This window comes from Nodosilinea sp. AN01ver1, from assembly GCF_050565655.1.
Taxonomy (GTDB): domain Bacteria; phylum Cyanobacteriota; class Cyanobacteriia; order Phormidesmidales; family Phormidesmidaceae; genus Nodosilinea.
On sequence record NZ_JBNXVS010000009.1, the window covers coordinates 56,847 to 114,517 of the forward strand.

At 58.5% G+C, this 57,671-nt stretch carries 46 protein-coding genes and 1 pseudogene (2 of these 47 cut by a window edge); 17 read left to right on the plus strand and 30 right to left on the minus strand.

The window, feature by feature from the left end; translation table 11 throughout:
- On the minus strand, positions 1–1,119 hold the 5' portion of the coding sequence (locus ACQ4N7_RS09890; RefSeq protein WP_430711442.1) for a helicase HerA domain-containing protein. It extends 627 nt beyond the left edge of the window; only the first 1,119 of its 1,746 coding nucleotides appear in the window; the start codon lies at positions 1,117–1,119; its stop codon lies beyond the left edge, outside the window.
- 244 nt (positions 1,120–1,363) lie between these two features.
- Positions 1,364–1,885 carry a hypothetical protein gene (locus ACQ4N7_RS09895; RefSeq protein ID WP_430711526.1) on the minus strand — a complete coding sequence of 174 codons (522 nt, stop codon included), beginning with the start codon at positions 1,883–1,885 and terminating at the stop codon, positions 1,364–1,366.
- A gap of 192 nt (positions 1,886–2,077) precedes the next feature.
- Between ACQ4N7_RS09895 and ACQ4N7_RS09900 the strand changes: the two genes are divergently transcribed.
- Positions 2,078–2,332 (plus strand): nucleotidyltransferase family protein, encoded by a 255-nt coding sequence (locus ACQ4N7_RS09900; protein ID WP_430711443.1) that lies wholly within the window; start codon positions 2,078–2,080, stop codon positions 2,330–2,332.
- Positions 2,333–2,394: 62 nt separating this feature from the next.
- Here the strand turns inward: ACQ4N7_RS09900 and ACQ4N7_RS09905 are convergent, their stop codons facing one another.
- The 5 genes from ACQ4N7_RS09905 to ACQ4N7_RS09925 all read right to left on the minus strand — a co-directional run bounded on the left by ACQ4N7_RS09905 (position 2,395) and on the right by ACQ4N7_RS09925 (position 7,397).
- Complete coding sequence (locus ACQ4N7_RS09905) at positions 2,395–2,943, minus strand: hypothetical protein (protein ID WP_430711444.1); 549 nt, start codon at positions 2,941–2,943, stop codon at positions 2,395–2,397.
- A gap of 159 nt (positions 2,944–3,102) precedes the next feature.
- Positions 3,103–3,372, minus strand: a complete 270-nt coding sequence (locus ACQ4N7_RS09910) for a type II toxin-antitoxin system RelE family toxin (RefSeq protein ID WP_430711445.1) — start codon at positions 3,370–3,372, stop codon at positions 3,103–3,105.
- On the minus strand, positions 3,369–3,611 hold the full coding sequence (locus ACQ4N7_RS09915) for a hypothetical protein (protein ID WP_430711446.1): 243 nt from the start codon (positions 3,609–3,611) through the stop codon (positions 3,369–3,371). The genes ACQ4N7_RS09910 and ACQ4N7_RS09915 overlap by 4 nt, the downstream gene beginning before the upstream one ends.
- A 30-nt stretch (positions 3,612–3,641) precedes the next feature.
- Positions 3,642–6,761: a phosphoenolpyruvate carboxylase gene (gene ppc, locus ACQ4N7_RS09920; RefSeq protein ID WP_430711447.1), complete on the minus strand. Its 3,120-nt coding sequence runs from the start codon at positions 6,759–6,761 to the stop codon at positions 3,642–3,644.
- 405 nt (positions 6,762–7,166) lie between these two features.
- Positions 7,167–7,397 carry a hypothetical protein gene (locus ACQ4N7_RS09925; RefSeq protein WP_430711448.1) on the minus strand — a complete coding sequence of 77 codons (231 nt, stop codon included), beginning with the start codon at positions 7,395–7,397 and terminating at the stop codon, positions 7,167–7,169.
- 333 nt (positions 7,398–7,730) lie between these two features.
- Between ACQ4N7_RS09925 and ACQ4N7_RS09930 the strand changes: the two genes are divergently transcribed.
- From ACQ4N7_RS09930 to ACQ4N7_RS09945, 4 genes and pseudogenes are all read left to right on the plus strand, one after another.
- On the plus strand, positions 7,731–10,910 hold the full coding sequence (locus ACQ4N7_RS09930) for a DUF1574 domain-containing protein (protein WP_430711449.1): 3,180 nt from the start codon (positions 7,731–7,733) through the stop codon (positions 10,908–10,910).
- Positions 10,907–12,388, plus strand: a complete 1,482-nt coding sequence (locus ACQ4N7_RS09935) for an MBOAT family O-acyltransferase (protein WP_430711450.1) — start codon at positions 10,907–10,909, stop codon at positions 12,386–12,388. The genes ACQ4N7_RS09930 and ACQ4N7_RS09935 overlap by 4 nt, the downstream gene beginning before the upstream one ends.
- Before the next feature lie 79 nt (positions 12,389–12,467).
- Positions 12,468–13,031: a GNAT family N-acetyltransferase gene (locus ACQ4N7_RS09940; protein WP_430711451.1), complete on the plus strand. Its 564-nt coding sequence runs from the start codon at positions 12,468–12,470 to the stop codon at positions 13,029–13,031.
- A gap of 99 nt (positions 13,032–13,130) precedes the next feature.
- Positions 13,131–13,327 (plus strand): annotated as a pseudogene (locus ACQ4N7_RS09945) (DUF2283 domain-containing protein).
- Positions 13,328–13,385: 58 nt separating this feature from the next.
- On the opposite strand, the gene ACQ4N7_RS09950 reads toward ACQ4N7_RS09945, so the two are convergent.
- Positions 13,386–15,095 carry a pseudouridine synthase gene (locus ACQ4N7_RS09950; RefSeq protein WP_430711452.1) on the minus strand — a complete coding sequence of 570 codons (1,710 nt, stop codon included), beginning with the start codon at positions 15,093–15,095 and terminating at the stop codon, positions 13,386–13,388.
- Between the two features lie 284 nt (positions 15,096–15,379).
- On the opposite strand from ACQ4N7_RS09950, the gene treZ reads away from it, so the two are divergent.
- On the plus strand, positions 15,380–17,224 hold the full coding sequence (gene treZ, locus ACQ4N7_RS09955; RefSeq protein ID WP_430711453.1) for a malto-oligosyltrehalose trehalohydrolase: 1,845 nt from the start codon (positions 15,380–15,382) through the stop codon (positions 17,222–17,224).
- A 72-nt stretch (positions 17,225–17,296) separates the two neighbouring features.
- The gene (gene treY / locus ACQ4N7_RS09960) at positions 17,297–20,089 is read left to right on the plus strand and encodes a malto-oligosyltrehalose synthase (RefSeq protein ID WP_430711454.1); all 2,793 of its coding nucleotides are present in this window, start codon (positions 17,297–17,299) and stop codon (positions 20,087–20,089) included.
- A gap of 88 nt (positions 20,090–20,177) precedes the next feature.
- Here the strand turns inward: treY and ACQ4N7_RS09965 are convergent, their stop codons facing one another.
- The 11 genes from ACQ4N7_RS09965 to ACQ4N7_RS10015 form a co-directional block, all read right to left on the minus strand.
- Complete coding sequence (locus ACQ4N7_RS09965; RefSeq protein ID WP_430711455.1) at positions 20,178–20,456, minus strand: hypothetical protein; 279 nt, start codon at positions 20,454–20,456, stop codon at positions 20,178–20,180.
- 456 nt (positions 20,457–20,912) lie between these two features.
- Entirely contained in the window at positions 20,913–21,665 is a 753-nt protein-coding gene (gene urtE / locus ACQ4N7_RS09970; RefSeq protein WP_430711456.1) for an urea ABC transporter ATP-binding subunit UrtE, read from the minus strand.
- A gap of 136 nt (positions 21,666–21,801) precedes the next feature.
- Positions 21,802–22,932 (minus strand): urea ABC transporter ATP-binding protein UrtD, encoded by a 1,131-nt coding sequence (gene urtD, locus ACQ4N7_RS09975; RefSeq protein WP_430711457.1) that lies wholly within the window; start codon positions 22,930–22,932, stop codon positions 21,802–21,804.
- 256 nt (positions 22,933–23,188) lie between these two features.
- Positions 23,189–24,364 carry an urea ABC transporter permease subunit UrtC gene (gene urtC / locus ACQ4N7_RS09980; protein WP_430711458.1) on the minus strand — a complete coding sequence of 392 codons (1,176 nt, stop codon included), beginning with the start codon at positions 24,362–24,364 and terminating at the stop codon, positions 23,189–23,191.
- Positions 24,365–24,368: 4 nt separating this feature from the next.
- A complete protein-coding gene (locus ACQ4N7_RS09985) occupies positions 24,369–25,538 on the minus strand; it encodes an ABC transporter permease subunit (protein ID WP_430711527.1) in 1,170 nt (389 codons plus the stop codon).
- Between the two features lie 431 nt (positions 25,539–25,969).
- Positions 25,970–27,274 carry an urea ABC transporter substrate-binding protein gene (urtA, locus tag ACQ4N7_RS09990; protein ID WP_430711459.1) on the minus strand — a complete coding sequence of 435 codons (1,305 nt, stop codon included), beginning with the start codon at positions 27,272–27,274 and terminating at the stop codon, positions 25,970–25,972.
- A gap of 373 nt (positions 27,275–27,647) precedes the next feature.
- Positions 27,648–28,292 (minus strand): urease accessory protein UreG, encoded by a 645-nt coding sequence (gene ureG, locus ACQ4N7_RS09995; RefSeq protein WP_430711460.1) that lies wholly within the window; start codon positions 28,290–28,292, stop codon positions 27,648–27,650.
- 115 nt (positions 28,293–28,407) lie between these two features.
- Positions 28,408–29,697, minus strand: a complete 1,290-nt coding sequence (locus ACQ4N7_RS10000) for a glutamyl-tRNA reductase (RefSeq protein ID WP_430711461.1) — start codon at positions 29,695–29,697, stop codon at positions 28,408–28,410.
- Positions 29,698–30,119: 422 nt separating this feature from the next.
- Entirely contained in the window at positions 30,120–31,157 is a 1,038-nt protein-coding gene (gene glpX / locus ACQ4N7_RS10005; protein ID WP_430711462.1) for a class II fructose-bisphosphatase, read from the minus strand.
- 96 nt (positions 31,158–31,253) lie between these two features.
- Positions 31,254–32,291 (minus strand): S-layer homology domain-containing protein, encoded by a 1,038-nt coding sequence (locus tag ACQ4N7_RS10010; RefSeq protein WP_430711463.1) that lies wholly within the window; start codon positions 32,289–32,291, stop codon positions 31,254–31,256.
- Positions 32,292–32,319: 28 nt separating this feature from the next.
- Entirely contained in the window at positions 32,320–34,794 is a 2,475-nt protein-coding gene (locus ACQ4N7_RS10015) for an ATP-dependent Clp protease ATP-binding subunit (RefSeq protein ID WP_430711464.1), read from the minus strand.
- Positions 34,795–35,296: 502 nt separating this feature from the next.
- On the opposite strand from ACQ4N7_RS10015, the gene ACQ4N7_RS10020 reads away from it, so the two are divergent.
- The 3 genes from ACQ4N7_RS10020 to ACQ4N7_RS10030 all read left to right on the plus strand — a co-directional run bounded on the left by ACQ4N7_RS10020 (position 35,297) and on the right by ACQ4N7_RS10030 (position 37,897).
- Entirely contained in the window at positions 35,297–36,073 is a 777-nt protein-coding gene (locus ACQ4N7_RS10020) for a hypothetical protein (protein ID WP_430711465.1), read from the plus strand.
- A 426-nt stretch (positions 36,074–36,499) separates the two neighbouring features.
- Positions 36,500–37,009, plus strand: a complete 510-nt coding sequence (gene fldA / locus ACQ4N7_RS10025) for a flavodoxin FldA (RefSeq protein ID WP_430711466.1) — start codon at positions 36,500–36,502, stop codon at positions 37,007–37,009.
- Positions 37,010–37,153: 144 nt separating this feature from the next.
- Positions 37,154–37,897, plus strand: coding sequence for an alpha/beta fold hydrolase (locus ACQ4N7_RS10030; RefSeq protein WP_430711467.1), 744 nt, complete (start codon positions 37,154–37,156; stop codon positions 37,895–37,897).
- A gap of 193 nt (positions 37,898–38,090) precedes the next feature.
- On the opposite strand, the gene ACQ4N7_RS10035 is transcribed toward ACQ4N7_RS10030, so the two are convergent.
- The 3 genes from ACQ4N7_RS10035 to ACQ4N7_RS10045 form a co-directional block, all read right to left on the minus strand.
- Positions 38,091–38,795 carry a DevA family ABC transporter ATP-binding protein gene (locus tag ACQ4N7_RS10035; protein ID WP_430711468.1) on the minus strand — a complete coding sequence of 235 codons (705 nt, stop codon included), beginning with the start codon at positions 38,793–38,795 and terminating at the stop codon, positions 38,091–38,093.
- Positions 38,796–38,840: 45 nt separating this feature from the next.
- Positions 38,841–40,013 (minus strand): ABC transporter permease DevC, encoded by a 1,173-nt coding sequence (devC, locus tag ACQ4N7_RS10040; RefSeq protein WP_430711469.1) that lies wholly within the window; start codon positions 40,011–40,013, stop codon positions 38,841–38,843.
- Between the two features lie 77 nt (positions 40,014–40,090).
- A complete protein-coding gene (locus ACQ4N7_RS10045; protein ID WP_430711470.1) occupies positions 40,091–41,272 on the minus strand; it encodes an HlyD family efflux transporter periplasmic adaptor subunit in 1,182 nt (393 codons plus the stop codon).
- A gap of 161 nt (positions 41,273–41,433) precedes the next feature.
- On the opposite strand from ACQ4N7_RS10045, the gene ACQ4N7_RS10050 reads away from it, so the two are divergent.
- A complete protein-coding gene (locus tag ACQ4N7_RS10050) occupies positions 41,434–41,619 on the plus strand; it encodes a hypothetical protein (RefSeq protein ID WP_106872213.1) in 186 nt (61 codons plus the stop codon).
- A 130-nt stretch (positions 41,620–41,749) separates the two neighbouring features.
- On the opposite strand, the gene ACQ4N7_RS10055 is transcribed toward ACQ4N7_RS10050, so the two are convergent.
- Positions 41,750–42,262, minus strand: a complete 513-nt coding sequence (locus ACQ4N7_RS10055; protein ID WP_106922281.1) for a cyclic nucleotide-binding domain-containing protein — start codon at positions 42,260–42,262, stop codon at positions 41,750–41,752.
- Positions 42,263–42,394: 132 nt separating this feature from the next.
- Between ACQ4N7_RS10055 and ACQ4N7_RS10060 the strand changes: the two genes are divergently transcribed.
- On the plus strand, positions 42,395–43,174 hold the full coding sequence (locus ACQ4N7_RS10060) for a MinD/ParA family ATP-binding protein (protein ID WP_430711471.1): 780 nt from the start codon (positions 42,395–42,397) through the stop codon (positions 43,172–43,174).
- 4 nt (positions 43,175–43,178) lie between these two features.
- Positions 43,179–43,508, plus strand: coding sequence for a hypothetical protein (locus ACQ4N7_RS10065; protein ID WP_430711472.1), 330 nt, complete (start codon positions 43,179–43,181; stop codon positions 43,506–43,508).
- A 75-nt stretch (positions 43,509–43,583) separates the two neighbouring features.
- Here the strand turns inward: ACQ4N7_RS10065 and ACQ4N7_RS10070 are convergent, their stop codons facing one another.
- Both ACQ4N7_RS10070 and ACQ4N7_RS10075 read right to left on the minus strand, forming a co-directional pair.
- Positions 43,584–45,224 carry a DUF3370 domain-containing protein gene (locus ACQ4N7_RS10070; RefSeq protein ID WP_430711473.1) on the minus strand — a complete coding sequence of 547 codons (1,641 nt, stop codon included), beginning with the start codon at positions 45,222–45,224 and terminating at the stop codon, positions 43,584–43,586.
- A 364-nt stretch (positions 45,225–45,588) separates the two neighbouring features.
- Positions 45,589–48,432, minus strand: coding sequence for a zinc-dependent metalloprotease (locus tag ACQ4N7_RS10075; protein ID WP_430711474.1), 2,844 nt, complete (start codon positions 48,430–48,432; stop codon positions 45,589–45,591).
- 81 nt (positions 48,433–48,513) lie between these two features.
- On the opposite strand from ACQ4N7_RS10075, the gene purN reads away from it, so the two are divergent.
- Positions 48,514–49,158, plus strand: coding sequence for a phosphoribosylglycinamide formyltransferase (gene purN, locus ACQ4N7_RS10080; RefSeq protein WP_430711475.1), 645 nt, complete (start codon positions 48,514–48,516; stop codon positions 49,156–49,158).
- On the opposite strand, the gene ACQ4N7_RS10085 is transcribed toward purN, so the two are convergent.
- On the minus strand, positions 49,155–49,841 hold the full coding sequence (locus ACQ4N7_RS10085) for a Crp/Fnr family transcriptional regulator (protein WP_430711476.1): 687 nt from the start codon (positions 49,839–49,841) through the stop codon (positions 49,155–49,157). The two genes, purN and ACQ4N7_RS10085, sit on opposite strands and share 4 nt — an antisense overlap.
- Before the next feature lie 303 nt (positions 49,842–50,144).
- A complete protein-coding gene (leuC, locus tag ACQ4N7_RS10090) occupies positions 50,145–51,572 on the minus strand; it encodes a 3-isopropylmalate dehydratase large subunit (RefSeq protein ID WP_430711477.1) in 1,428 nt (475 codons plus the stop codon).
- Positions 51,573–51,890: 318 nt separating this feature from the next.
- Here leuC and ACQ4N7_RS10095 point away from each other — a divergent pair, with 318 nt between their 5' ends.
- The gene (locus ACQ4N7_RS10095; protein ID WP_430711478.1) at positions 51,891–52,226 is read left to right on the plus strand and encodes a hypothetical protein; all 336 of its coding nucleotides are present in this window, start codon (positions 51,891–51,893) and stop codon (positions 52,224–52,226) included.
- A 113-nt stretch (positions 52,227–52,339) separates the two neighbouring features.
- Here the strand turns inward: ACQ4N7_RS10095 and mnmH are convergent, their stop codons facing one another.
- The 3 genes from mnmH to ACQ4N7_RS10110 are packed head-to-tail and all read right to left on the minus strand — an operon-like array spanning position 52,340 to position 54,638.
- Complete coding sequence (mnmH, locus tag ACQ4N7_RS10100; RefSeq protein ID WP_430711479.1) at positions 52,340–53,386, minus strand: tRNA 2-selenouridine(34) synthase MnmH; 1,047 nt, start codon at positions 53,384–53,386, stop codon at positions 52,340–52,342.
- Between the two features lie 17 nt (positions 53,387–53,403).
- Positions 53,404–54,186, minus strand: a complete 783-nt coding sequence (locus ACQ4N7_RS10105) for a DUF429 domain-containing protein (RefSeq protein WP_430711480.1) — start codon at positions 54,184–54,186, stop codon at positions 53,404–53,406.
- Positions 54,183–54,638 carry a cupin domain-containing protein gene (locus ACQ4N7_RS10110; protein WP_430711481.1) on the minus strand — a complete coding sequence of 152 codons (456 nt, stop codon included), beginning with the start codon at positions 54,636–54,638 and terminating at the stop codon, positions 54,183–54,185. The genes ACQ4N7_RS10105 and ACQ4N7_RS10110 overlap by 4 nt, the downstream gene beginning before the upstream one ends.
- A 98-nt stretch (positions 54,639–54,736) precedes the next feature.
- Between ACQ4N7_RS10110 and argS the strand changes: the two genes are divergently transcribed.
- Together argS and ACQ4N7_RS10120 are read left to right on the plus strand one after the other, a co-directional pair.
- On the plus strand, positions 54,737–56,494 hold the full coding sequence (gene argS / locus ACQ4N7_RS10115) for an arginine--tRNA ligase (RefSeq protein WP_430711482.1): 1,758 nt from the start codon (positions 54,737–54,739) through the stop codon (positions 56,492–56,494).
- 383 nt (positions 56,495–56,877) lie between these two features.
- On the plus strand, positions 56,878–57,671 hold the 5' end (the start) of the coding sequence (locus ACQ4N7_RS10120) for an MHYT domain-containing protein (RefSeq protein WP_430711483.1). It continues 2,557 nt past the right edge of the window; 794 of the gene's 3,351 nt are visible here — the first part of the coding sequence; it begins with the start codon at positions 56,878–56,880; the stop codon falls past the right edge of the window.

A 57,671-nucleotide genomic window follows, 5' to 3' on the forward strand; every position in this document is an offset into this window, starting at 1 on the left:
GTTGGTACCGCTGGCCGCCTTCATATATTTAATGTCGGCCAGCCGGGTCAGCTTGCGCTGTAGCGCCATAATCGATGACTTGCTGCCCATCTTGGTCTCGCAAAATTCCTGAATCTCCTCGTTGGTCATGGTTAGCAGGCGGTTGATCCAGCTCTTGCCAAACTCGTTGCGCAGAATGATCGCGTTCTCCAGGCTGGCCTCTGACAGGTTCAGCTCGCCCCGCACCAGATTCAGATCTTCCACATCGATCTGATCGAAGCTGATGTAAAGCTCCTGGGCATCGCGCACCCCCCGCCGCTGGGTCGCCTCCGGGTCGAGGGTAAACATTTGCACCTGGCCGGGAAACAGCTGCCTGAGCCCCTTGACGGTGCTGAACTGCTTGCCCTCGCTGACCGCCTCCCAGCCGTACTCAGAGTGCATGTCGAAGATTAGATTAACCGCCGCCCCTCGCTGAATGGTGCCCGCCAGCAGCAGCCGGGTGAGAAACGACTTACCCGTACCCGACTTGCCAAAAATACCGTTGCTGCGCTCCACAAAGCGATCCAGATCGAGACACACCGGCACTTCCATATCGATGGGCTGGCCGATCGCAAAATTGCGCCGATGGGGGTCGTCCTCCCAGCCAAAGATGATGCGAAAGTCGCGATCGCTGGCGTCGTACACCTGGCTAAAGTGGGCCGGAATGGTTTTAACGGGCAGCAGCTCCACATCGGCGCTGCTCTGCACCTCCATCGAGGCGTAGCCTTCATTCTTTTTGCCTTTTGCTCTCTGCCCTTTGCCGTTTACTCCCTCACTCCCCATCCCCCCATCTTCCCCTCTCTCCTGCTGGGTAAACATCAGCATCGGGGTCAGGTTAATGGTGCCGTAGGTGCCCGTACCCGCGAGCACCTCCTGCAAAAACAGGTTTGACGGCTCCGGCGGGTGGGCCAAAATGCGCTGGCTGCCAGTGCCCAGGGTGACATCGGTGAGCATGCAGAAAAACTGCGATCGCCGCCCCTGCACCACCAAAAACTTGCCCACCCGCATATCTTCGACCGAGATATCGGGGTGCAGGCGCACCTCCAGCCCCTGACTCAGCGACCCCTGAATCACCGACCCTAGCGGCTGACTCATCCCCATTGGGCAATCCTCTGCGTGAGTTCAGTTGATTTTAATACATTTGTCCTGCTTGGGGACAGGGGTTGGGGGGGTTGGGTTTGCGGTTCATGGTTTACGGTTCACGGTTCACGGTTTGGGTATGCACGCATCCCCTGTACCTTGCACCGCACACCTTGCACCGCACACTCGTTACCCCAAAAAAGCGCCCGTGCAACCCTTTGGCCCACGAGCGCTTTCAAGCTTTGTTTGAGGGTCAGCACCGGGTCTAGAACTGCAGGCCGACGCCGCCCTGCACCGAGATGGCCATATTGCCGCCCTGACGGTAGGCATCAAAGGCAAAAATAGCGTTGCCAAAGGCCACCAGGTTGCTGTTGGGGAATAGGTAGTCAATCCCCGGCTGCAGCACAAACGAGGTTTTGTCGCCCACATTGGATGGATTGTCGTTGCCGCCGCTGACAAAGGACGCCCCTGCCCCAAGATACACATCGGTGTTCCAGCTCAGGGGTACATCGTAGGAAACGGTGGGCACAAAGGCAAAATCGCCGCCGAAGAGAAAGGCCTGGGCCCGCAGCGAAACGGGGTACCGCAGGAGTCGGTAGCGACCGGAGATCACCCCCTGCACACCGCCCCCCTGTCCGGTGGCGGCATCGCTGGTCAGGCCTACCCCAGCGCCCACCCCCACATAGCTACCGTAGGCCACCTGGGCCTGGGCGGCTTCAGGCGCGATCGCCGCCCCTGTCACGGTAGCTGCCGCCGCCAGCAGGGCGGCCCCTGCCGTATGCCCCATCCAACGCCCTAAGCTTTTCATGGAGTTACTCCTCAACCTTCAAACTAGTGATGTTGGCCGTTTGTGCTGGGCCTCTCGGTACCGACCTGAATCTGTCGCCGTGGGGCGATTTCAGCCACCATTGCCCTCAGCCTGCCGTAAGCTTACTCCAAGGTTCAGATTTCAACACACTGAATTTTCCCGAGCAAAGCAATGAACTACGGCCTATCCGCTCAGCAGCTTGAGGAAATTATCGAGTTCATCGCCGCCTACCCCCAGGTGGAAGAGGCGATCTTGTTTGGCTCCCGCGCCCTGGGCACCCACAAACCTGCCTCCGATGTGGATATCGCCATCAAGGGCGACGGGGTGAACTCAGCCCTGGCGGCTCGGCTCAAGTTTGACATCGAAGAAGATACCTATCTGCCCTACTTCTTTCGATTTCGTAGCCTACGGCACCATCACTCGTGAGTCCCTAAAGCAACACATCGACGAAAAAGGCGTATCTATTTATCAATCGAATGCATGACGTGCTAGATTTCGTCGTTGAAGGTAGTGGCTATCTGCCGGGCGAAATCTGCGAGAAAGCCAATACGGTCAAACATCGAGATTGCCCTGAGCGAAACGCCATTTGCAGACTCCTTAGCAACAAAGGGCGGATATACACTGAGTAATTGCCCCGGTATTAGTTTTCCGCCTTCACGCATAAATTGCAGCAACGGCTGGAGTGACAGAAATTCTACTGAATTCTCTTGGGCATGCTTTAGAAAAACCTCAAGATCTATACCGAGGCTCTCAACCTCTCCGACTTCGGCATTAAGCTTGTGAACGATACCCGCTCGTAGGACGAACTGGTCGCCGAGACAATCTTGGGCGAACGGCACATCTAATTCATTGAGCGCAGAGAATAGCTGATGTATTGCGAAATCTCCTGACCAGACTGTCCTAAGAGAATGCCATTCGGGAGTAATCACAGCTCCACGAACATGAAGACCGCCATCAAAGAGAATGAACCCGTTTACTCGATTGAGGATGCGCTGGTAATCCTCCGGAACCTGGTCCAGAATTTCAGAGTCAGTCATCTCAGGCCCAACGTATGTAAACTCTGACTGTTTCATATAAATGGGTTGCCATAAACAGAATGACTAGATGTAGGTTGTGGTTGAGGAAAGAAACCCAACATCCGCCTGGGCTACGATTCGCCAACTTATCCTACAAATACTAGGGTCAGGCAATTTAATTCAGGGAAAGTAGCGGTAAAATTCGCGGCGATGCAAAACGCGCATTAGTTCTATTGTGTCGCCATTTAGCTCAATGCCAATGCGGTAGTCACCAACTCGAATGCGGTAGCGGTTGGGTGCTCCGGTCAGAGCCTTAACGTTGGGCAAATCTTGAATTGAGTCTGACGAAGCTAGTGTGTTAAAAGCAATGTTGTAAACTGCTTGATAGACAGGCTGCTTCTTGAGCTTCTTCAGGTCTTTCAAGAAGAGTTTCCGGTAGGCAACCTTCAATCAATATCCTCCGCATCCTCTGCCTCTAGAAAAGCTAAAGCGTCTTCTCGATTCAGCAGAGGGGTTTCCTGAGCCTCATCCATGGCTTTGTTCAAGCAATAATCTTCCAAATTTTCGGCTAAATCTTGAATTGAATCGCCACCTTGGGGCAATAATAACCGCCATAGGTCAATGGGAATCACCACGGCTTTAGGATTGCCGTCGGCATCAGTGAGATAGTCAATAGCCCTGTTGGTCATGGTGATCACCCATCAGTTCAAGGGTTGAGTTTAGCCCGTATTTCGCATACCGGCGGCGATGCCGTTGATGGTGAGCAGTGCGCCGCGCAGCAGTTCGCCCTGGCTGTAGCGCGATCGAATTACCCCCGTTGCCGCCTGGTCTTTATACTGGCGCAGGCGCTTCAGCAGGGCCACCTGCAAAAAGCCCAGGGGCACGATGGTGCCGTTGCGCAGGTAGACCGATCGCTGTAAGTCGGGGTCGCTATCGAGCAGGCGATCGTGGCCTGCAATGTGCAACACCATGTCGCGGGTGAGGTAAAATTCCTGCGAAATCGTGTCAAACAGCTTCAAAAAGCGCTCTTTGTCGTCGGGGCTGGTGAGTTCGCGGACGTAGTGCTCGGCAATTTGCAGATCGACCTTGGCCAGGGTCATCTCGACCTTTGAGATCACCATTTTGAAGAAGGGCCATTTGTTGTAGAAGTAGCGCAGCACCTTGAGGTGTTCTTCGGGGGCTTCGTCGAGAAATTCTTGCAGGGCGGTGCCCACGCCGTACCAGGAGGGCAGCAAAAACCGCGCCTGGGTCCAGCTAAACACCCAGGGAATGGCCCGCAGGCTGCCCAGGTCTTTTTTGCCGCCGCGACGCGAGGGGCGAGAGCTGATCTGAAGCTGGCTGATCTCTTGAATAGGGGTGACCTGGTGGAAGAAGTTGACCAGGTCGGGCTGTTCGTAGATCAGCTGGCGGTAGTGGCTGCGCGATCGCGTCGCCAATTCCTCCATGGTTTCATTCCAGGGCTGAATGTCATCGACGCTGTTGCTCAGCAGACTGGCCTGCATGACCGCCGTAGTCACGGTTTCGAGGTTGTAGAGGGCCAGATCAGAGAGGTTGTACTTCGAGGCCAGCACCTCGCCCTGCTCGGTAATTTTGATCCGGCCCTTGATGCTGCGCCCCGGCTGGGCCAAGATCGCCTCGTAGGCAGGGCCGCCGCCCCGACCCACCGAGCCGCCCCGACCGTGGAAGATACGCAGCGACACCCCGTAGCGATCGGCGGTGGTTTGCAGCGACTGCTGCGCCTTGTGAATTTCCCAGTTGCTGCTGAGAAAGCCCGAGTCTTTGTTGCTGTCGGAGTAGCCCAGCATCACTTCTTGCAGCGGCACGGCGCGGGGGGTGGCAACGCCCCCTGGCCCCTGGTCAACGGGCAGGGCCGCCTGCCCCTGGAGCATGTTGAGGTAGAGCGGGGTTTCAAACAGCGCCTGCATGACCGCCGGGGCGCGCTGCAGGTCTTCGACGGTTTCAAACAGCGGCACGGGCTGCAGGCTGCTCAGCTCGGTGGTGGGGTCGTAGAGGCCCGCTTCTTTGGCCAGCAGCAGCACCTCCAGCAGGTCGCTGACATCGTGGCTCATGCTGATGATGTAGCTGCCGCAGATGTCGGGGCCAAACTCTAAGTGAAGCTGGCGCACCATGTGCATGGTGGCGATGGTCTCGCGGGTTTTGTCGGAAAAGGGCAGGTCGCGGGGGGTGAGGGGGCGACGGGTTTGCAGCTCGCTGACCAGCCAGGCCACTTTGTCGGCCTCGGGCAGCTCGCTGTAGGGCTGGGGCAAAATGCGCAGGTACTGGGCAATCTCGTCGAGGGCGTCGGAATGGCGCGAGCTTTCCTGGCGCAGGTCGAGCTGGGCCAGGTTGAAGCCAAAAATCTCCACCTGACAGATCAGGGTGCTGAGATCCTGGCAGTTGAGCCCGGTGGCCTCCAAATTGCGCTGAATCAGCCGCAGCTCGGCCAAAAACTCGTGGCCATAGCGATAGATGGGGCCGCCAACGGCATCACTGGAGTGGTCGGCAAAGGGGTCGCTGTGGTAAAGGCGCTGACTGCGATCGAGGGTGTTGTTGAGCCGCTGTTTGATGTAAGCCAGCTTGAGCCGGTAGGGCTCCTGGCGGTAGCGAATGGCTAGATTGTCGTAAACGTCGGGCATTTTGACCTGGTCTTGCTCCAGCGACTCCAGCAGCTCGGGCAAGACTTCGCTCCAGTGCAGCGACAGGCTGAGCAGATCGACCAGGCGATCGACCGAGGCGATGTACTTGCTGAGCACCAGATTGCGCTGGTAGCAGGCGGTCTTCCAGGTGACTTCGGGCGTGACCGAGGGGTTGCCGTCGCGATCGGCCCCCACCCACGAGCCAAACCGACAGAACCGATGGCGGGGCGGGTCGAGCTCGGGGAAGGTGGTGGCGATCGCCCGGTCAAACCGCTGATACAGCTGGGGCAGCGCGTCAAATAGCACCACCTGGAAGTAGTGCAGGGTGTAATCGACCTCGTCGAGCACCGAGGGCTTAAACTGGTGCAGCTCGTCGGTGCGCCACCAGAGGCGAATTTCCTCGGTCAGCTGCTCCTTGAGTTCTTCCATTTCCCAAGACGAGGCCAGGCCCAGGCCCTGGGCGCTCTCTTCGGCCTGATCCATCTGGCGCAAAATACTGGCGATGCGGCGCTGCTTGTCGCGAATGGTGTGGCGCACAATCTCGGTGGGGTGGGCGGTAAACACCAGCCGCACGTCAAGCTGATCGATCAGGTTTTGAATCACCTGGGGCGGCACGTTGAGCCGCTTGAGCGTGGGGAATAGCCAGTGGAAGGTGCCCGCCTCTTTGCGACCGCCGGGGGCATCGGCCACGCTGCGGCTGAGCAGATCGGCCTGGAAGAGGTTGCTCGCGGCTTCGCCATCGCTGCCGCTGGCTGCGCCAAAGAACGACTGGCCCGCCCGCTGGGCCAGTTCTGAGGTTTCGTAGGCGGCCCGGTACTGCTGCTGCTGGCCCCGCTGCTCGTAGTGCTGCTCGACAATGTTGATCAGCTGAAAGTAGAGGGCAAAGGCCCGCGAGGCCCGAATGGCGTCTTCGAGATCGAGGGCTTCGACCACCTCGACGACGGCCTTGACCCGCGCCTCGGCAGCGGTGGGGGCCTGACCCTCGGGGGAGCACATTTGCCTGAGCTGCTGTAGCAGCTTCAGCAGCTCGGGGCCGCAGGCGTGCTCCAGCACGTTTTCCCACAGGTCTTCGACCACTCGCAGCCGATGACGCAGCAGCAAATCCTGCCGGGAGGGCTGATCATCCACCGTGGCAGAAGGGCTAGACAGGTCGGCTTCAGCTGCGGGCCGGGTATCCCCGGAGGAGTGGAGCGTTGAACTCATGGGTATAACAGGCAGAGAGAACGGGGATATCGCAAAGATTCTATAGGATTACCCTAGTCTGAAGAAGTTTATCTAGATGAACAAATTGAAAACGTTACAGCGGCACCGGGGCTGAGCGAAGGGGCTAAGTCGTTTGCTGACAAGGGTTCTATGAATTCTATCAGGGATGGATTGGAGAGACTAATGGCCCAGTATCGGCTGGCAGAAATAGGACAAGCCTTGCTGAGAATAGCGGTATCAGGCATCAAGTAAAGGCTGGCTGACTGCTGCCGCAGAGCACTAGAGCTATTGTTGATCAACGACTGATGGCCTAAGAATTGGCCGCCATAGCCCCTGGCCTGTGTTTGGGGTCGGGCGTGGCAGCGCTGATGGCATAAGGATTGTGGACAAACTTAACCCCATGCTCTAGTCCGTCGCAGGCGTGGAGTGATGGGGCGATGTGGGCGGCATATTCAGGTTGGGGAGCCGTTCCCCAGCAAAGAGCTGTTCGCTGGACAGCCCCGCCTGGGTGAGCCCGTCGGCCAGGGCGCGGCCAACCGCAATGCCGATCAGCACGGGGGGCACCAGCAGCCCCACCATCACTTCGGTGGATAGGCGAGCGACTGAGGCAGAAGCGGAAGGACGAGACGATGTCATAGGACGGCAGCGAGAAGAAGGAACCGGAGCTGAGCTCAGACCTGGAAAATGGTGTGTGCAGATGCCCTGGGAGCCATTGCTCTGGGAATCACCATTGGCGTGTTTGATCTTTAATATAGTAAACGTGGCCTTGGCCCGGCCAGGCAGATCGAGGGGTTTTGGTGGAGGCGCTTGGGCTATCGTGCGGGCGAAGTAGCCAAGTTTTTGAAAATTGCCTCTTAAGAAATCGCCTGATTGGCGCTGGAGTTGGTATAAATTAAACCGACTGCGCCGCCGCTCGGCACAATCACCCTTGGGAGTATGGCTTTGGCTTTGCTGTTACCCTGACCCCCTATGTCTGTGTCTTTATCACACCCGACCTTTAGCCCCAATTCGCCAGCGGATAACGTGCTCAGCTGGCTCAGGGAAGCTATGGGGCTACCTGAGGCTGAGCTGCACATCAAGCTGCGGGGCAACATTCTCCATGTGCTGTGCGAGACTCCGACGGCACTAGAGCAGTCGGCGGTGCTGCTGAAGCTGGTGCGATCGCTGCTCGACGGCGGCGACGATCTGGTGCGCCAGCACTACCCCCAGGTGTATCAGCTCTACGTCTACAGCCGCCTCACCGGCAACCCCACCCCCGACTGGACAGCCCCCATCTATCTCAACCGGCTGGAGCGCCACCTGGGGCAGCTGGTGCTCGAAAACCAGGACGAGGCCGACAGAAAGGCTACCCAGTCGCTGCTGGAGCAGTACACCCAGGGCCAGCCCGAGCTATCGCTGGGGGGTGGGGCTGGTCACGGCGCGATCGTGCTCTCGAACCTGAGTTTGGCCCGCAAGGGCGACCCGGAGGCGATCGCCTGGTACCTGAGCGAAACCCTCAGCAGCCTGGATGTGGGGGTGTGGGTCAGCATTAAGGCCATTCCCGGTACCGCCCACCTGCACCGGATGGCCATTGCCCTCGACGGCGATTCGGCTAAAGTTGACGACCCGGCGGGCACCGATACGACCATCTCGCGGCTGTGGATTCTCTGTGAGGCGACCTACAGCCCCGACCCCTCGCTGATTGCCCGCCCCACCGCCGAGCGCCTGCGCCAGCTGCAGCTCACCCAGTTCAAAGATGCCGTGCTGCTGCTGCAGGTGCGGGGCGAAAATAAGCCCGACTGGAGCCTGCGCATTGACCTGACGCCGCCCGAAGAGATGCTGCGGGAGTGGGGCCGCTGGGGCGATGCCGATGCGATCGCGCGCTTACTTTCGGCAGCGGTAGCCAGCTGGCATTTGGGCGTCACCGCCGAACTCACCAACGGCACCCTGCACCTGATCTGCTCGCCCCAGAGCGGCGACCACGACACCCAGCAGGCCGAGGGCCTGGCGGCCCAAGAGGCTGTGATTGCGGCCCTGACCACCCCCCTAGAAGACCTTGCTCCCCAGGGCGTTCACCGGGCGGTGATCTACGGCCAGGCCGGGGCTGAGGCTACCCCCGCCTGGGTGCACTACCTCGATCTTCCTGCCGCCGAGCACAGCGCCCTGGCCGATACCCCCGAGTACCTGGGTCAGACCGGCGACCTGCCCGCGATCGCATTTTTGCTCACCCGCTTGCTTAACCCCAGCCTCGACGATCGCCTGGCGACCGGAGGCTACCGGGTGCAGCTTTTGCAGCGCGACGGCCTGCTGCACGTGATGGTGGATGGCCCCGTGGCCCCCCGTCGCCGCCTGGTGGCCCCCCCGATTACCAACTATCTGAGTGATCTCAGCCCCATGGGGCTGGAGGGGGTGCGCATCTACGGTCGGCGCTCGGGCCAGTCGCAGCCCGCCTGGAGCGCTGGTCAAGACTTTTTGGCCCGCCATCGCCGCCTGGTGCCCGAGTCTACCCCCGAATTCACCGCCTCTGATACCTACGTCAACGAGCTGCTGGTGCGCCCTGAAGGTCTGGTCAGCGCAGCGGAGATGGAGGCTGAGCTAGAAGAAGACATGGCCCTGGGCCAGTGGGTGCAAGACCTGCTGAGCCAGGGCCGCCAGCTGCTGCTGCGATCGCAGCTGCTGACCAGCGCCGCCCCCGACTCTGGCGATCATGCCGACAGCCTGGCCGACCTGGGCCGCGCAGACGGGCTCAAGATTGCGGTGGTGTGGGCGGCGGTGGGGGTGCTGGTGGCGCTCCAGATCGACTGGCTACTGGGTCAGGTCGTGAGCCCGCCCGCCCAGCAGGCCAGGGCCGAAGATGTCTCGCCTGAGGCCGCCGCTGAAACCCCTGCCGGAGCCGCCGCCGCCGCTGAACCCGCCGATCCTCTGGCCGACGACCTGGCCGAGCTGGACTGGCCCACCGCTGGTAGCGACAGCAGCTGGGCGGGCGGCGGCTTCACCAGCGATGACGACGACGGGCAGCTGACCACCAGCCCCAGTCAGCCGATTGTCGCGATCGACGACCTGGTCGATCGCGCGACGTTCCCCACCTTCAACAGCCAGCAGATGAATGAAAAGCTGGCCCTCTACTACCAGCGCCTGGAGCAGTCTGGCCCCCCGGACGTGATTATTGTGGGCAGCTCCCGCGCCCTGCGCGGGGTAGACCCGGTGGCGCTGCGCAAAGAGCTGGCCACCATTGGCTATGAAAATATCAGCGTGTTCAACTTCGGCATCAACGGGGCCACGGCCCAGGTGGTCGATCTGGTCATTCGCCAGGTGCTGGAGCCCGACCAGCTGCCCAAGCTGATTATCTGGGCCGACGGGGCGCGGGCCTTTAACAGTGGCCGGGTCGATGCTACCTACAACGCCATTGCCGCCTCTCCCGGCTATCGGGAAGTGGCCAACCGGCGATCGCAGGAGGCCGAAGTGGCCACCGATGCCGCACCCGATGCCGTCCCCGCCGCTGGCGACAGCGCGACCGCCACGGGGTCACTGCCCAGCAGCTACGCCGCCATGGATGAGTGGCTGAGCGAGCAGTTGGCCAGCGTTTCGGCTATCTACCCCGATCGCGATCGGCTGAAGGGCTGGTTTCAGCAGCGGCTGGTAGCGGCCACCCCCAGCCCCGCCAGCTCCAGCCAGGAGGCCCTCGACGCCGCCATGCCCGAGGGCAGCACCATCGACTTTGACGGCTTTTTGGCCCTCTCGGTGCGGTTTAACCCCGCCACCTACTACCAAGACTTCGCGCGCGTTTCGGGCCGCTACGACGGCGACTACGACAGCTTTCGCCTGGAGGGGCAGCAGTCTGAGGCCTTTGCCAACCTGCTCAGCTTTACCCAGGCCCAGGGCATTCCGGTCGTGTTCATCAACACCCCCCTCACCGACGAGTACCTCGATGACTACCGCCGCGAGGCCGAATCGGAGTTTCTGCGGCACATGCTCACCCTCTCCACCACCGAGAGCGGCTTTTTGTTTCGCGACTTTGCCCAGCTCTGGCCCGATCGCTACGACTATTTCTCTGACCCCAGCCACCTGAACCGCTACGGCGCGTATCAGGTATCGAGCGAACTGGGGCAAGACCCGCTGATCTCCTGGCCCCGCCCTGCTGCGCCCCCTGCGCCCCCTGCCACCCCATGACCCTGCCCTCCCTGGTCTACGCTCTCTTTTTGTTCAGCGTCGTCGGCGTCTTTTGGACGCTAGAGTCGCTCCAGGCGCGCCTGTGGCTGCTGGTGGTGGCCAGCCTAATCTTCTACGCCTCGCTGCAGGTGCAGTACCTGCTGCTGATGGTGGCGCTGCTGATTGTGACGTTTTTGGTTGGCAATGCGATCGCAACTCCGCTTGACTGGCGCATTCCCAACCCCCGCTGGCAGCTGGCCGAACGGGGCTGGAACCGCCGCCGCACCCACCTGCTGTGGCTGGGCATTGGCCTTAACGTGCTGCTGCTGGTGGGCTTTAAGTACGCCGAGGGGCTGCTGCGCTGGCTGGGTATTGGGGTAGGCAGCGCCCCCAGCGACACCCTGACCCGCATTATTATGCCCCTGGGGCTGAGCTTCTTTGTCTTTGAGTGCATCGCCTACCTGGTCGACGTGTACCGGGGCTCTCCGGCGGCGCTCAACTTTTCTGACTTTGCCGCCTACAAGCTCTATTTCCCCAAGCTGATCTCTGGCCCTATCACCCGCTTTCACCCCTTTATCGACCAGGTTGAGCAGCAAAAGCCGCCCAGCCTCAACACCGCCGTCGAGGGGCTGTGGCTGATCGCCTATGGCGCGACAAAAAAGCTGCTGCTGGCCGACCACATCGCCATTTTGGTCAACCTCAGCTTCGACAACCTGGAGCGGGCGGGCAGCGCCGATATTTGGCTGGCCACCTTTGCCTACGGCCTGCAGCTCTACCTCGACTTCAGCGCCTACGTGAACATTGCCCGGGGCAGCGCCCTGCTGATGGGCATCACCCTGCCGCAAAACTTCGAGGCCCCTTACTTCACCACCAGCCTGGCCGACTTTTGGCGGCGCTGGCACATGACTCTAGGCGACTGGCTGCGCAACTACCTGTACTTTCCGCTGGGTGGGTCGCGGCGGGGGCTGGTGCGCACCTGCCTCAACCTGATGACGGTGATGGTGATTGCGGGCATCTGGCACGGCAACAACTGGGGTTTTCTGATCTGGGGTGCCATTCACGGGGCCGGGCTGGTGGTGCATCGCCTGACCCAGTCGGCGAGCAAAGCGGTGCCAAAGCTAAAGGCCTTTTGGGGCTCGCTACCGGGCACGGTGCTGGGCTGGCTGCTGACCCAGGCGCTGGTGTTTGCCAGCTGGCTGTTCTTTCGGCTGCCCGAGCCCGATCGCTACACCCTGGCCCTGCAGCGAGCCTGGGGTACGCCTTCCGATGCCCAGTTTAGCCAGCTAGTCTATCTAGAATCGCTGGGCTTTACCTTTACGCAACTGCTGCTGCTGCTGTGGGGCGTGGTGGGGCTAATGGGCCTGTCGTACCTGATGAAGCGAGGCTTTAAGCTAGAGCTGAGCTGGCCCGTGAAGCTGCTGCTGGTGCCCCTATTTAGCCTGATGGCCTGGCTGCTGGCCCCGGCGGAGACGCTGCCGTATATTTATTTTGATTTCTAGATCGGTGGCTGCTGAAGCCATAGGTGAGTGAGCCTCTACCGGAGGTTGAGCGGAGTCGAAACCGATCCATCCAAAGCCCATGCAGCTACCTACTGAACAGCCCATCCTAAATACATTACGGCTGGTGCTGCGACCGTTCGACCTGGGGGATGTGGCGGATGTGGTGGCGCTGGCGGGCGATCGCGCTGTGGCCGAAAATACCCTCTCGATTCCTCACCCCTATACTGAGGCCGATGCTGAGGGCTGGATCAACCAGCAGCAGGCCGACTGGGCCGCAAGCAAGGCTTTGAACTTTGCCATTACCCAGCCTGACAACACGCTCTGCGGGTCGGTGGGGTTGAGGCTGTTTCACGACTACAACATGGCGGAGTTGGGCTACTGGATTGGGCGACCCTTTTGGGGCCAGGGCTACGCGACCGAGGCTGCTGCTGTACTGGTCGACTTTGGCTTTATGAACCTGGGGCTGAACCGCATTAACGCGGTGCACTTTGGCGACAACCCCGCCTCGGGCCGGGTAATGGAAAAGCTGGGCATGACGAAGGAGGGCTATCGGCGGCGGCAAACGCCCAAGTGGGGCGTGTATCGCGATGTGGCTCTCTACGGCCTGCTGCGCGAGGACTGGGAGCGGGGTAGGAATGGTTGACGCCAAATGTAAGGGCGAATCCGATTTCCAGAAGGCCAAACCGTAGGGGCATATCCTTTGTTGTCGTCATCACGCTTTATCCTGGCAGGAGGTCGCGGTATGAAAAAAATTAGCTATAGCAAAGATGTCGATGCTCTGCTGGTTGAGCTATCGCAAGAACCTATTGCCTATGCAGAGGAAGAGGGGCAAGTCATTCTCCACTATTCCCCCGATGACAAGCTGGTTTTGGTAGAGATCCCCTAGATTTCAGGCGCTTCATGTCGGAGGATACGGTTGCCGCCCTGCTTGCTTCGTAGATACGATTTGCTCCTGCTGCAATAGACAGTCGCGATTTCGCATCTGCACCGAGGCGGTTCAGAAGGGTAGAGGAGAGCTGAGGGCGATGGCATCCTTGCTGTAAGGATGGACGAACTGCAGCATCTCAGCATGGAGGTGGAGGCGCTGCCCCAGTTCACCCTGGCTCGCTGCGAGACCGTAGAGGCGATCGCCCCAAATCGGCGCATTTAACCCCTGAGGATCGGCGGCGTGGACGCGAAGCTGATGGGTGCGCCCCGTCAGCGGGTAAAAGGCGATGCGGGTTAGCTCTCCCTCTCGGTGCAGCACCTCAAACCTGGTTTGGCTGGGCTTGCCCTGCTGCCAATTCACCTGCTGGCGGGGGCGTTGGGTGGGGTCGCCCCACAGCGGCAGGTCGATGATTCCCGACGATTCGGCAATATTTCCTACCGCGATCGCCTGGTAGGTTTTGGCCACCTGGCGATCGGCAAACTGCTGGCTGAGCTGGCGGTGGGTGTCGGCATCGAGAGCCAGCAGCAGCACCCCGGAGGTGTCCTGGTCGAGCCGGTGGACGGGTTGCAGAAAGGCTCCCTCGGGCAGCGTCAGGCGCAGGCGAGAGAGGGCGCTGTCGGCGCGATCGCGGTAGCGCCCCGGCACCGACAGCAGCCCCGCCGGTTTATTCACCGCGATCAGCCAGGGGTCCTGGTATAGAACGGGGAGAGGGGATGGGTGGGGGCTGGGGTTGGGTGAGGGCGCACGGCGGTGCGCCCCAACGGGGGTATCTATCGAGGCCAACACCTGGGCCGACAGCCCCGACAGCAGAAAGCCCATGATCGGCTGGCAGCGATCGGCGCAGGCGTCGTAAAAGTGGCCCGGTTGTTTGTCGCCCTGGGGTGGCCCCCACCAAAACTCGGCCAGGGCCAGGGGTACCAGGCCGTGCTCGGCGGCGGTGTGCAGCAGCTTGGGGGCGCAGCAGTCGCCCGTGCCCGTGGGCAGGTTGCCCAACGATTGAATCGCCACCGATTCTCCGGCAAAGTTGGTGAGGCGGTAGGCGGCGTGCATGTCGGTCTGGAGCTGGCGCGAGAGGTCGCGGCGCTGCTGCTTGAGGGCGGCGATCTCCGCATCGGCGGCCTGAATGACGGTTTCTAAGGGGGCAAGGCGATCGCGCCACTGCTGCTTAAACTGCCGCAGCTCGGCCTTGTCGCCTCGGCTCGCCTGCTCCAGGGCGGCTAGAGCTTTCGTGAGGGGTTCGCCTGTCAGAGTATGGGGCAGGGTTTGGCGCTGAAGGTCGCGGCTCTGTTTGCGATCGCGGTGCCGCTGGTTTAACCCCTGGCGGGCCTCGACCTGCAGCAGCAGCAGTTCCCCATAGATCGCTCGCTCGGGCAATGATTGCAGGGTAAGCAGGCGAGCTTTGATCGTCGCTAGCTGGTCGAGGGTGCGAGCTTCTTGCAGGGCTACTCGCGAGCGTCCCGGTATAGGCGGCACCCAGCCGGGCACCTGCGCCTGCCCCTGCCACAGACCCGAAAACGCTTTTAGCACCCCAATGCCAGTCTGGGTTTGCACTAGCAGCACGCCATACATCTTGCCCTCGGCGTTTTCAGAGAGTTGAGAGGCTTTGAGCTGGGCCATCAGCTGCCGGGCTACGGCTTTGGCTAGCGCCGTGCGGGGCAGGCTGTAGTCTTGCCCAGTGCGGGGGCAGCGGCCCCGATAGTGGTAGTCAACGGTATCGGGGGCGGTCAGCGCTGCGCCAGTCAGCCAGTCATCTAGGGGAGAAAGCAGCGTGTCTTGCACGGTTCAGGCATAGATGTGTAGAGGGTAAGACTTTGGCCTATTGAGGTGGTTTGGTGGGCTTTATCTGGGGCGATCGCGATCTTAACAATAGATTCAATCCTAAGGCATCGACTGAGGCTGCTAATTTCTACCCTAGGGAAGATTGAAATTCATCTAGTTCTATCCAAAAGACTAGGATCTATCTAAAAGGAGATTGGGTAATAAATCTAGCGCTGGTATGGTAGCGATGCGTGATGCTGCGGTTTTGGCATCGGCGCTAACCTCGCAAAAAAAGATGATTCCCCATGACAGTAGACCTCAAAGTTGGAGCCATTTTACAGAGTAATGGTCAGTGTCGTTTTACGGTTTGGGGACCTGAGCTAGACTCGGTTGAACTAGAGCTAGTATCGCCCAAAAAAGATACTGTTTTGATGCAGAAAAGCGAGGATGGCTACTGGTCAACGACGGTTGAAAACGTGGCCGCCGGAGCGCAGTATTTCTACCGCATCAACCAGTCTGAAGATTTGCGGCCCGACCCGGCCTCTTTTTATCAACCCGAGGGGGTGCACGGCCCCTCAGCGGTGGTTGACCTCAGCCGCTACCAGTGGAACGACGACGGCTGGAAAAATATCCCCTGGTCTGACTACGTTATCTACGAAGTTCACATCGGCACGTTTACCAGTGAGGGCACCTTTGAGTCGGCGATCGCGCAGCTGGCTGACCTCAAGGCAATGGGCATTACCGCGATCGAAATTCTGCCGGTGTCGCAGTTTCCGGGCGAGCGCAACTGGGGCTACGACGGCGTGTTTCCCTACGCGACCCAAAACTCCTACGGCGGCCCAGATGGGCTCAAGCGCCTGGTCGATGCCTGCCACCAGGAAGGGTTGGCGGTCATTTTAGACGTGGTCTACAACCACTTTGGCCCCGAGGGCAACTACACCGGCTGCTTTGGCCCCTACACCACCGACAAGTACAGCACCCCCTGGGGCAACGCCATCAACTTCGACGACACCTGGAGCGACGGCGTGCGCCAGTACTGTATCGAAAACGCCCTCTACTGGCTGCGCGAGTTTCACGTCGACGGGCTGCGGCTCGACGCTATTCACGCTATCTACGACTTTAGCGCCAAGCACGTGCTGGCCGAGTTGGCCGAAGAGGTGGCCGCACTGTCTGAGCAATTGGGCAAACCCCTGTACGTCACCGCCGAGAGCGACCTCAACGACACCCGCATTATTCGCCCCGTCGAGCAGGGTGGCTTTGCCCTGCAGGCCCAGTGGTGCGACGACTTTCACCACGCCCTGCACACCCTGATTACAGGCGAACGCTACGGCTACTACCATGACTTTGGCACCTGCGAAGATTTGGCGACGGCGATCCGCGATCGCTTTGTCTACAGCGGCAAGTTTTCGCCCTTTCGGCGGCGGCGGCATGGCAACGATGCTACCGATTTGCCCTCGCACCAGTTCATTGTCTGTGCCCAAAACCACGATCAGATTGGCAATGCTAAGGGCTGCGATCGCCTCTCCAAGCTGGTTCCCTTTGATGCCCTCAAGCTGACGGCGGCGGTGCTGATTAGTTCGCCCTACATTCCGCTGTTATTTATGGGCGAAGAATATGGCGAAGTCGCGCCCTTTAACTACTTCATTGACCACAGCGATCCCGATTTAATTGAGGCCGTTTTTGAGGGCCGCAAGCGCGAATTTAAAGAGGCCCACGGCTTTGGTGAACCGGCCCCTGCCCACGAGGTCGCTACCTTTGAAGCCTCTAAGCTGAACTGGAATTTGCGCCGGTCAGGGCAGCACAAAACTCTGCTGAGGTTTTATCAGCGGCTGCTCGAACTGCGGCGGCAGCTTAAGCTCAATACCCCGTCCTATGCCAAAGATATAAATATCAATACGGGGCACGATTGCGATCAGCAGGTGATTGTCTACCAGCGCGCCACCGCCGATGGACTGCTGCTGTTCCTGATGAATTTTATGCAGGCTACCACCACAGTTAATGTTGAGCTGCCCCAAAAACCCTGGCAGCTACAGCTCGATTCGGCGGCCCCCGAGTGGGATGGGCCGGGGTCGTCTCTGCCCGAAAAAATTACCGCAGCGCAGACGCTAGAGCTGCCTTCTCTGAGCTTTACGCTGTATTCGGCGGCGTAGCTGGCGCGGGTGTTACTCCCTCGACTAAGGGTTCTAGTTTATTGAATTTCTCATCCTCTTTTGGAACTCGCCATGCGTATTCCCACCGCTACCTATCGCCTTCAGTTCAACCCGGAGTTTGGCTTTGCTGCGGCCCAAAGCGTTGTTGACTATCTCAAGAATCTGGGCATTTCAGACATTTACGCGTCGCCAATTTTTAAGGCGCGGCGGGGCAGCACCCACGGCTACGATGTGGTTGACCCCACTCAGCTCAACCCCGAACTCGGTGGTCAGGAGGCGTTTCAGCCGCTGATCGATACGGCACACCACCACGGTCTGGGCTGGCTGCAGGATATTGTGCCCAACCACATGGCCTACGACGGCCAAAACCGCTACCTCATGGATGTCATGGAGTACGGCCCCAACTCGCCCTATTTCGACTTTTTTGATATTGAGTGGGAAGGGCCTGAGGAACTGGGCGGCAAAGTACTCGCGCCTATGCTGGGCGATTTTTACGATCGCTGTCTGGAGCGGGGCGAGATTCAGCTCAGCTACGATGAGTCGGGCCTGAGCGTTAACTACTATGGCTTGCAGTTCCCGGTGCGAATTGAGTCCTACGGGCGGTTTTTGAGCTACCAGTCGGGGCGGCTGGCGCAGCATTTAGACAAGCGCGATCGCACGTTTATCAAAATTTCTGGCATTCTCTATCTGGTCAAAAATGCCATCGTCGATTTGCAGGGGCGCGAGTACCGCGACCAGGCCCAGTTTGCCAAAGGGCTGCTGTGGGATGTCTACCAGGACAGCGATGAAGTGCGCGAATTTATCGATCAAAACCTGGTCATTTTTAACGGCACTCCCGACCAGCCCAGCAGTTTTGATCTGCTCGACGAGCTGCTGTCAGAGCAGTTCTACCGGCTCTCGTTCTGGAAGGTGGGGGCAGAGGAGCTCAACTACCGCCGCTTCTTTACCGTCAATGAGTTAATTTGCCTCAAGGTCGATAACGAAGAAGTCTTTGACCAGACCCACGACCTGATCTGCCAGATGGTGAAGGGCGGGCAGTTTAACGGCGTCAGGGTTGACCACATTGACGGGCTGTACGACCCCACCCGCTATTTGGAGCGGCTGCGCGATCGCCTGGGCGATAGCTACATCGTGGTCGAAAAAATTCTGGAGGAGGAGGAAACGCTGCCCTCGGGCTGGCCGATTGAAGGCACCTCTGGCTATGACTCGCTGATTCAGCTTAACGGCATTTTTTGCCAGCAGGAAAATCAGGACTCATTTACCCACATCTACCAGCAGCTGACCGGCGAAACCACGCCCTACACCGAGCTGGTGCGGCAGAAAAAACAGCTGATTGCCGACACCAACCTGGTGGGCGACATCAACAACCTGGCCCGCTTTCTCAAGCGGGTGTGTCAGCAGTACCGCTACGGGCGCGACCTGACGCTGTACGGGTTGCGCACCGCCATCGAAGAGGTGCTGATTGCCTTTCCGATCTACTGCACCTACGCCAACGAAAAGGGGATTTCGGAGCGCGATTTAGCCTACGTGCAGGAGGCGATCGAGGCGGCCCGCCGGCGCATTCCCCAGCTGGTCAACGAGCTCAACCTGATCGAAAAGTTTCTGTCGCTCAACTACGAGGGCTCGCTGCCCGAGGAAGAAAAGGCCCAGTGGCTGCACTTTGTTATGCGTCTGCAGCAGTTTACCGGCCCGCTGATGGCGAAGGGCTTAGAAGACACCCTGTTCTACAGCTACAACCGCTTCATTAGCCTGAACGAGGTGGGTGGGTCGCCGGGGCATTTTGGCCTCTCGGTGCGGCAGTTTCACCAGCGGCAGCAGCAGCGGCAGCAGCAGTGGCCCCACGCCATCAACGCCACCTCGACCCACGACACCAAGCGCAGCGAAGACGTGCGGGCGCGGCTCAACGTGCTGTCTGAGCTGCCGACCGAGTGGGAGACGGCGGTGAACAGCTGGCGCAACCTCAACGGCAGCCACAAAACAGTGGTGCGCGATCGCGTGGTGCCCGATGCCAACGACGAGTATTTTCTCTACCAAACCCTGGTGGGGGCCTTCCCCTTTGACGACAGCGAACTGGCTAGCTTTAGCGATCGCATGGCCGACTACGTGGTTAAAGCGGTGCGCGAAGCCAAAGTGCACACCGCCTGGCTGCGCCCCGATGCCGACTACGAAGATGGCTTTGTGGCCTTTACCCGCGCCATTCTCACCCCCGGCGATAACAATGCTTTTCTCAAGGCGTTTCGTCCGTTTCAGCAGCGCATTGCCGATTACGGCATCTACAACTCGCTGGCCCAGGTGGTGCTCAAGCTGATGCTGCCGGGGGTGCCCGACATTTACCAGGGCCAGGAGCTGTGGGACTTTAGCGTGGTTGACCCCGACAACCGCCGCCCGGTCGACTACAACCTGCGCCGCCACTGGCTGCACGAGCTGCAGCACTGGGCCGAGGGCGACCGCCCTGGCCTGCTGCAAAACCTGCTGGAGTACCGCCGCGACGGACGGATCAAGCTCTGGGTGACCCACTGCGGCCTCTCGGCTCGGCAGGCCCACCCTGAGCTGTTTGAGCAGGGCGACTACCAGCCCCTCTTTGCCCGCGGCCCCGCCGAAGACAGCGTAGTGGCCTTTGCGCGGCAGCGGGGCCGCCAGTGGGTGGTGGCGATCGCCCCCCGCTTTTTGACCCAGCGGATTGCCCCTGGCGACTACCCGATTGGCAAAGTGTGGGCCGATACCACCCTGGCCCTACCTGGCCACGTGCAGAGCTGGCAAAACTGGATTACTGGCGAAACAGTGACCCCAGCCGAAGATACGCTCCTATCGACCATACTGGCCACGTTTCCGGTGGCTATCCTCATTGGCGAAGCCGCCGATTAACCCCTGTGTGAACAAAAATGGCCGCCCATAGGCGGCCATTTTCACAGCAGTTTGTGAAAGGGCCAATATGTCTGAGGCCCAGCCTTGTTTAGCTAGCTTCAGACATATCGTGATCGATTAGTTCTTTGACATGGGCGGGCTGAAGCTCAAGCCAGTCAATCATTTGGTTCAAATTCCAGCCTCTGTACTGTGCGATCGCGCGAATTTGAGCCAGGGTAATGGTTGGCGTAGGATCAATCAGCCAAGATTTAATACTGTTTCTGGGTAGTTTTAATAAAGCTTCTAGATTTTGTCTTTCGTGATAATAAGGTTCCCGTTTTAGCCACTCCAGTAGAGCCGCAGTATTCCAGGGATAATAATTTCGCATTATGCAGAAGCTCATTTGCAGTTGTCAAATATTGGGATCGAGAATCGACAATTCCGATACTAGAACCCAAAAGTGACAGCTTTGTGACTAGCGTTTCTACATTATTCCTTGTTATTTGGAGCCACGATAAAACAAAAATTTTTTGGCTAAGGAATATTTTTCGGCTATGTCCCGGCAGGTGGTGCCCATGGCCTCGTCAGCTATGGCGCGGCCCAGTATCTAAAGGCATAAGCTGATAGCTCAAAAGCGCCGCCCTGACAACCCTGGGACAAAGTTGTGACTGCCGATGATGCGATCGAGGATGAGAATAACCTCATCCCTGGTTAGTGCTGTTGTTAGGCCAAGCAGCAGGCACGTCCAAATCTCAGGCCCGCTGCTGACCATCGACGCTTGTTCACATCCCAGCCGACAGAAGCGATAGTTTGCTCTGATATGAACAGATTGCGTTTGAGCCGGTTAAACCGCCAGGAACTCCTGAATAATATCGTTGGTGAGTTCGCTGGTGGGGCCGTGGGCCACAATGCCGCCCCGCTGCATGGCGTAGTAGTAGTCGGCCTGGCGCACAAAGTGCAGGTGCTGCTCGACCAGCAGCACCGAAATGCCGGTGGTTCTGACAATTTTCTTTACCGCCGCCTCGATATCGAGAATGATCGAGGGCTGAATGCCTTCGGTGGGTTCATCGAGCACCAGCAGTTTGGGCTGCCCCATGATGGCGCGGGCGATCGCCAGCTGCTGCTGCTGCCCCCCGCTGAGGTCACCCCCCATGCGATCGAGCATGGTCTTGAGCACCGGAAACAGCTCGTAGATTTCCTCGGGTACCTCCTTGGTGGGCTTGCCCCGACTGCCCAGCGCCTCCTGACCGATAATCAGGTTTTCTTTCACCGTCAGCCGAGGAATCACCTCGCGACCCTGGGGCACGTAGCCAATGCCCATCCGGGCGCGGCGATCGGGAGAAAGCCCGTTCACGACCTGCCCCTCAAAGCGAATTTCACCCGTGCGAGGCCGCAGCACCCCCATGATGTTTTTCAGCAGCGTGGTCTTGCCCACGCCGTTGCGGCCAATTAAGCACACCATCTGTCCCTTGGGTACCGTCATCGCCACGTCCCGCAGAATGTGGCTTTCGCCGTAGTAAAAGTTCAGCCCCGAGATATCGAGCATGGGGGCCGTAAGCGGATCTTGAAGTGCGGGAGCGGGGAGGGTAGTGGTCATGGGTGGAAGTAGGTGATGAGGTGATGAGGGTAAGGAAGATGAGGTAGTGTCGGGGTATAAGGGGTCGGGTGCCTTTGAAGTGTGGTTAATATCTCTGGCAACCATCAAAAGGCACCCGACCCTGGGCTCAAAACTTTTAGCCTCGCGCCGCCAGTTCCTCCAGGGCGGCGGCTTCGAGGCGGCTGACGGTTTCGGGCGGCAGGCCCAGCAAATTCAGCAGTTTTTGGTAGACGACCGCTTCGCTCTGGTTGATTTGGTTGGAGCTAATTACCTCATAGCTGAGCATCAGGGCTTCTTCGCGCTGGGCCTCGGCAGTCAGCTGGGGCACCAGATCTTCCAGCGGAATTTCTTTGGCTAGAAGGTCTCTGAGATCGTCGCGCAGGCTGGCCTGCTCCTCGGGGCTGTGGGCAAACTTGCGGCTGAGGCGATCGAGAATCACCTCCTGCTGCACATCGGCAAAGTTGTCGTCGGCCCAGGCCATGGTGGCGGCAATGCGCAGCAGCAGCATTTGCTCAGGGGTAAGGGTGGTTTCCTTGCCCAGGTAGACTTCGATCACTTTCGGGTCGTTCTGAACCTGATCCATCGTGCCTTCGCAGAGCACAGTGCCCTGGTGCAGAACCGTGACCTGGCGGGCAATCTGGCGCACAAATTCCATGTCGTGCTCAATCACCACAATGGAGTGGCTCTCGGCCAGCGACATCAGCAGCTTGCCGGTTTGCTCAGTTTCTTCGTCGGTCAGGCCTGCCACCGGCTCATCGACCAGCAGCAGATCGGGCGACTGGGCGACCAGCATGCCAATTTCGAGCCACTGCTTTTCGCCGTGGGAGAGCAGGGCAGCGGGCAAATCGGCCTTGTGGTCGAGGCCAATAGTTTCGAGCAGACCACCGACGGTGCGCTTTTCGGCTGTCGGGGTCTTTTTGAACAGGGTGGCAAAGACGTTTTTCTCTCGGTTGCAGGAGAGCTCCAGGTTTTCGCGGGGCGTGAGGTTGAGGTATACGCGGGGAGTCTGGAACTTACGGCCAATGCCGAGGCGAGCGATCTGGTGCTCTTTATACTTGCGCAGGTCCTGACCTTTGAAGTAAGCCGCTCCTTCGGTGGGCTTGGTTTTGCCGCTGATTACGTCCAAAAAGGTGGTTTTACCGGCACCGTTGGGGCCAATGATGACGCGCAGCTCGCCCTCATCCATGCTGAAGTTGAGGTTTTTGAGAGCCTTAAAGCCATCAAAGCTAACGGTGACATCTTGAATATCCAGAACTTTAGTGCTCATGGGGGAGTAGATGAGTGGATGGGTAGGGTGGGCAATGCCCACCATAGGAGCTGTCCGGGTAAGTTAGAGTGGGCAATGCCCACCACGGGAGCAATTGGCCGGGTAGGGTGGGCACTGCCCACCATTGACCAACGGGGTTGATAGAGATTGTTTACTGGCTTTGCCTGAATCAGGTTTGGTGCATTGCTGGCGCGAATGCACCCTACAGTGACTGTGACCTGTTGTTGGGCTTGGGCAGTTGGGGGCATTGCCCACCCTACTTTTCGGCGAATTCGGGAGTTTCGGCCACCGTTGCCACCTCGGCAGTGTCTTCGAGGTAGGGCAGGTCGGTGGGTGCCAGTCCCAGGGCTGAACTGACCATGGAGCCAAACTGGCGGCGACCCCAGCCAATGATGCCGTCGGGTAGGGCGGTGACCACAATCAAAAACAGCGCCCCCTGGAAGAACAGCCAGACGTCGGGGAACCGCTCGCTGAGCAGGCTACGGGCCATATTGACCAGCACTGCGCCCAGAATGGCCCCCACCAGGGTGGCACGACCGCCGACGGCAACCCAGATCACCATTTCAATGGAGAAGGCAATGTCCATGAACTGGGGGGAGATAATGCCGGACTGCACGGTGTAGAGGGCACCGGCGATGCCTGCGATCGCCCCAGAGACCGCAAACACCAGCACCTTAAACGCCGTTGGGTCATAGCCCGAGAAGCGCACCCGGTTTTCGTCGTCGCGGATGGCCACCAACATGCGGCCAAAGCGTCCGCTGGTCAGCCAGCGGCAGAGAGCGTACATCGCAATCAGGGCGATAACAGTGCTGATGTAGAAAAACATCCGCATGCCGTCGCTGCCCACGGCCTGGCCCATAAACACTGAGGTCGAGGTTTTGAGGCCGTTGGTGCCGTTGATCAGCTTTTGCTGACCGTTGAACAGGTTAAAGAACACCACCAGGGCAGCCTGGGTCAAAATTGAGAAGTACACCCCGCGAATGCGGTTGCGGAAGACCAGGTAGCCCAGCAGCCCCGCCACGATCGCCGGAATAGTGAAAATCGCCAGCAGCGTAAACGGAAATGAGTTAAAAGGTTGCCAAAACCAGGGCAGCTCGGTGACGCCGTAGAGACCAAAGAACTCAGGCAGCTGGCCCTCGCCCAGGGTGTTGAGCTCCAGGTACATGGCAAAGGCGTAGCCGCCCAGGGCAAAAAAGATGCCGTGCCCCAGGCTGAGCAGGCCGGTAAAGCCCCAAATCAGGTCAATGCCTAAGGCAACAATGGCCAGGGCCAAAAAGCGCCCCAGCAGGTTGAGCCGAAAGCCGGTGAGCAGCATCGGCATAATCAAAATCAGGATCAGCGCGATCGCAATTACCGCGATCGCCTCGATCATAAACTTGCGTTTTTGGCTGGCCTGCGCGGCGCGGCGCGGCTGCGAAGTTACTGTAGTCATAGCCCTATAGCTCCACCGAACGACCCTTCGGCGGGAACAGCCCAGCGGGCCGCACCTGCAAGAAGGCAATAATCAGCGCAAACACCATGACCTTGGCCATGCTCGTGGTGGCAAAGAACGTAAAGAAAGCAATGGCGGGCTGGAAAAACGCCGTCGATGGCAACAGCAGCGCCATCGTGCCAGACCCGACCAGATAGCTGGTCACGCCAATAATCAGCGCCGCCACAATGCTGCCCACTAGCTTGCCGACTCCGCCCACCACCACCACCATAAAGGCGTCAACGATGTAGTTCGACCCCAGGTTGGGACCGACCGAGCCCAGCAGCGTCACGGCGCACCCCGCTATGCCCGCCAGGCCAGAGCCCAGAGCAAAGGTAATCGCGTCAACTTGCCCGGTGGGAATGCCTAAGCAGGCGCTCATGCCGCGATTTTGGGTGACCGAGCGAATGCGCAACCCCCAGGCCGTACCGTTGAGAAACCAGTACACCGCCACCAGGCAGAGGGCCGTCAGCACAATGATGAACAACCGGGCCGAGGGAAACTGCAGCGTGTCGCCTACCGAAATGCCGCCCCTTAGCCAGCTCGGCGGTGTCACATCCACATTGCGGGTGCTAAACCAGGCCCGACTAAAGGCGGCGCTGGTGCCGCTGCTAATCAGCACCCAGGCCAAGACTGAAATGGCGGCCGAAAGCCCTAAAAACACAGGGTTAGCCCACGACTGAATGCGTTCCCAATCGGTGTAGCGAGTCAGCACCCAACGCCCGACCAAGAACAGCACCGCAAACATGACCAGGCCAATCACCATCGGCAGGCTCACGCTGCGGATGAACTGAATCAAAATTAAGCTCACCCCCCAGGTGGCCAGCAGCGTCTCCAGGGGTCGCCCGTACAGGTAGCGAATGACGGTGCGCTCTAGCAGCAGCCCCAGCAGCGCCGCCACTAAAAATGCCAGCGGTAGAGCCGCAAAAATGTAGAGATCGGGGGCTATACCGCCCATGCTTTTGGCCACATTTTGCACTACGAAGGTAGTGTAGGCCCCAAACATCATCAGTTCACCGTGGGCCAGGTTGATGACCCCCATTAAGCCAAACACAATGGCTAAGCCCAAGGCCACAATCAACAGCACCGCACCAATGCTAATGCCATTAAAAAGGCCGCCAATCAAGCCTTCCAACACAGCGTTTACCGATTTAAGAACAACACAGAACGCACTAAAAAATTAATCAATCCTGATGGATACCAGGCTCAAACGTCATAGAGATACTAAACGCAGCCCTACAGCAAGAAATGTCCATGTTTGACAGTTTCGCCTTGTTTCAGGGTTCCACTGCAAACCGTGCCAGCCCTAATTCGATTGAGTCATGGTTAAAGAATGACTAAGCCCAAAATAAGAGAACCAAACATTCTAAAACGTGCTAAAAGCTTAAGCCTAAAAGGTTTAAGCTAAGACGCTTAAGTTCCTTAATGAACTGTCAATTTAGAGGTCAGCAGAAAAAAGTTTGGCCCAGGCTTTAGGGGTGTCTATACAGACAGCGGGGACACAGCCTGCTGCATCCCCGCCAAACGTTCGTTCGACAGCGCCGCGATCGCGGCTACAGCCCAACCTTAGATCTCGAACTTGCCACCCTTAGCTGGGTCAGACCAGTCGCAGGCAAAGCCGATGGTGTCGGGCACAAACTGGTTCCAGGGCTGAGGATCGATGGGACCATCGGTCTCCCAAACGATATTGAACATGCCATCGTCCATCACTTCCCCAAGCCGCACTGTCTTAGACAGGTGGTGGTTGGCGTTCATGGTAACGGGGCCTTCGGGGGCAGCCATTTCCTGGCCGTAGGCTGCCGCCCGCACCTCAGGAATGTCAAAGGTGCCTGCGGCTTCCACCGCCTGCTTCCACAGGTAAACCATGATGTAGGCCGCTTCCATGGGGTCGTTGGTGACTCGGTCTTCACCAAACTCAGCTTTGAAGTCGGCTACCCACTTCTCGTTCTCGGGCGTCTCTACGGTTTGGAAGTAGTTCCAGGAGGCTAGGTGGCCGGTCAAAAACTCGGGGCCGATTTGGCGCACTTCTTCTTCAGCCACGCTCACCGACATCACCGGGTATTGGTCAGGGCCCATGCCTGCACCCTGCAGCTGCTTAAAGAAGGCTACGTTGCTGTCGCCGTTGAGGCTATTGAAAATGACGCCACCGTTGGGCAGAGCCGCTTTGATTTTGGTGATAATCGGGGTAACTTCGGTGTTACCCAGGGGCAGGTAGTCTTCGCCCACGGTATTGCCGCCCTTAGCCGCCAGCTGCTCTTTGATGATGGTGTTGGCGGTGCGGGGAAACACGTAGTCAGAGCCAACCAGGAAGAAGTCAGTGCCCTTGTTTTCCAGCAGCCAGTCTACGGCAGGCTCGATCTGCTGGTTGGGGGCGGCCCCGGTGTAAAAGATGTTTTTGGAGCACTCTTGACCCTCGTACTGCACGGGATACCACAGCATGTGGTCTTTCGATTCGAACACGGGCAGCACGGCCTTACGGCTAGCTGAGGTCCAACAGCCAAACACTACAGCAACCTGGTCCTGGTCAATCAGCTTTTCGGCTTTCTCTGCGAAGGTGGGCCAGTCAGAGGCCCCATCTTCTACTACGGCCTCAATTTGCTTGCCTAAAACGCCGCCAGCGGCGTTGATCTCTTTGATGGCCAGCTGCTCAGCATCCACAACGGTGGTTTCACTGATGGCCATGGTGCCGCTGAGGGAGTGCAGAATGCCGACCTTGACAGTCTCTCCGTCGCCAGCGGCTGCTTCGGTACCGCCGTCAGCAGCCCCGGTATCGGTGGTGCTGCTGCTGCCGCAAGCCTTTAGCAGCATAGAGGTGCCCAGGGTCGCAGACCCGTACACCAAAAACTTACGCCGATTAAATCGAGTTACCATTCAACCTCGCTCCTGACTCACTTTAATGGGAAGAGTGTTTAACCGAAAATTTACGCAGACCGTCAGAGTGGATATTAGGGTTAGTAATGGACAACTAAGTGTAGTGTTTGATACCAAAAAGCCCAACTTTTTTGTAACGTTTCCACCGCTCCGAAAACGTTGACAACCGTCGTGAGACAGATTTTGCTCGATAACCCGCAAGAGAAGGCCCAGCTGGTGCTGTTCTAGAACTTGGGGATCGCCTTGAAATTAGGGGGCTTACGGCCATTAGTCGGCTAAGTGGGTGCCTTTTTTGCGGCCCAGAGAATTTAGCGGCGACTCGATATCAACATCGCTAGTTCCTGGGCTGGCCCAAGCGATCGCCTGCATGATCTCAACGGCTGGTCAGGGTTGCTGGTTGATCTGCCGCTGCGTGGTAGCCAATAAAGTCGATGATGGTGGCTAGCCCCTCCTGAGTTTTGAGGTTGGTGAAGCCAAAGGGGCGATCGCCCCGCATCTGCCGCGTATCTCGCTCCATCACCTCTAGACTGGCCCCCACCATGGGAGCCAGGTCAATTTTGTTGATTACCAAAAAGTCTGACTTGGTGATTCCCGGCCCGCCCTTGCGGGGAATCTTGTCGCCAGCGGCCACATCAATGACGTAGAGGGTTAAATCGACCAGTTCGGGGCTGAAGGTGCTGGCCAGGTTGTCGCCGCCGCTTTCCACAAACACCAGATCCAGCGGGTGAAAGCGGGCCTCTAGATCTTCAATGGCGACCAGGTTCATCGAGGCGTCTTCGCGAATGGCGGTGTGGGGGCAGCCGCCGGTCTCGACCCCGACAATGCGATCGGGGCTGAGCGCCTGGCTACGTACCAAAAACTGGGCGTCTTCCTGGGTGTAAATGTCGTTGGTGACCACGGCAATGGAGTAGCGATCGCGCAGCGCCTTGCACAGGCTGTCTACCAGGGCCGTCTTGCCCGAGCCCACTGGACCCGCCACACCGACACGAAAGGGACTGGCGCGAAAGGGAGTTGTCATAGCCGCTCAATCGAAGGTAAGGATGCTCGATATCTTACACCCAAGCAAAAGACCCCGGAGGTTTCAAAAACCTCCGGGGTCTAGGCCGACTAGCAACCCCAGACTTTCTTGGCTGCTAGCTGTACTTTTCGTTAGAGGCGGTCTCCAGGTCAAACAGCACCTGGAGGGTTTGCATCGCGCGCTTGCGAGCTTCGATGTCGCGCTGGGCGCGCAGCTGCACCATGGGGTCGTGGAGAATTTTGTTGACAATGCCGCGGGTGAGGGCTTCGATCACCTCCTGGTGTTTTTCAGCGAACTCGCTGCCCAGTCGCGATAGGGCCTTCTCTAGCTCCTGCTCACGAATGGTTTCGACTTTGCTGCGCAGGCTGCTGATCGTGCTGACGGTGTCGAGCGATCGCCACCAGTCCATAAAGCTCTCCACCTCCTGGTCGAGCAGCCCCTGGGCCTCCATCGCCATCCGGCGGCGGCTGGCCTGGTTTTGGGCCACCACGGCCTTCAGGTCATCGACGTTAAAGGCGTGGACGTTGTCCAGCTCATTGGCGTTGGTGTGAACGTTGAGGGGCACCGAAATGTCGAACACCATCAGGGTGCGGTTGTTGACCAGCGGAGCCAAGTTGTCGCGATCCAGAATGGGCTCGGTGGCCGAAGTACAGGTAAACACCACGTCGCAGGCCTCCACCGTCTCCAGCATGGCGTCGAGGGTGCCGGTGCGAATGTTGGCATCGGGGAACTGCTTGGCCAGTTCGTTGGCCCGATCAATAGTGCGGTTGAGAATGGTGATAGTGCAGGAGTCTTTAGAAACTAAGTGCTGCACCAGCAGGCGCGCCATCTTGCCCGCCCCCAAAATGCTGACGTGGCAGCTGTTCAGGTGTGGCACCTTCATGCGGGCCAGCTCTACGGCGGCGGAGCTAATCGAAACGGCCCCGGTGCCAATGCTGGTTTCGCTGCGCACCCGCTTGCCGGCGGTGAGCGACTGCTTGAGCAGTCGATCGAGCACCCGGCCAATGCTCTTGTGCTGCTGGGCCAGCTGGTGGGCGTGCTTCACCTGAGCCAGAATTTGGCCTTCGCCCAGCACCAGGCTGTCGAGGCCCGCCGCAACGCGCATGAGGTGGTTAACGGCATCCTGATGCAGCAGAATGAACAGGTGCTGGCGCAGCTCGTAGAGGGGTAGGCCGCTGTGCTCAGACAAAAACTGGGTCACTTCGCGAATGCCCTGCTCGGTGGCCTCGGTAACGATGTGAATTTCGAGCCGATTGCAGGTGCTGAGAATAGAGACTTCGTCGATGTGAGGGCAGTGGGTGAGATGGGCGATCGCATCACCTGTCTGAGCCGTCGGAATGCTAAGTTTTTCGCGAATTTGTACCGGGGCGGTTTTGTGGCTCAGGCCAATTACGGCGATATTCATTCTTCCTCCACGCGTTTAATTAAGTCACCTAATTTATGGTGTCGGCAGCCCCCTTACCAGGGCCACAAGTTTGCCAGGGTGAGCTGGGGTCAAGGGTTACACCGTACACAATTGCCAATATGTTTGAACTTAGAGATAAATAGGGCTCGACTCAAGGAAACTCAACAAAAGTCCATCAAAAACTGTGAACATAGCCCAAAAAAAAGATGCGAAGAACCCGCATCTCTAGGTTAACGAATTGGAGGCTATCACCTGAACGTTTCCTGCACTGGCGAGAGCCATCTTGGCCGAGTTTTAGATGTTCTCTCGGTCCTCGCTCGCTATAAAAAGTTGCCCTCTGCCCCCTAATTGTAAAGGGGGGCAGAGAGAGGTCTTGCAATCAGCCTCGCCTAGCGCTGAATTCGTTAAATTAGCGTAGGTATCTAGCGAATTTGCAGAGACTTGGGCTGGTCAACCATGTGAATAGTATCCACAAAGCGGGCGGTCTTCGACTGGCTGGAGATGACCAGCGACTGAGTGCGGACGCCGCCGTGGAAGAAGCGCACCCCGTTCATGAGTTCACCGGAGGTGATCCCGGTAGCGGCAAACAGCACGGTTTCGCCAGAGGCTAGCTCATGGGCATCGTAGACCTTATCGATGTCGGTAATGCCCATTTCGTTCAGACGAGCGATGTTGGCCTCTTTGCTTTCCCCAATCAGGCCGGTTTTAACCACTGACGGGTCGTAGATCAGCTGCCCCTGGAAGTGGCCCCCCAGGCAGCGCATAGCGGCGGCGCTAATCACCCCTTCAGGGGCAGCGCCAATGCCCATCAGCGCGTGGGTGTTGGTACCCGAGAAGGCGCAGGAGATGGCGGCACCCACGTCACCGTCGCCAATCAGCTTGACGCGGGCCCCGGCATCGCGAATTTCTTTGATCAGGTCGTTGTGGCGATCGCGCTTCATGACTACAACCACTAGCTCATCGATCGCGCGATCGAGGCACTCGGCCAAAATCTTGAGGTTCTCGGTGGCCGACTTGTTGATGTCAACTTTGCCCTTGGCCTGGGCCGGAGCCGCCAGCTTCTTCATGTAGAAGTCGGGGGCCGCAAAGAGGCCTCCTTTTTCAGAGATCGCCAGCACCGCCATCGAGCCGTTTTGGCCGTAGGCTACCAGGTTGGTGCCTTCGCAGGGGTCAACCGCGATGTCAATTTCAAGCAGTTCGTCGGGGTTGCAGAAATCTTTGGCGTTTGGCTGGGTGCAAATGCCGACTTCTTCCCCGATGTAGAGCATAGGAGCATCGTCCCGCTCACCCTCGCCAATCACGATGCGACCGCGCATGTGAATCTTGTTCATGCGCTCCCGCATGGCTTCTACGGCCACCTGGTCAGCGATATTTTTTTCGCCCTTGCCCATCCAGCGGGATGACGCGATCGCAGCCTGTTCGACAACCTCAATAATCTCAAGACCGAGGGTACTTTCCACGGGATCAATCCTCCAAACTGCCTATATTTAATGGGTTTTAGCGTTCCCCACCTCGACTTCTCAGTCTATCAGACGGTGGGATCAAGGCATAGAGAATCAGGGCACGGCATACTCTGAGTTCACCGCAGGCAGCTCGCCCCGCTCTACCAGCGCCTGGTGAATCATCGCCACAATCTCGGCGCGGGTCGCCGCCTGGGCCGGTTTGAGCTGGTCGCGCCTGGGGTAGTTCACCACCAGGCCGTTCTCGGTAGCAGCGGCCACCTTGGCTCTGGCCCACTCGGGCAGAGGCCCAGCATCCACGAACGATTGCAGGGTTTGCTCAGGGGCAGGCGACGGCTCCAGGTTGAGGCCCGTGGCGAGAGACACCAGCACTTCGTAGCGGGGCACCGCTTGGTCGGGGCGAAAATCACCCTCTGGATAGCCGTTCATAAAGTTTTGGCTGACGGCGTTGGCGATCGCCGGAGCCGCCCAGTAGCTGTCGGGCACATCGGTGAAAGCAATTACCGAGCCCTCTCGCGGCGCATCGCCAAAAGCTTGACTAATCAAGGCCGCTAGTTCAGCTCGGGTGAGGGGCTGGTCAGGCTGAAAGCCGCTCTCCGGAAAGTCGGGCAGGTACCCCTGGTCAAACATGGGCTTGATGAAAGGATAGGCCCAGTGAGTGGGGGGAACATCGGAAATATCGAGGGGCTGAGTGGTTTCTGCGGCGTCGGTGGCTGGAGCGGCAGGGGCCGTATTGGGGACCGCCGGAACGAGAACAGCTTCGTCGCGCACAGCCGCACCAGAACGCCGGGTCTCGCCATCCAGGTCGGAACTCACGGCGCTATCGGGAACATCTTCGCGGGGGCGATCGCTTCGCTCTAAGACCCGTGGTTCAAAGTCGTCGGTCTCTGCCTCGGCTTCCGGTAGCCCAACTGCCGGTGGATTATTGGCTCGTCGCTGCAGCAGGTCGGCTCCGGCCCACAGGTTTGAGTTGCGGCTCAGGCCCCACCACAGGATGGAGCCTATACCGACAAAGGCCAGCACCACCGCCAGCAGCTCGTCAAAATCCAGGATCCGGTTGCCTTGGGAAGGCGATCCGGTAGCGGGGCGGATTGGATCGGGCTGATTGGGCTGGTCGGGGGGCAGGTTTACCATGGGGGCGGGCTGGGGATAACGTCCAGGGTTATCCTACCAGAGCGGGCTGGCGGACTGGAGTGACGATCGGATTGCCCTCGTCGTCGAGGTCTAGCTGAGCGCGATCGCCCTCCTCCAGGGTGCCGACCAAGATGGCCTCGGCCAGGGCATCTTCGACCAGTCGAGCAATGGCGCGGCGCATCGGGCGAGCCCCGTAGCGCTGGTCGTAGCCCTCGGTCGCCAGGCGAGCCCGGAAGGCATCGGATAGGGTCACCATCATCTGGCGGTCGGCCAGGCGACGGTTGACCTGCTCCAGCATCAGGTCGGCAATCTGGTTCACCTCGTCGCGGGTGAGCTGACGGAAGACGATGATCTCATCGATGCGGTTCAGCAGCTCGGGACGGAAGTACTGCTTCATCTCCTCGTTGACCAGGTTGCGGATGTTGATGTACTGGCTGGTGGCCGCATCGGTGGTGGCAAAGTCAAAGCCCAGGCCGGTGCCGCCCTTCTCAATCACCTGCGAGCCAATGTTAGAGGTCATGATGATCAGCGTGTTTTTAAAGCTCACCGATCGCCCCTTGGAGTCGGTCAGCAAACCGTCATCGAGCACCTGCAGTAGCAGGTTAAAGACCTCGGGGTGCGCCTTCTCAATCTCATCCATCAGGATGACGCTGTAGGGCTGCCGCCGCACCGCTTCGGTCAGCTGACCGCCCTCGTCGTAGCCGACGAATCCGGGAGGCGACCCGATCAGCTTGGACACCGTGTGGCTTTCCATAAATTCCGACATGTCAAGGCGGATCATGGCGTCTTCGGAGCCAAACAGCGCTACGGCTAGAGCCTTAGACAGCTCAGTTTTACCGACCCCAGTGGGGCCAGAGAACACCAGACTGGCGATCGGGCGATCGGCACTGGCCAGGCCCGATCGCGCCCGCCGAATTGCCTTGGCGGCGGCCACTACGGCCTCGTTCTGCCCAATCACCCGCTCGTGCAGCACATCCTCAAGGTGCAGCAGTCGCACCGCCTCGGTTTCGGTCATGCGGTTGACCGGAATGCCCGTCCAGGCGGCCACGATATCGGCGATGTTCTCTTCGTCCACCACGGGCTGGGGCGGCAGGCTACCGGCTTCGGCTTCGCCGTACTCAGGAATATCGGCCTGCAGCTGCTGCAGCAGATCCTGCCGCTGCTCCCGCAGGGCCTTAGCCTTCGAGAAATCTTGCAGCTCAATGGCTTCATCAAGTTCTTTGTTGACCTGACGCAGCTGCTGCTTCAGCTCTTTAGAGGGGTACTTGGGCATAAACCGCAGTTTTACCTGAGAACCCGCCTCGTCGATCAGATCAATGGCTTTGTCGGGCAGGTGGCGATCGCTGATGTAGCGGTCCGACAGCTTGGCGGCGGCGGCCAAAGCTTCATCGGTCAGGCTCACCTGGTGGAACTGCTCGTAGCGGCTGCGAATCCCGTACAAGATTTCAATGGTCTCGTCCACCGAAGGCGGATCGACCATCACCGGCTGGAAGCGCCGCTCCAGGGCCGCGTCGCGCTCAATATATTTGCGAAACTCGTCGAGGGTGGTGGCCCCAATGCACTGCATCTCACCCCGCGCCAGGGCGGGCTTGAGCATGTTGGCCGCGTCCAGGCCGCCCTCCAGGGAGCCAGCGCCAATCAGCGTGTGAATTTCGTCAATGACCAGCACCACATCGGGGTCTTCGCGCACTTCCTGAACTAGCTGGGTAAGGCGCTCCTCAAAGTCGCCCCGGAAGCGAGTGCCCGAAACCAGCGAACCCATATCCAGGCTGATCACGCGCTTGGTGAGCAGCGCTTCAGGCACGTCCTGATTGGCAATGCGCTGGGCTAACCCTTCGGCGATCGCGGTTTTACCCACGCCCGGCTCGCCCACCAGGATGGGGTTGTTTTTGGTGCGGCGGCCCAAGATTTGCACCACCCGCTCAATTTCTTTGGCGCGACCGACAACGGGGTCAATTTTGCCTGCTGCGGCCACCGCCGTCAGGTCGGTGCCAAACTCAGACAAAATTTTGCCTTGTTTGCGGGTGCTGTCGCGATCGCTGCCGCGACGCCCGGTGGGTAGCGCTGCCACCTCACCGAGCTCTTGAATAATGCGGGTGCGCACCTTGGCCGGGTCTACGCCAAGGTTGGTCAGCACTCGGTAGGCAACGCTTTCGGTATTCTGGCAAAGGCTGAGCAGCAGGTGGGCAGGCTCGATATAGGGCGAATCTACCTTGCGAGCCTCCTGAAAGGCCTGTTCAAAAACCTGCTTGACCTTTGGCGTAAACGGAATTTCGGGCGGTACACTACCACTGCCCCGGCCAATAATGGCTTCGACCTCGGCTCGGGCATCGTTTAGGTTGACCCCAAACTCCCCCAGCACCTTGGCCGACAGAGTAGCTTCCTCCTTGATCAGCCCCAACAGCAGCTGCTCGGTGCCCACGAAGTTGTGGCGCAGCCGACGAGCCTCTTCCTGGGCCTTCATAATGACGGCAATGGCGGTGTTGGTGAAATGTTCAAACATGGTGGTTAGTCGGTACCAGTTTCGTGAGGAGCAACGGAAAGACCAGAACTAACTGAGTAAGCTCTAGCTTGTAATTGGCTGCGGCTGCAGATGAGAGGCCGTAGCCAGGGCCAAACCCAGGATGTAGAGATACGACAGGGGTTTGTACTTAGTAATACTTTACGTAGAGGCATGCATACCCCGCAGTGGGGAGAACCGTAGGACTAGGTGGGGTTTAGGCTAGATAAATCCTCCTGAATGCGAACATGGGGCTAAAAACGAAAGCGAAATAGTCTTTCCTTAGAAAATATTTACAATACTTAACTTATTCTATAGCCTCAGGACCGGCATCGGCAAATGACTGGTTCTAAAAATCGGCAAAATTAGCGAAGCCGCTGAAAAAAATCGCTCTATCATTTCAGAACAACGGGGCGGAAATGAGTTCCACTGACTCAATGCCGCTGCCCGAGGCAATATCAGATAAAATCAGTACATATAAACTACACTACAACCCAAGCTGACTGTGACAGTTGCCATAGAGTTTGCCAATTCAGAAGATCTTCGAACCGCGCTAGAGCGCTGGCTCGAAGACTATGGCCACAGTGTTCACCGGCAAGTGCCCTGTCCCGACGGCGGCGTAGTTGATTTGCTCACCCCTGTCTACGCCATCTTTTGCCCGCCCAGCCTCGCACCATCTGACCTGTGGGCGGCTGTTGACACCATTCAGGCGCGCCAGCCCGACTTTCCTGACCAGCAACCGGTGATTGCCGGGCTCACCCCAGCAGCCGACCTAGACGCGATCTACGAGGTTGTGGAGCAAATTAAGGCCAAGGGCATTGAGGTCTGGTTGCTCGATCAGATGCCGCCCTTTGTGGAGTACTACACGGGGCTAAATGCTGAACCAGCGCCGCCAGTGCCGGAGGGGTTTAACCGACGCAATCCTCTGGCGGGCTGTTTGATTTCGCTCGGCATGGCGGCCATTCTCAGCGCTAGCTTTTGGCTGGCCTACCGCATTCTCGATCGCCACCAGATGCAGATGTCGACCAACAGCCAGGAGAACCGCTTGTGGGAGCAGCTTTACACCGCTGTTGACGTCTGGGACATGGATACCGCCCTGGTGAGCCTGGAGCGCTTAGGCAATAGCCACAACCCTTGCGTATCCGAGTTTGCCGATCGCTTTGAAACCAGCCTCAGACAGCGTGGGTCGGAAGGGTTTAGGGATATTAACCCCATCAAGCGCGCCCTCAACATGGAGGATGGCTGCCGGCTGGAAATCCGTGAGTACGAATTCTCTCAGTAGCTCAGGCTCAGCGACGGGTAGGTGATGAACTGAGGCCGCGATTGCCTCTGGTTTAGGGCAACAGGCGCGATCGCGGTCGTTCATTTTTGTTGCGACTAAGCGTCAATAGAATGCTGTTAACTACAACTCCCTAAAGTCCCCACCAGGCGTCCTTAGGGTGGATGAACGCAGCCTGAGTTTGCCCATTCAAGTGCAACCCTGGGGGGGGGCTGGCCACTTCGCCTGCCTTAGCAAAACTTAACCTTAATCTATTGAGAATGATTCCGATCTGTGGTCAAATCTCCTTATTGAGTTTTTTTCTCAATAAGCCCTGTGTTGAGACGACCTCAGTAGTGTTGGGTTAACTTCTCCTCTCTTGGGGGGCGTATAGGGCTCCAACATCCTGCCCCCCTTTTCTCTTCAACTTAATCTGGAAGTACGGCTGTAATGACTAAAATTGGCCTGTTTTTTGGTACCCAAACTGGCAACACCGAAGCGATCGCAGAGGCAATTCAGGCCGAGTTTGGGATCGACACCGTTACGCTTCACGACATTGCCAGCGCCACGCCTGACGACTTTGCTGAATATAGCCACCTGATTATTGGCTGTCCCACCTGGAACATTGGTGAACTACAGGCCGATTGGGAAGGCTTCTACGACGAGCTAGACAATGTTGACTTTAGTGGCAAGCAGGTGGCCTACTTTGGAGTAGGTGACCAGGTAGGCTATGCCGACAACTTTCAAGATGCCATGGGTATTTTGGCCGAAAAAATGACTGGACTGGGAGCCACTACCGTAGGTCAATGGCCCACTGAGGGCTACGACTTCAGCGATTCTAAAGCCGTACAAAACGGCAAGTTTGTTGGGTTGGCCATTGATGAAGACAATCAGCCCGAGCTAACGGAGGGCCGCATTAAAGCCTGGGTGGCCCAGCTGCGATTAGCTTTTGGAATTTAACCTATCTCGCAAGGCGCAGAATTTTTGCCGCTCCTATTCAAACGTTTCTAGACGTTTTTACGGTGAGCACTGCCCAATGCGGCTTTAAGTAGGGTCAGTTTTTAGCTGCCCGCCTCTTTGTAACAGCCCACTATTCTAAATCCCATGACTTTATCAACCTGTCCCGATGCTGTGTGGCTCAACGTTAGCCCCAGCTTTCAGCGGTTTGACCACAAGCTGCTGGTCAACCTGGCCCGCCATGTGGAAGTGGCCCACTGGGCCTATCGCCAAACCCCAGAAGAACCCAGTTCGCTCGACATTGCCGTCACCCTGCTGCACGACTATCTCAAAGGCCACGACCGTCCGGTACATTTGCTGGGTCACGGTACCGGCGGGCTGGTGGGGCTGCTCTACGCTCGCCAAAATCCCCACCGCGTGAAATCGTTAACCCTGCTGGCGGTGGGCGTAAACCCCATGATTGATTGGCAGGCCCACTACTACGCCCAGCTCGAACGACTGCCGTGCAGTCGACAGCGGGTGCTTAGCCAAATGGTTTACAGCCTGTTGGGCCATCAGGCGCGGCCCCTGGTGTCCGGCTGGGTCAATGTGCTAGAGCAAGATTTGCTCCACTCGGTGTCGCCCCACTCGTTGCTGAAGCGGGTTAGCCTCTGCCCCGGTAGCGTGGTAGTGCCCCTGCTGGTGTGCGGCGGCGAAGACGATTTTGTGGTTGACCCGGCCCAGATTCAGGGGTGGCAGCCGTGGCTGAAGGCGGGCGATCGCATCGCCCTCTGCCCCGGTCGCCACTTCTTTCACGCCGATTCCCCCCATTCGGTAGCCAACCTAATTTTGAGCTTTTGGGGAACTACCGAGTCGGTGCTGGTGCCACCCCAGGGCCTGACTATTCCCTAAGTTCCAGCAGTGGGGTTAGCGTGACGCGCCTGCTCAACAGCCTGGAACAACAGGGACAGCTGGTGCGGTTTAGAAAGCGCCGGGGCGAAAAGCCCTCTAGCGGCGCTAGGCCTGGTTCGAGCCGAGCAATTTTGCTACCCCATCCTGAGCGGCTATCTTGTTCAAATAATGGTATAACCGCTCGATAGACTGCTCACTGAACAACGGCAGCAGCAGGGCTTTCGGTTCTAATCAACCGCCCGTCTTCCATGTGAATAATGCGGTGGGCGATGTCGAGAATGCGGTTGTCGTGGGTGACCAGCAGAATGGTGCAGCCCTGCTCCTGGGCTAGGCGCTGCATGAGCTGCACCACTTCGCGCCCCGACTGGCTGTCCAGGGCGGCGGTGGGTTCGTCGGCCAAAATGAGTTTGGGCTGGGTAACCAGGGCGCGGGCGATCGCCACCCGCTGCTTCTGCCCTCCCGAAAGATTGTCTGGCCTGTAGTTGACCCGATGCCCCAGCCCCACGGCGGCCAGCATGGCGGTGGCCTGGGCCGTGCGCTCGTCGTAGCAGAGATTCGGCTGCAGGCGCAGGGCCATGCGCACGTTTTCCTGCGCGGTCAGACAGGCCAGCAGGTTGTGGGCCTGAAAGATGTAGCCGATCCGGCTGCGCAGCTGAACCAGCTGCTGTTTGCTGGCTCCCAACAGCTCCTGGCCCAAAATTTTGAGACTTCCCTGCTGGGCCGATCTGAGTCCACCCATCAGGCTCAGCAGCGTGGTCTTGCCGCTGCCCGAAGGCCCCGTCAAAATCACGATTTCGCCCGGCTGAATAGCGAGGTTGATGTCGATTAGCACTGGCTTGGCCAAAGAACCTTTGCCAAAAGCATGGTGCAATCCCTGGATATTGACGACAGGTTCCATAGCGGCCTCTTCAATCCAAAACCCAAATGCTGAACTACAAAATTCCTAAAACACGTCGGCGGGGTCAGCCGATCGCAGCTTGCGCACCGCGATCGCCGCTGACAGCACCCCCATCACCAGCGTCATCGAAAACACCTGTAGCCCCACCCCCAGGCGCATCAGCACCGCGACTCCAGTGAGGTTGCTGAGCAAACTGTAGAGCCCCAGCGAGCACAGAATGCCGGGCATGAACCCCAGCACCGCCAGGATGGTAGCCTCCTGAAACACCACCAGCAGGAGCTGCCGGTCAGAATAGCCAATCGCTTTGAGGGTGGCGTACTCCGACAGGTGGTCGTTAACGTCGGAATACAGCACCTGGTAGACGATTACCACCCCCACCACAAACCCCATAATGGTGCCAAAGTCGAAGATAATTCCTGCCGGTTCTTTGGCCCAATAGCTCTCCTCCAGCTCGATCAGCTGAGTATGGCTGAGCGCGCTAATTTCCTCGGGCAGGGTGCGCTCTAGCTCAGCCATAACTGTTTGGATGTTGGCCCCAGGTTCGAGCTTGAGCACTCCGGCATGGAGCTGGTTGGCCTGGGTCGCCCCAAACAGGCGCAGGTAATTGACATCGCTGATCACAATATGACCGCGCTTAAAGATGTTGCTGCCCAAAGCAAATGTGCCATTCACTCGCATTTTGCGGCCCTGCACCTCAATCGGGGTGTCTTGGCCAGCGGTGAAGGCCTGGGTGATGGCCCCCAAAGACGGCAGCGATTTGACGTCAAACAGCATGCGATCGCTCTGCTCTACCAGAGCCAGTTGATCGTTGATGGCGGGCACAGCCATCACCGGCTGAGCCGGGTTCATCGCGATAACGGTAATGTTGGTCGTCTTGCGATTGTCGGGGTTTACCCAGCTGGCGGGGCTGTAGTAAAACGGTCGAGCTGTGGCCACTCCCGGCACGGCAGCAGCCCGGTAGAGCTGGGGCTTATCAAAGGTTTCATTGCCGAGAAACTGGCTGGTTTCGTTGATTAAAAACACGTCGCCATCCAGGCTGGCGGGCACGTTGGTGGTGCCGCTAAACATAGCCGAGCGAAACCCCAGCTGCATGAAGATTAAGATGTTGGCGAAGGAGATGCCCGATAGCGCTACTAACAGCCTCACCCGCTGATGGGAAAGTTGGGACCAGGCCAGGGGTTTTTCCCGGCGGGGTAGGGGTAACTTACCAAAGACCATGGATCGCCCATCGTAAAGAATGCGGCTTCAATCGTTAAAACCTCTCGTGCCAAGAGAAGAGTGGCCGTACCGGCCCGCTAATCTACCTGAATTTTGACCCGCACCTGCATATAGGTGAGTCCCGCCACCTGCTGGCTGGCTGTAGAATCTAGCTTGATTTTGACTTCTACTACGCGGGCATTACTGTCGGCAGCTGGGTCAGAGTCGAGCACGTCGGTCTTGCGAATTTGCAGCCCAATCGATTCCACTTCACCCCGCAGCGTGTTGGTAAAGCCACCATTTTCGCTGGTGATCTCCGCTCGCTGACCGATCGCCAGCTTGGGTACATCGGTCTCGTAAACTTCGGCAATGACCACCATCTGCTCGGTCTGCCCCAGGTCGACAATGCCCTGGTCAGGGTTAACTCGCTCGCCGACGCGGGTGTTGACGCGCAAAATTTGCCCTGCCACCGGCACTCGCACGTAAAAATCTTCCAGGTCAGCCCTGGCTCGCTCAGCCTGGCTTTGGGCATAGGTCACCTCGGCCTGGGCGACAGTGACATCAACCGGGCGAATTTCGGCCAGCTGATCCAGGCTGGCTGTGGCCGACTGAATTTGAGCGTTCAGGGTTTGGCGATCGCCCGCGAGCTGAGCTTCCGCATCGCGCAAACTGGCGCGGGCGGTATCTAGGGTTTTCTGGCGGCTGTCTAGCTCGGTAGCGCTGACGGCCCCACGGCTGTAGAGCTGGCGGTAGCGATCGTAGCTGGTCTGAGCTTCGCGCAGAGTGGCCGTAGCCCCAGCGATCGCCGCCTGATTTTGCTGCTCGGTAGCCCGCAGTTCGGCTTCAAGCTGGCGAATAGTAGCTTGCTGAGCCGTTTGTTCACTGGGCGTGGCGGTAGCGGTTTGCGCCTGAGCGACTTTGGTGCGCTGGAGCGCTACGTTTTGCTCGGCCTCAGCCACCTCAGCCTGGAGTTTTTCAATCCCCTGCAGCGTCGCAATTACCTGATTGGCCTCAACGCGATCGCCCTCCTGCACCAGCAGCTGGTTTACCCGGCTGTCCTGAGCATTGGCTACCGACAGCTTAATCACCGATGAGGTGGGCTCGATGCGCCCCAGGGCCGCAACCGTGGGAACTGGGGCTGGGGCTGTCGCTACCGGAGCCGGGGCTGGGCGGGTGAGCTGCGATCGCAGGGCGTAAACTCCCCATCCGCTGGCCAGCAGCAGTGCTGCGGCGGCCAAACTGTAGGTATTGGTTTTGGTGGCAATGGCTTTAAGGGTCATGCTTCCCAGAGTATTTAGGTAGAGCGACGAACAGACTAAACCGTTTTAATCAAAAGTTGTCCCTAAGATTCCCTTAAGAAAGTAATGGCTACCAGGCCACATGCAGTGATTTTTAGAGGTCTATTGGGTACGCTGACTGGGCATATCTGAGAGCGAAGACAATGGTAAAACGCGCCTATCAACCGCTGAACGATCCTCAGGCTGGCGACAAGCTAAAGCAGTTTCGCCAAGACCTTAACGAAGAGCTGGAGCATGCCATTGAAGGCCACGAGTTTAAGATGGTCTATATTGGCATCGCTACTCTAATCGCCTTTGCCTCTGTCATCTATCTGGCCTGGAAATATTAGAGAGCACTATTGTTTAGACTGCCCTCTGGCTGCTAAAGCTAGTCCTAAGTAAACAAAGGGCTACGAAGCTAGATTGTTTCGCAGCCCTTTTTGTAAGAATGAATGTAGGCGATTGAACTATAAGGTGGCGCTAGTGCAGGTACACCTGGATGCCTATCACAATGGCGACTAGAAGCACAACTGGAATTGCGATCGCCGCCATGCCGTTGTGGCTTTTAACCACCCGGGATTCATGACTAATCACAGCCGATTTGATGGTTTCATGCATCTCTTCGCGCAGCTTAGTGAGTTCACCATCTAGGCTGTCAGCGCTGTAGAGCTGCCGCAGGCGGTCAAACACATCGCGAGCCAAGATCAAGCTCTTTTCAGGATTCTCAAATACCATATCCATGATTTCGTCGTGGGAAAAAACCACAATTTTGGCTTCTTCTTTGGCCTGAGCCGTTGACGATCGAGGACGGCGATCGATTAGTTCTACTTCACCAAAAACTCGCCCAGGCCCTAACGATTTTGCCACTACCTGACCAGTCTCTGGATAGGTGTCAACCAGGTCAATGCGGCCCGATTTGACTAAATAAACCTGCTGGCTTTCATCCCCTTCCCGGTAAATTACATCGCCTGGAGCATAGGTGAGTTTTTCCATAAGAATTTCACGCGGCGCGTTAGTTTCGCGACTATTGTTCCCATACTAAATCCAGTTCTACCGGCCCCAAGGTGGGCAGCCTGAATACAATTCCGAGAATCCCGTTGTTTATCTGGCAGAGGTGAGAGTTCCATGACGCAGGTTATTTCGATTCACTCCTTTCGCGGAGGTACCGGTAAATCGAATTTAACAGCCAATATTGCTACGGCTGTGGCCAGCCAGGGCAAGCGGGTCGCCATTGTGGATACCGACATTCAATCTCCCGGTATTCACGTGCTATTTGGGCTCGATGAAGAAGACTTCACCCACTCCCTCAATGACTACCTGTGGGACAAATGCAGCGCTAAAGATGCCGCCTACGATGTCACCAGCCATGTCGTTACCGCTAGCGGTACTCCCGCCGATATTAGCGGTACGGTGTACCTGGTTCCCTCTAGCCTCAAGGCTGGCGAAATCGCCAAGATTTTGCGGGAAGGCTACGACGTGGGTCTGCTCAACGATGGCTTTCACGACCTGATCGACCAGCTCAACCTCGACTACCTGTTTATTGATACCCACCCCGGTTTAAATGAGGAAACTCTGCTGTCGATCGCGATTTCCGATCGCATGGTGATCATCCTGCGGCCCGATCGCCAGGACTTCTTGGGTACCGCCGTCACCCTGGAAGTCGCTCAGAAGCTCGATGTGCCCGACATCACCCTGTTGGTCAATAAAGCTCCCGATATTTACCCGCGCGCCACTCTGATTGACAAGGTGCAGACCCAGTATGGTGTGCCTGTTGGCGGCCTGTTTTATGAAAACGACGAAATGCTGCAGCTAGCCAGCGGCGGCATTTTCTGGCTGCACCATCCCGATCACGCGTTTAGCCAGGAGGTGCATACTGTCGCCCGCCAACTCACTGCCGCGGAGTAGCCCCATGACTCACCCCGACCACGGGGAAACCCCCGCCCCCCGACAGCGGCCTGCCGCCAGTGCCGGGCCAAAAACCATGACCGACCTGCTGGTGCTGCCCGATGCAGAGCGCACCCTGGTGAACTGGCTGGTGCGTCAGCGGGGGGCATCCCTGGCCGATATTGTGGCCCATACTCAGGCAGAGCCCGCTGCCGTACAGACCACGCTCGACAATTTGCTCAGCGCGGGGTTCTTAACTGTCGATGAAGCTTCAGATCCGGCCCTATTTAAGCCCAACCTGGTTTCGCGTAAGCCCCGCACCGTACCCGACAAGCTTTGGAATGCGCTTGATTGAGACCGGTTCGAGAGCGGCTGAAAACCCCTGTCTAACCGCTCTGACTGGCACGGCCAAAGGCTCACCAGCAGCAAATTAGAGCTGACGCTGGAGATCGCGGCTGAGCGCTGGCGAGGGAGGCATTTCGATAGTTTCGGCCTCAAATACCTCAGGAATACCGCCGTTGAGAACGGTGATGACCTGAGGCGGGGTGGCATCGGGGGGATAGACCAGATCAATTTCAAGATCCTGGCGAGCCTCGGCGGGAATATTGAGTCTCAGCAGGGCCTCGGCTTCCTGGCCCCGGCGCTGTACCAGGTGAACGTAGTGGGTACGTTCTAGACCCATCTGGTTTTTGAACTTCAGCCGCACGGTGCCCCGGAAGAAAACGCGATCTTCGGGTGGCCGACGGAAGCGCAGCCCCTGAACGAGATCTTCGTCGCGCATGGGGGTTTGAAACTTGAGGGTGATGGTCTGCTCAGTGCCCCGGTTGTTGTAAAAAGGGAGCTTGAGGCTGTAGCGCACGCCGTAGTTGCCGTGGGCGCGGTAGGCTGTATCGGGATAGCGGGCGACCATAGGGGCGCTCTGAATTTGCCCAGTACCAAAGGTGTTGCGGTCTACGGAACTAATGACGTAGGAGAAGGCGTTGCCCGGTGCCGGAATCGTCAGCACATCGGTATCGGGAGAGTCGGTGACAGTGGCCTTCCAGTTGGCACCCTTGGCGACCCCTGCCACTCGACCATAGTAAAACCGCCCAAAGCGGTAGGTCTCTGGGTCGGAGGGGGGAATGTCGCGGGGGCCGGCCAGTCTGCCCTGCTTGAGCACCTGGAGCCAGTCTTGCAGGGTCGGCACGCGCTCGTTGCCATTGGGTAGCAGATCGGCGTAGCGCGCGAGGCTGGCTACATGCACCGGACCGCTGCTCGAAAGATACATCATGGCCGTGCGACCATTGCTGGGAATGGGGCGCGGCGCGATTGGGCGAGGGGGCTCAGCCAGACCGTTTTCGCCGGTCTCTGGGTTAATTTGGGCATCGGCGGCGGTGAGGGTAACCGGGCGCACCGGGGGTTTAGGAATCGCGCTGCCCTGGGGATAGCTGCCGTTGACGGGCACCGTGAGCTGGCGCAGAGGAATGGGGGTATTCATCAACAGCTGCACATGACCTGGTGGCACCGTAATGCGATCGGGCCAGTGGGACTGATTGGCCCCGCGCAGAATATCGGTGGTGGTGCGACTGCCGGGGCCAGCGTAGACATTGCCGTTGGTGCTCAGGCGGGCTTCGGGCAGGTCGATGAAGGGAGCTTCTTGGCTGAGGTAGCTCACCCCCTGGTGAATGGTGATGTCGACAGGTTCGGTGCCGGGGTTGTAAACCACTACACCCATAAACAGGGTGCGGCGATCGTCAGGGTTTACGCCCCGAGCAATGTGATGCGCGAAGATGTCGAAGCGTCCGTTGAAGGCGTAGTCGAGGTGAGCCTCGGGGGAGGCCATGCCGTCTTTGGGGAAGGTGGAGAGCAGAATGCCGTTCTGCTGCACGACCTCGGGGCTGTTGCTGTTAAAGACTGGAATGTCGTCTAGGCCGCCTGGGAGAGGTCGCACTTCCTGGTAGCGAATGACCTCGGCGTAGCTGCCATCGCGGGGGATAACGACCGTTTTGGTTTCGGGGGTAGGGGTAACCTCGCCGGGGGGAAGTTGAGCAAACAGGGGAGAAAGGGTGAAAGCGACTAACGCACTCAGCATGAATAACCCGCGGAACGACCAAAATAAACCAAATTCAAGTCCAGAAGTGGAGTTTTGCTGGTGGGAAAACGCCAGATCCTGAGCTGGACTTGGTGTGCCAGTGAATTTAGTGTGCCCAGGTAATGATAGTCCTGAAGCAGTAGACAGCGACCCTGGCAACGGCTTCCGTTAGCCTAAAGGGCTTGGCTAAACTGGGCAGACAGGCTAAGGACTGCCATTCGTTAGCGTGACGATTGAAAGGTAACCGTGACCGATAAAAAGCCAATGCTACATTGACCCGATCCACAATACCACCTTGGGGGACGGGGTATTTGGCTGCGTTTTAGGGAAAATCATCGAATCTTTATAGATTCTCTGGCTGGAGCTACTGACCTCGTAGGGGGGCATTGAGCACCTTCACAATGCGATCGCTGGCATCTTCTAGGTAGGCTACGGTGGCGATGTCAAGCCGCTGCCCCTGGCGGCTGAGGCGGCGGGCGATCGCTTCCTGGATCTGCCCGAGCTGATAGCGAGCCAGTACCCGAGCCTCTTCGGGCGCACCAAAGGTAAATTCTTGGGCTACAAACCCCAGCAGGTCGGTGACTCCTTCCCCAGAGCCGTGGTTGCGCAGCACCAGGCTGGTTAGGGTATTTAAGTGGTGTCGCTGGAGCCCCTGACGCAGGCTGGAGATGGCCGTTGCCTGGGCGGGCGGGTTGAGCACTTCAGCCCAGATGGACTGCCCCAGAGTCTCGAACAGTTCTGCTAGGGTAAATGCCTCGCCGCTGGGCTGCTTGAACTCGCCATCGCGCAGCCGCAGCAGGCGATAGCCGTCTAGCAAATTGCTGACCGTAAAGGCCTGGGTAAATAACAGGCGATCGTAAATGGGGTAGTCAATGCGATCTACGAAGGGGTCCTGGCCCCAGTTCATCCAGCGATCGGGAGCGAGGCGGTTAATTAGCTCTGGCGATAGCGCTAGGGCGTCGGGGGCAAACACCCGCTGGTTGAGCACAGCCAGGGCGCGCCGCTGCTCCGCTGCCGCGATCGGTGCAAAGGGGGCCTGCCCGCCAGAACTCCAGGGGTCGGTACGGGTAAAGCGCTGCCCGCCAATGTAGTTGGCGATGATGGTGGCCTGCATGTCGTAGTGAAAAAAGACCAGGTTGACCCGCTGCCGCAGCTGACCGTAGCCCTCGCCAGGGTTAACTGAATACCAGTCCAGGCGCTCCCAGATTGCTTTTGCGATCGCCATTTGGCCCTCGGCATAGCCAAGCGGGTCGTTGCTCATATCCCAGGCGCTGGCCAGGGGGTCGAGCATGGCATAGACGTCTTCATCGGGGGCGTAGGCTAGCTCAGCGGCCCCAGCGCGATTGGCGATGGGCTGAAGCTCGCGCTGGGCGGTAACCGGGTTGCTGACCGGACGATAGCCGTACTCAATGGCCCACAGGTCGTAGGGACCTAACTGGGTAGGGAAGTAGTCCCCCTGGGGCTGGCCGGGGGGGGCCAGGTTGGGGGGTAAGTAGTCCATAATTGAGCTGGTCATGCCCTCGGACTGGGTCATAGCCGGGTTGTTTAATGCCGAGGGAGACAGCAGCGTGCTGCCCAAAAAGTTGTGCCTTAGCCCCAGCACGTGCCCCACTTCGTGAGCGGTGAGCACCCGCAGATACTGCTGAATATAGGTCTGCTTGGCCTCGCGGCTAGAGAAGGGTGGCGCTAGCGTGGCGACGGCCAGGGACCCAAAGGCCGTGGTCTGGAGGCCTCGAAGGCCTGAGCAGTAGTCCATCATGTCGATCGGCGCATTGGCCTGAGCTCGGTCGGTGCTTGCAGACAGGCGCGTCATCAGGCGATCGCCCAGGGGATGGCCACAGGGACTCAGTCCGCCGGCCATAGACGTCGCTGTAGGGGCCGCCCCAGTCACCAGGGTGTCGTACTCCAGCGTCAGGTCGCGCACGATGCTGGCATCGAGAATGATGTCGGCATCTAAAATTTCGCCAGTCAGGGGGTTGACCCGGGCTGGCCCCAGCCCGCTAGCCCAGGGGGACAGCGAGTCTGACCAGCGGATGACGTTGTAGCGCACGTCGGCTGGGTCCCAATCGGCGTTGTCGGGCATTTGACGTACGTCGATTGCCTGGGTAAACCCGGCTCGCTCAAAGGCGGCATTCCACCAGTTCACGCCGTCGGCGATGGCGGCCCGGTACTCCACAGGGGTTGTGTTTTCAAGCCAGAACACCAGCGGCTCTTTAGGCGGGGAGAGGGCGGCGGCGGGGTCCTGCTTTTCTAAATGCCAGCGGTGAATGTAGCGCACAAAAGGATCTGAAATGCCGGGTCGACCTGGCGATCGGTAGGCGGTGATAAAGTAGCCTACGCGCTCATCGGCCTGGCGAGGATGAAAAGTGGAGTGGTTAGGAATGGCCGACAGGCTATAGCGCACCCGCAGGTTAAACCCACGACTGTCGGGCAGGCTGCTGAGCCCCAGGGAAAAGGGCGATGCCGTGCTGCCTCCGCCCGAGAACCCCATCACCGCTTCGAGTTCCACGTTGTTAGGAAAGGCTTTGACCGGCCCCAGGTATGACGCCTCGGCGCTGACCGCATAGCTGCCCAGGGCCCAGGGAAACTGCGCTGACAGGTTAACTGGGTCGCGGCTGATCAAAAAATCTTTCAGGTCGAGCAGAATTTCGCCGGTTGCGTCGTGGATGGCTTGAATGGGCAGAGTCGTAAGCACCGAGTCGCCAAAGGATTCTCGCAGCAGGCGCTGAGCCTGGGGCTGGGGGTCGCGGAAGTATACGTTGGGGACTGCCACCTGGATGCGGTTGTCGGGAATCTGGCGAAACTGAATCATTAAATCGTTGACGGGCCAGCCCCTAAATAGGCCTAACTCTCCTAGCCCCGACTCCAGGCTGGCCATAAACAGCAGATTTTGGTTTAGCTGGTTGGGCTTAAGCCCCAGCAGGGCACGATTGTGCTGCAGATCGTGGTAGATCGTAAACAGCCCTGTCGATACGGTGAGCCCGTTGACAACCTCATTGAAGGGTTTGAGGCTGCCTGGTTCAGGGGGGGGAGCGGTAGCTTCGGTGGCGGCTTCGGCCTGATTGGCCTGAGCGTAGAGAGAAGGGGCTGGGGGCTGGGAGGCTAGGGGGAAGTAGGCTGCTGCCCGGCCGCTGTTTCCCCACGAGAGCGCCACCGCGATCGCCAGCCCGCAGATAAACATCAGTCCTAGCCGCCTGATTCGCTTCACCCAGCGATCTCCTTTACCCCTGAGCTAGAGGCGTTTCGTGTTGTCATATGATAGTCCCCAATTTCACTCTTTTCTGACCCTATGCTGGAGACTGCCTCAGCTCTAATTTCGCCGTCCCTACCCACGGTTTGGCCCCGGTTTGAGCAGCCGCTCAGGTTGGGTGTCATGGCCTCGGGCAATGGCAGCAACCTGGAGGCGATCGCCCACTCGATCGAGCGCGGCGAACTGCACGCTCAAATTGGCGTGGTTGTGTACAACAATCCTGGTGCTGGAGTAGTCGAGCGCGCCGCCCGACTGGGGCTACCGGCGGTATTGCTCAACCATCGCCACTACCCCAGCCGCGAAGCCCTTGACCACGATATTGTGCAAACGCTCCTGGCCCACAACGTAGACTGGGTGATTATGGCGGGCTGGATGCGCTGCGTAACGGCGGTACTGATTGACGCGTTTGCGAATCAGGTGCTCAATATTCATCCCAGTCTACTGCCCAGTTTTCCGGGGCTGCGGGCTGTAGAGCAGGCGCTGGCGGCGGCGGTCAAGGTGGCAGGCTGCACGGTGCACCAGGTTGAGCTAGCGGTGGATAGCGGCCCGGTGATTATGCAGGCGGCAGTGCCGGTGGAGCCGACCGACACCCCAGCCACCCTCCAAGCTCGCATTCAGGTGCAGGAGCACCGCATTTATCCGGCTGCGATCGCCCTGGCCGCTGCTAGCCATCTGTCGGCCTAGCGCCGGGCAATGGGGTTGAGTAACTGGTTGGCCGGAAACTGAGGATCGAGCTGAAGCACCATTTGGCGCTGGTCAATTGTCAGCCAGCCCTCGGCTTTGAAGTCTTTGAGCAGGCGGGTGACGGTGACGCGAGTGGTGCCAATGGCGGTGGCCAGCTGGTGGTGGGTTAGCCGCATCGGAATGCGAATTCCGCTGGGTTCAACATGGCCAAAGTCCTGGGCCAGCATGAGCAGAAAGTGCTTGAGGCGATCGGCTACCAGGCGCTTGCCCGAGAGCGCCAGCCACGCCTCGGCCTGCTGCATCCGCAGCGTGATATTGCGAAACATGCCCGCCATCAGCACCGATGACCCTTCAATTTCGGCCATTGGCAGCGAGAGCACGTCAACGTCGGTCAGGGCGGTAGCCCAGTAGGGGTCAACGGTGGTCAGGGGCAGTCCCACGGGCATAGACGGCCCGGCCAAACCGAGCAGGGTCTCGCTGCCGTCTTGCTGGATGGTGAAGAGTTGAACAATGCCCCGACAAATAACCAGGATTTCGTTGGGACCTAGTGGCATGGGCCGCCCTGCTGCATAGGGTACCAGGGCACGCTCACGGTACAGCTGCTCTAGGAGGTGAATAAAAGTCTGATGGTTGCGAGGGTCGATAGCAGCATCGCGGGCAGCGGAAGTTGCGGTTACAGACACGGGGATACCTAGAGTTCGCCGGGGTAAACTGCTAGTCCACAGAAATCACAACGGTCAATTGAGCCGTTCAAAGATCACCTGTAGGGCGATCGCGGCCATAGTCAGTACCCAAGTCATCTAGACCGGATAAATTTTGGCGCTCTATGGCAGCAGGGTCCCCAGCCCCATCTTCAACGGCTTAAATTAAGAAACTCCGCAGATTAGGTTAAGCCCAGGGAAATAGTTTATTAACGTTTGTGATCTGCCGCACCAGCCGCGATGGTTTTAGCTATCTGCAATACGTTTCCCGGCACTTCCCCAGCATCAACGAGCATAGGCCTGGGACTGTGACAGGTAGTCGCGCACATCGGTCACCTGGCCTGCCAAGGCGGCGGCGGCCACCATCGCTGGGCTCATGAGCAGAGTGCGACCCGAGGCAGACCCCTGCCTGCCCTTAAAGTTGCGGTTTGACGAGGAAGCGCTGATCTGTCGCCCCTGGAGCTTGTCAGGGTTCATGGCCAGGCACATGGAGCACCCTGCCTCCCGCCATTCAAAGCCTGCAGCGGTAAAGACCTGGTCTAGCCCCTCAGCCTCAGCCTGCTGCTTTACCCGTTCGGAACCGGGCACCACAAAGGCTTTTACCCCCTGGGCTACGGTGTGGCCCTGCACGACTTTGGCGGCCTCGCGCAGGTCGCTGATTCGCCCGTTGGTGCAGCTGCCAATGAAGCACACGTCAATGGCGGTGCCCTTCAAGCTTTGACCAGGGGTGAGATCCATATAGGCAAAGGCGTCTTGGGCCAGCACCTGCTCTTCGTCAGGCAGGCTCTCAGGCAGTGGCAGAGTTTCGTGAATGGCAATGCCCTGTCCGGGGGTAATGCCCCAGGTTACGGTGGGGCCAATATCGGCGGCGCTGAACACAACCACATCGTCATAGTTGGCGTCGGCGTCGCTGCGCAGGGTTTGCCACCAGGCTACGGCCTCGTCCCACGCCGCGCCCTGGGGGGCAAAATCGCGTCCCTTGAGATAGTCGTAGGTGATTTGATCGGGGTTGACGTAGCCGCAGCGAGCACCGCCCTCGATCGCCATATTGCAGAGGGTCATGCGCTCTTCCATCGACATCGCTTCAATGGCGGTACCGGCAAACTCGTAGGCGTAGCCGACGCCGCCTTTGACGCCTAGAGTGCGAATGATGTGCAGAATGACGTCTTTGGCGTAGACCCCAGGCTGGAGTACCCCGTTGACCTCAATGCGGCGCACCTTGAGTTTGCCCAGAGCCAGGGTTTGGGAGGCCAGCACGTCGCGCACCTGGCTGGTGCCAATGCCAAACGCGATCGCGCCAAATGCCCCGTGGGTAGAGGTGTGGCTGTCGCCGCAGGCGATCGTCATGCCCGGCTGGGTCAGCCCCTGCTCGGGGGCAATCACATGAACGATGCCCTGACTGCCGGACCCAATGTTGTAAAAGCGAATGCCGTGCTCTTTGCAGTTTTGTTCGAGCGCCTGCATCATCGCCTCGGCCAGGGGGTCGGCAAAGGGACGGGCCTGGCTTTCAGTCGGCACAATATGGTCAACCGTCGCCACGGTGCGCTGGGGGTACATCACCTGGAGCTGACGCTCGCGCACCATGGCAAAGGCCTGGGGGCTGGTAACCTCGTGCACCAGGTGCAGCCCAATAAAGAGCTGAGTCTGCCCCGAGGGCAGGGTACCAACGGTGTGTAAATCCCAAACTTTGTCGAACAGCGTACCCTTGCTCATGGCAGACCTGTAGGCAAAACGGTGAAACTACTTAACGCCGAACGGAAGCGTCTGAGGGGGCGGCAATGATGTTGCCAGTGTTCTATCTTAGCCCAAAGCTTCTGGCCCAAAACCCCTGCCCCACGGCCAGGGCAAATATCTCCACTGGTTGAGTGGACAACTATATCCAGCGGCCCTTGCTGCTTCTTTATCGATTCTTTACGATTCCCTGGTAGGTTCCAACTTGGTATGGCTACGGCCACTGGTAAAGCTCTAACGCTCCTACCAGCGCTAGCCTACCTAATCCAGAAACTGGTTCGATTAAACAGGAGATATGTCATGGGTTTTCTAGGCAAGCTGTTTGGCAAAAAAGAAGAAGAAAAGGCCAAGGCCTCCCCCAAAATTAACGTCAAACAGGCGGCTGCTACGGCTTCCATCGACCCTGCCAAGGTGGGCATTGACGGTCAGTTCGACGAGAGCGGTCTGGCCAAGCGGGTCGCGCTGGCCCTCGACCAGGCCAACATCTCGGACAGCGTGGGTCTGTGGGTGGCCCAAACTGGATCCACTGTGGTGCTGAAGTACAATCCCGACGCCGAAGGTGTGCTAGAGCAGGCGAAAAAAATCGCTATGGGTGTCGATGGCGCTACCAACGTCACTACTCAGCCCAATTCCTAAGCTTCGTTGAAGATCACTAGCAACGCCAGCATCAGCGCTCAGTTCTGGTGCTGGTGTTTTTAATCACGATGCCTTGCCACAGAGGCCGAGACTCACCTCCAGGCTGGTGACGTTTAAGCGGGTACGGTTTGAGCTGGCTGAGGGCAGATCTGAGGAGTTTTTGCGACCAGAAGACGGGCGCTGTCGGCTGGAGAGAGGCCGGTAATGTCAAGCTGGGGAATAATCCGGTGACGGCGTTCTAAATCATAGCGGTAGGCGCGATCGTAATAGTCGAGGATGATGGTGCAGGCGGCCCGCAGGTTGCCCGCTTGGATGTGCTGGATGGCGGATTGGGTGCGATCGCCCCCCAGCCGCTTCCGAATCCGCTCGGTGGCCTCGATTAGCTCCTCAGTGGAGGCTTCGCCGTAGATATCGACCAGCAGGTCGAGGCGCTCGTCGAGCGATCGCACCACCTCCACCGCCGGGGCCGCCTCCATTTGCGCAAACAGCTCGTTGGGAATGCGGCAGGTGCCCACCCGCCTGCTCTCGGCCTCTAGCCAGATGGAGCGCTGCGAGGGTAACGTGGCCCACTGCTCCGCTAGCAGATTCTCGTAGTGCTCCGTAGAGGGCTGCGGCGGCAGCAGCAGCGCCCCAAAGCTGCTGCCCCGGTGGTTGGCCAGGGCCTCAAGGTCGAGCACTGGCTCCCCCAGAGCAGCAAGTTCTTGCAAGATCAAGGTTTTACCGCTGCCGGTCATACCGCCCAAAATCATAATTTTCTTAGGGCTGGCCAGAGCATCCCGTACCCAGTGGCGATAGGCCTTGTAGCCCCCGGCCAGGGTATGAACTGTAAACCCCGCCAGTTCTAAAATCCAGCCCATGCCGCCGCTGCGCATGCCGCCGCGCCAGCAGTGGATTCGCAGGTGACGATCTGGAGCCAAAGCCTTAGCTGCCCGCACAAACTCACCGCACTTGGGGCCAGCAATGTCAAAGCCCAGCTCGACGGCGGCCTCTCGCCCTACCTGTTTGTAGTGGGTGCCCACGTTGGCCCGTTCTTCATCAGTAAACAGGGGAAAGCTCACTGCGCCGGGAATATGCCCATGCTCGTACTCCCCCGGACTGCGCACATCCAAAATTGGACCAGAGCCTTGCAAAAAGTCGTCAATATTCAAAGGCGATGGCATGGGCAGGGTGGGCGAATTCAGGGTGATCTTGGCTTTAGTGTAGCGGGTTGAGGCGAAGGAGGAATTGGAGCAGGCACTACGATGTAGCCCTCAGCGCGATCGCCCAGCACCCAGTTTCGCTCCAACCCCCAGGTCCACCAGTGGGCCGCTGCATAGGCGCAGGTGAGGGCATCGAGCTGGTCTTCTACCGCCTTCATCGCCGCCCCTGTAAGCGGGATCTCAGGCAGGTCAGCGGCCTTCAGCTCCAGAGCGGGGTTCAGGGTGGGCAGCACGTCGAGCTGGTGCTGACGCAGTTTCTCCAGCTCAGGGCGGCGTTGGGCTAGGGTGCCTTTTTTGTACTTGAGAATTTTGCCCAGGCCAAACAGGTGCACCGTCGCCGGGTGAGGAAACACCTCCAGCTGAAATCGGCCCTGGGGTTTGGGGGTGCTGTGGGGCTGGTGCTGAAAGCCCAGGGATTCGAGCGCCAGGCCAAAGGCAATCAGCTTTTCGGCAAAGGGGCGACCCCGATTGGCCGGATAGCAGCCAGCGTCGTAGCGGCCAAAATATTTGTGGGCCAGGCGATCGGGCAGGCGCATGCCGGTTTGGTTGGGAATGATCGTGGGGGCATCGACGGCGACGACGGCACTGGCAGCACCTTCAGCCCAGTGAGCAATCCAGGCGAGAATGTCGGCGGTAGACTGGAGGCGATCGAGCGCGACCAGCCGCATCGAATCCCCTTCTAGATGCAGTCCGCATAGGCCTGTAGGGCCGCTCTGCCAGCCCAGATCAACCCCGAGAAAGCGGTGATAAACCTGGCTCATTCGTCCAGATCCACATAATCGCGCTGCAGTCCTCGGCGGTACAGGCGGGTGTTGACCTGGGGGTAGTCGCAGATGTCAAAATCTAATCGCATGCCGCCCACCAGGTACACCAGGTCTTCGGCAAACGGGTTGCTGAGACTGTGGGCCAGCCCGCCGGGGGCAAAGCCCATAAAGTCGCCAGGGCCGACCTCAACGGTGTCTGCCCCGATCGCCGCCAGCCCCCGTCCTGAGAGAATATAGATAAACTCTTCCTCGGCCTGGTGGACGTGATACTGGGTCGAGTCGTGACCTGGCTCGACCCGCACCAGGTGAATGCCCAGGTGGTGCAATCCGGTCTCGTCCCCCAGCGACCTGCTGTGGCGGATTGCCTTAGGATTGAGAGGGTGAACAAAGACAGCTTCGGGTAGGGCTGCGATCGCGCCAGCCGTGAGCAATGGATGAGAATCCGTCATAGGTCAAGTCCCGCAGTAGCGAAGATGGATTGGTGGGCGGTGCCCACCCTACGGCAGCAGCAAACCGATTTCTCAGGCAGGGGTTAAGGGAAACATACATGAAGTCTACACTTGCACAACTTACGGCTCGGTTTGACCAGGCCTTGGTCGCGGCCTTTGGCCCAGAGCTGGCCGGTACCGACCCCATGCTGGTGCCCACCACTAACCCTAAGTTTGGCGACTACCAGGCCAATTTGGCCATGTCGCTGGCCAAGCCCTTAAAGCAAAAACCCCGCGATATCGCCGCCCAAATTGTCGAAAAACTCGATGTTAGCGATCTCTGTGAGCCGCCCGAAATTGCGGGGCCGGGTTTCATCAACCTGCGCTTCAAAACCCAGTACCTGGAAGATCAGCTCAGAGCTATGCAGGCCGACCCGCGCCTGGGGGTGGCCCCTGCCGAGCAGCCCCAAAAGGTAATCGTCGATTTCTCTAGCCCCAATATCGCCAAAGAAATGCACGTGGGCCACCTGCGATCGACCATCATTGGCGACTCCATCGCTCGGGTGCAGGAGTTTATGGGCCACGACGTGCTGCGCATCAACCACGTTGGCGACTGGGGCACGCAGTTTGGCATGCTGATTACCCACTTGAAAGAAGTCTGCCCCGAGGCGCTAACGGCAGACTCATCGGTCGATATTGGCGATTTGGTCGCTTTTTACAAGCAGGCCAAAAAACGCTTTGACGAAGACGATGCGTTCAAGACGCGATCGCGTGAAGCCGTCGTTGATCTGCAATCGGGTGAAGACATCGCCATCAAAGCCTGGAAAGCCCTCTGCGAGCAGTCGCGCAAGGAATTTCAAAAACTCTACGATCGCCTCGATATCGACATTCAAGAGCGCGGCGAATCGTTCTACAACCCCCTTCTGGCTGACGTTGTCAAGGACTTAGATGCCCAGGGGCTCCTGGTCGAAGATCAGGGGGCCAAGGTCGTCTTTGTCGATGGCTTCACCAACAAAGAGGGTGACCCGCTGCCGCTGATTATTCAAAAAACTGACGGCGGCTACAACTACGCCACCACCGACCTGGCCGCTATCCGCTACCGCACTCAGCAAGACGGGGCCGATCGAGTGCTCTACGTGGTTGATGCCGGGCAGGGCAACCACTTTGCCCAGGTGTTTCAAGTGGCGGCCAAGGCCGACTGGATTCCCAGTGACGTTGAGCTTACCCACGTGCCCTTTGGCGTGGTGCAGGGCGAAGATGGCAAAAAATTCAAGACTCGCTCTGGCGAAACCATCCGGCTCAAAGATCTGCTCGATGAGGCGGTCAGCCGCGCCCGCGCTGACCTCGAAACCCGCATTCAGGCTGAGGAACGGCAAGAGACCGAGGCCTTCATTCAAAACGTCGCCGCCGCCGTCGGTCTGGGTGCGGTAAAGTACGCCGACCTGAGCCAAAACCGCACCAGCAACTATATTTTTAGCTTTGATAAAATGCTGGCCCTCCAGGGCAATACCGCCCCCTACATGCTCTACGCCTACGTGCGGGTGCAGGGCATCAGCCGCAAGGGCGACATTGACTTTGATCACCTGCCCGCCGAAGCCCGCATTCATCTCGAAGATGACAGTGAGTTTGCCCTCGCTCGGCACCTACTTCAGCTCGATCAGGTGGTAGAGGAAGTGGCGCAAGATCTCTATCCTAACCGTCTCTGCCAGTATCTATTTGAGCTCAGCCAAAAGTTTAATCAGTTCTACGATCGCTGCCCGGTGCTTCAAGCGACAGATCCTCAGCGCACCTCCCGTCTACTGCTCTGCGATCTCACCGCTAAAACGCTTAAACTGGGCCTATCACTGCTGGGTATTCAAGTGCTAGAGCGCATGTGAAATTGCTGCTGATAGTAGCAATGCTCAGTTAACACATCCATCTAAAGACAGGAGACATTTAGTCTTAAAATTGCTTTCCTCAAGATGGGTGCAAGATAGGACTTAAGCAGGGCATCTATCCTGAAAAAATATCCCGATATCTAAGCGGTAATCTTGTAACTAATACTTAGCGAACGAGTTTGTTAAAAAACAAAGTCTTGGTATTAGATAATGGGGACTTTTAGCCCGGTTGGGCTAACGCTTTGACGCTACTTTTATAGAAGTAATGCAGTTTTGATAAGATTGTGCGCTCTGATACTAATTGCTGGTGAGAGAGGCACGTTATCGGGAAAGCTAAGGGTGCATCTCAAACCAGTTTTAAGTTTTTGGTTGAAACTATCACAATGGCCTACGCGGTAGTCGGTCACTACAATGCTGGCTTAGTCGGCTTGTCCTTAGGTGTTGCAGTACTAGCGTCGTTTACCACCCTAAGTTTGGGGCGGCAGATTTTGAGCATAGAACGCTACCAGTGGCTCTGGCTGCTGGGCGGTGGGCTGGCAATGGGTACGGGCATTTGGGCTACTCACTTTATCGGTATGCTGGCGCTTGAGCTGCCTATGCCGGTAACCTACGACCTGTTGATGACCGGCCTATCGCTGGTGGGTGCAGTGCTAGCGGCTAGTGTGGCGCTAGCACTCGTCAGTCGGCCCGTCTTAAATCGGCTTCGGCTAGTTGCTGGCAGTTTGGTGATGGGTTTGGCGATCGCCTGGATGCATTACATCGGCATGGCGGCGATGGAAGTACCGGCTCACCTCAGCTACCACTGGCCTCTAGTCGCCCTCTCTGTAGTCATAGCAATGGTCGCCTCAACGGCGGCGCTGGTGCTCAACCTTTGGCCGCCGCATGCTCCCAGGCAGGGGCAGCCCTGGTTTGCTATGTTAGCAGTACCAATCTTGGGCACCGCTATTGGCGGCCTGCACTATACCGCTATGGCTGCCACAGCCTTTCAGCCCAGCGATGCAATCAACGACCTGACCAATGATCTGACCAACAACTTGACAGGCGTGGGAGCGCTGCCCGATTTAGAGGCTCCGTGGCTGGCCCTGGCGGTAGGGCTTGGAGCTGCCGTAATTTTGCTCATTGCCCTAATTGGGCTGCGAATTAACCGACGCCTGACTCAGCAGCGCATGCAGGAAAT

Bases quoted from the DNA above. Each gene is read 5' to 3' on its own strand.
- ACQ4N7_RS10070 (WP_430711473.1), bottom strand. From the start codon at position 45,224: ATGCTGAGTGCGTTAGTCGCTTTCACCCTTTCTCCCCTGTTTGCTCAA.
- urtE (WP_430711456.1), bottom strand. From the start codon at position 21,665: ATGACCACTACCCTCCCCGCTCCCGCACTTCAAGATCCGCTTACGGCC.
- ACQ4N7_RS09895 (WP_430711526.1), bottom strand. From the start codon at position 1,885: ATGGGGCATACGGCAGGGGCCGCCCTGCTGGCGGCGGCAGCTACCGTG.
- urtC (WP_430711458.1), bottom strand. From the start codon at position 24,364: ATGACTACAGTAACTTCGCAGCCGCGCCGCGCCGCGCAGGCCAGCCAA.
- ACQ4N7_RS10060 (WP_430711471.1), top strand. From the start codon at position 42,395: ATGACGCAGGTTATTTCGATTCACTCCTTTCGCGGAGGTACCGGTAAA.
- devC (WP_430711469.1), bottom strand. From the start codon at position 40,013: ATGGTCTTTGGTAAGTTACCCCTACCCCGCCGGGAAAAACCCCTGGCC.
- mnmH (WP_430711479.1), bottom strand. From the start codon at position 53,386: ATGCCATCGCCTTTGAATATTGACGACTTTTTGCAAGGCTCTGGTCCA.
- ACQ4N7_RS10055 (WP_106922281.1), bottom strand. From the start codon at position 42,262: ATGGAAAAACTCACCTATGCTCCAGGCGATGTAATTTACCGGGAAGGG.
- ACQ4N7_RS09965 (WP_430711455.1), bottom strand. From the start codon at position 20,456: ATGCGAAATTATTATCCCTGGAATACTGCGGCTCTACTGGAGTGGCTA.
- ACQ4N7_RS09930 (WP_430711449.1), top strand. From the start codon at position 7,731: ATGTCTGTGTCTTTATCACACCCGACCTTTAGCCCCAATTCGCCAGCG.
- ACQ4N7_RS09940 (WP_430711451.1), top strand. From the start codon at position 12,468: ATGCAGCTACCTACTGAACAGCCCATCCTAAATACATTACGGCTGGTG.
- ACQ4N7_RS10065 (WP_430711472.1), top strand. From the start codon at position 43,179: ATGACTCACCCCGACCACGGGGAAACCCCCGCCCCCCGACAGCGGCCT.
- ACQ4N7_RS10050 (WP_106872213.1), top strand. From the start codon at position 41,434: ATGGTAAAACGCGCCTATCAACCGCTGAACGATCCTCAGGCTGGCGAC.
- urtA (WP_430711459.1), bottom strand. From the start codon at position 27,274: ATGGTAACTCGATTTAATCGGCGTAAGTTTTTGGTGTACGGGTCTGCG.
- fldA (WP_430711466.1), top strand. From the start codon at position 36,500: ATGACTAAAATTGGCCTGTTTTTTGGTACCCAAACTGGCAACACCGAA.
- ACQ4N7_RS10045 (WP_430711470.1), bottom strand. From the start codon at position 41,272: ATGACCCTTAAAGCCATTGCCACCAAAACCAATACCTACAGTTTGGCC.
- purN (WP_430711475.1), top strand. From the start codon at position 48,514: ATGCTGGAGACTGCCTCAGCTCTAATTTCGCCGTCCCTACCCACGGTT.
- treZ (WP_430711453.1), top strand. From the start codon at position 15,380: ATGACAGTAGACCTCAAAGTTGGAGCCATTTTACAGAGTAATGGTCAG.
- ACQ4N7_RS09905 (WP_430711444.1), bottom strand. From the start codon at position 2,943: ATGACTGACTCTGAAATTCTGGACCAGGTTCCGGAGGATTACCAGCGC.
- ACQ4N7_RS10030 (WP_430711467.1), top strand. From the start codon at position 37,154: ATGACTTTATCAACCTGTCCCGATGCTGTGTGGCTCAACGTTAGCCCC.
- ACQ4N7_RS10010 (WP_430711463.1), bottom strand. From the start codon at position 32,291: ATGGTAAACCTGCCCCCCGACCAGCCCAATCAGCCCGATCCAATCCGC.
- argS (WP_430711482.1), top strand. From the start codon at position 54,737: ATGAAGTCTACACTTGCACAACTTACGGCTCGGTTTGACCAGGCCTTG.
- ACQ4N7_RS10110 (WP_430711481.1), bottom strand. From the start codon at position 54,638: ATGACGGATTCTCATCCATTGCTCACGGCTGGCGCGATCGCAGCCCTA.
- urtD (WP_430711457.1), bottom strand. From the start codon at position 22,932: ATGAGCACTAAAGTTCTGGATATTCAAGATGTCACCGTTAGCTTTGAT.
- ACQ4N7_RS09925 (WP_430711448.1), bottom strand. From the start codon at position 7,397: ATGACATCGTCTCGTCCTTCCGCTTCTGCCTCAGTCGCTCGCCTATCC.
- ACQ4N7_RS10105 (WP_430711480.1), bottom strand. From the start codon at position 54,186: ATGAGCCAGGTTTATCACCGCTTTCTCGGGGTTGATCTGGGCTGGCAG.
- ACQ4N7_RS09900 (WP_430711443.1), top strand. From the start codon at position 2,078: ATGAACTACGGCCTATCCGCTCAGCAGCTTGAGGAAATTATCGAGTTC.
- ACQ4N7_RS09935 (WP_430711450.1), top strand. From the start codon at position 10,907: ATGACCCTGCCCTCCCTGGTCTACGCTCTCTTTTTGTTCAGCGTCGTC.
- ACQ4N7_RS10095 (WP_430711478.1), top strand. From the start codon at position 51,891: ATGGGTTTTCTAGGCAAGCTGTTTGGCAAAAAAGAAGAAGAAAAGGCC.
- ACQ4N7_RS09915 (WP_430711446.1), bottom strand. From the start codon at position 3,611: ATGACCAACAGGGCTATTGACTATCTCACTGATGCCGACGGCAATCCT.
- ACQ4N7_RS10015 (WP_430711464.1), bottom strand. From the start codon at position 34,794: ATGTTTGAACATTTCACCAACACCGCCATTGCCGTCATTATGAAGGCC.
- treY (WP_430711454.1), top strand. From the start codon at position 17,297: ATGCGTATTCCCACCGCTACCTATCGCCTTCAGTTCAACCCGGAGTTT.
- ACQ4N7_RS10000 (WP_430711461.1), bottom strand. From the start codon at position 29,697: ATGAATATCGCCGTAATTGGCCTGAGCCACAAAACCGCCCCGGTACAA.
- ACQ4N7_RS10035 (WP_430711468.1), bottom strand. From the start codon at position 38,795: ATGGAACCTGTCGTCAATATCCAGGGATTGCACCATGCTTTTGGCAAA.
- ppc (WP_430711447.1), bottom strand. From the start codon at position 6,761: ATGAGTTCAACGCTCCACTCCTCCGGGGATACCCGGCCCGCAGCTGAA.
- ureG (WP_430711460.1), bottom strand. From the start codon at position 28,292: ATGACAACTCCCTTTCGCGCCAGTCCCTTTCGTGTCGGTGTGGCGGGT.
- leuC (WP_430711477.1), bottom strand. From the start codon at position 51,572: ATGAGCAAGGGTACGCTGTTCGACAAAGTTTGGGATTTACACACCGTT.